Source organism: Aliiroseovarius marinus, from assembly GCF_050881025.1.
Taxonomy (GTDB): domain Bacteria; phylum Pseudomonadota; class Alphaproteobacteria; order Rhodobacterales; family Rhodobacteraceae; genus Aliiroseovarius; species Aliiroseovarius marinus_A.
Window position 1 is genome coordinate 341,145 of the sequence record NZ_JBNNXQ010000001.1, and the last position, 43,856, is coordinate 385,000.

The 43,856-nt window shown below is 59.6% G+C and carries 39 protein-coding genes and 2 rRNA genes (2 of these 41 cut by a window edge); 12 read left to right on the top strand and 29 right to left on the bottom strand.

The window, feature by feature from the left end:
• Together ACRY08_RS01585 and ACRY08_RS01590 are read left to right on the top strand one after the other, a co-directional pair.
• Nucleotides 1-892, top strand: partial view of a flagellar motor switch protein FliG gene (locus ACRY08_RS01585; RefSeq protein WP_432448061.1) — the 3' portion only. It extends 215 nt beyond the left edge of the window; only the last 892 of its 1,107 coding nucleotides appear in the window; its start codon lies off the left edge, out of view; it ends in the stop codon at nucleotides 890-892.
• 235 nt (nucleotides 893-1,127) lie between these two features.
• Nucleotides 1,128-2,030, top strand: a complete 903-nt coding sequence (locus ACRY08_RS01590; RefSeq protein WP_432448062.1) for a lysophospholipid acyltransferase family protein — start codon at nucleotides 1,128-1,130, stop codon at nucleotides 2,028-2,030.
• Nucleotides 2,031-2,083: 53 nt separating this feature from the next.
• Here ACRY08_RS01590 and ACRY08_RS01595 read toward each other — a convergent pair whose 3' ends face one another.
• The 10 genes from ACRY08_RS01595 to yajC all read right to left on the bottom strand — a co-directional run bounded on the left by ACRY08_RS01595 (nucleotide 2,084) and on the right by yajC (nucleotide 9,934).
• Complete coding sequence (locus ACRY08_RS01595; protein ID WP_432448064.1) at nucleotides 2,084-2,818, bottom strand: DUF1223 domain-containing protein; 735 nt, start codon at nucleotides 2,816-2,818, stop codon at nucleotides 2,084-2,086.
• A gap of 171 nt (nucleotides 2,819-2,989) precedes the next feature.
• Nucleotides 2,990-3,559 carry a DsbE family thiol:disulfide interchange protein gene (locus tag ACRY08_RS01600; protein WP_432448067.1) on the bottom strand — a complete coding sequence of 190 codons (570 nt, stop codon included), beginning with the start codon at nucleotides 3,557-3,559 and terminating at the stop codon, nucleotides 2,990-2,992.
• Entirely contained in the window at nucleotides 3,556-3,708 is a 153-nt protein-coding gene (gene ccmD / locus ACRY08_RS01605; RefSeq protein ID WP_432448068.1) for a heme exporter protein CcmD, read from the bottom strand. Before ccmD ends, ACRY08_RS01600 begins: the two co-directional genes overlap by 4 nt.
• Complete coding sequence (locus ACRY08_RS01610) at nucleotides 3,701-4,435, bottom strand: heme ABC transporter permease (RefSeq protein WP_432448070.1); 735 nt, start codon at nucleotides 4,433-4,435, stop codon at nucleotides 3,701-3,703. The genes ccmD and ACRY08_RS01610 overlap by 8 nt, the downstream gene beginning before the upstream one ends.
• A 67-nt stretch (nucleotides 4,436-4,502) precedes the next feature.
• A complete protein-coding gene (gene ccmB / locus ACRY08_RS01615; RefSeq protein WP_432448071.1) occupies nucleotides 4,503-5,159 on the bottom strand; it encodes a heme exporter protein CcmB in 657 nt (218 codons plus the stop codon).
• A complete protein-coding gene (gene ccmA, locus ACRY08_RS01620) occupies nucleotides 5,156-5,797 on the bottom strand; it encodes a heme ABC exporter ATP-binding protein CcmA (RefSeq protein WP_432448072.1) in 642 nt (213 codons plus the stop codon). The genes ccmB and ccmA overlap by 4 nt, the downstream gene beginning before the upstream one ends.
• Nucleotides 5,798-5,807: 10 nt before the next feature.
• Nucleotides 5,808-6,161 (bottom strand): Mth938-like domain-containing protein, encoded by a 354-nt coding sequence (locus ACRY08_RS01625; RefSeq protein WP_432448073.1) that lies wholly within the window; start codon nucleotides 6,159-6,161, stop codon nucleotides 5,808-5,810.
• A gap of 11 nt (nucleotides 6,162-6,172) precedes the next feature.
• Nucleotides 6,173-6,928 (bottom strand): sulfite exporter TauE/SafE family protein, encoded by a 756-nt coding sequence (locus ACRY08_RS01630; protein WP_432448074.1) that lies wholly within the window; start codon nucleotides 6,926-6,928, stop codon nucleotides 6,173-6,175.
• On the bottom strand, nucleotides 6,921-9,551 hold the full coding sequence (gene secD / locus ACRY08_RS01635; protein WP_432448076.1) for a protein translocase subunit SecD: 2,631 nt from the start codon (nucleotides 9,549-9,551) through the stop codon (nucleotides 6,921-6,923). The genes ACRY08_RS01630 and secD overlap by 8 nt, the downstream gene beginning before the upstream one ends.
• A 53-nt stretch (nucleotides 9,552-9,604) precedes the next feature.
• On the bottom strand, nucleotides 9,605-9,934 hold the full coding sequence (gene yajC, locus ACRY08_RS01640; RefSeq protein ID WP_432448078.1) for a preprotein translocase subunit YajC: 330 nt from the start codon (nucleotides 9,932-9,934) through the stop codon (nucleotides 9,605-9,607).
• A gap of 146 nt (nucleotides 9,935-10,080) precedes the next feature.
• Between yajC and ACRY08_RS01645 the strand changes: the two genes are divergently transcribed.
• Both ACRY08_RS01645 and serS read left to right on the top strand, forming a co-directional pair.
• Complete coding sequence (locus tag ACRY08_RS01645) at nucleotides 10,081-11,190, top strand: pentapeptide repeat-containing protein (RefSeq protein WP_432448079.1); 1,110 nt, start codon at nucleotides 10,081-10,083, stop codon at nucleotides 11,188-11,190.
• Between the two features lie 74 nt (nucleotides 11,191-11,264).
• Nucleotides 11,265-12,557, top strand: a complete 1,293-nt coding sequence (serS, locus tag ACRY08_RS01650) for a serine--tRNA ligase (RefSeq protein ID WP_432448080.1) — start codon at nucleotides 11,265-11,267, stop codon at nucleotides 12,555-12,557.
• Between the two features lie 110 nt (nucleotides 12,558-12,667).
• Here the strand turns inward: serS and ACRY08_RS01655 are convergent, their stop codons facing one another.
• The 6 genes from ACRY08_RS01655 to ACRY08_RS01680 all read right to left on the bottom strand — a co-directional run bounded on the left by ACRY08_RS01655 (nucleotide 12,668) and on the right by ACRY08_RS01680 (nucleotide 18,138).
• Nucleotides 12,668-13,813, bottom strand: coding sequence for a DUF2235 domain-containing protein (locus ACRY08_RS01655; protein WP_432448081.1), 1,146 nt, complete (start codon nucleotides 13,811-13,813; stop codon nucleotides 12,668-12,670).
• 232 nt (nucleotides 13,814-14,045) lie between these two features.
• Complete coding sequence (locus tag ACRY08_RS01660) at nucleotides 14,046-14,888, bottom strand: ATP-binding protein (RefSeq protein ID WP_432448083.1); 843 nt, start codon at nucleotides 14,886-14,888, stop codon at nucleotides 14,046-14,048.
• Nucleotides 14,888-15,838 (bottom strand): twin-arginine translocase subunit TatC, encoded by a 951-nt coding sequence (gene tatC, locus ACRY08_RS01665; protein ID WP_432448084.1) that lies wholly within the window; start codon nucleotides 15,836-15,838, stop codon nucleotides 14,888-14,890. Before tatC ends, ACRY08_RS01660 begins: the two co-directional genes overlap by 1 nt.
• A complete protein-coding gene (gene tatB, locus ACRY08_RS01670; protein WP_432448086.1) occupies nucleotides 15,835-16,536 on the bottom strand; it encodes a Sec-independent protein translocase protein TatB in 702 nt (233 codons plus the stop codon). Before tatB ends, tatC begins: the two co-directional genes overlap by 4 nt.
• A gap of 24 nt (nucleotides 16,537-16,560) precedes the next feature.
• Nucleotides 16,561-16,776: a twin-arginine translocase TatA/TatE family subunit gene (locus ACRY08_RS01675; protein ID WP_432448087.1), complete on the bottom strand. Its 216-nt coding sequence runs from the start codon at nucleotides 16,774-16,776 to the stop codon at nucleotides 16,561-16,563.
• Nucleotides 16,777-17,016: 240 nt separating this feature from the next.
• Complete coding sequence (locus ACRY08_RS01680; RefSeq protein WP_432448089.1) at nucleotides 17,017-18,138, bottom strand: ABC transporter ATP-binding protein; 1,122 nt, start codon at nucleotides 18,136-18,138, stop codon at nucleotides 17,017-17,019.
• Nucleotides 18,139-18,338: 200 nt separating this feature from the next.
• Here ACRY08_RS01680 and ACRY08_RS01685 point away from each other — a divergent pair, with 200 nt between their 5' ends.
• From ACRY08_RS01685 to ACRY08_RS01700, 4 genes are all read left to right on the top strand, one after another.
• Nucleotides 18,339-19,562, top strand: a complete 1,224-nt coding sequence (locus ACRY08_RS01685; protein WP_432448091.1) for an MFS transporter — start codon at nucleotides 18,339-18,341, stop codon at nucleotides 19,560-19,562.
• A 69-nt stretch (nucleotides 19,563-19,631) separates the two neighbouring features.
• Nucleotides 19,632-21,350: a methionine--tRNA ligase gene (gene metG, locus ACRY08_RS01690; RefSeq protein ID WP_432448092.1), complete on the top strand. Its 1,719-nt coding sequence runs from the start codon at nucleotides 19,632-19,634 to the stop codon at nucleotides 21,348-21,350.
• Nucleotides 21,351-21,576: 226 nt separating this feature from the next.
• The gene (locus ACRY08_RS01695) at nucleotides 21,577-22,044 is read left to right on the top strand and encodes an NUDIX hydrolase (RefSeq protein WP_432448094.1); all 468 of its coding nucleotides are present in this window, start codon (nucleotides 21,577-21,579) and stop codon (nucleotides 22,042-22,044) included.
• Between the two features lie 73 nt (nucleotides 22,045-22,117).
• Complete coding sequence (locus ACRY08_RS01700; protein ID WP_432448095.1) at nucleotides 22,118-22,624, top strand: DUF1178 family protein; 507 nt, start codon at nucleotides 22,118-22,120, stop codon at nucleotides 22,622-22,624.
• A 25-nt stretch (nucleotides 22,625-22,649) separates the two neighbouring features.
• Here ACRY08_RS01700 and ACRY08_RS01705 read toward each other — a convergent pair whose 3' ends face one another.
• Nucleotides 22,650-23,492, bottom strand: coding sequence for a LysR family transcriptional regulator (locus ACRY08_RS01705; protein WP_432448096.1), 843 nt, complete (start codon nucleotides 23,490-23,492; stop codon nucleotides 22,650-22,652).
• A 118-nt stretch (nucleotides 23,493-23,610) separates the two neighbouring features.
• Between ACRY08_RS01705 and tmpA the strand changes: the two genes are divergently transcribed.
• Entirely contained in the window at nucleotides 23,611-24,756 is a 1,146-nt protein-coding gene (gene tmpA / locus ACRY08_RS01710; RefSeq protein ID WP_432448097.1) for a 2-trimethylaminoethylphosphonate dioxygenase, read from the top strand.
• Nucleotides 24,753-25,340 (top strand): (R)-1-hydroxy-2-trimethylaminoethylphosphonate oxygenase, encoded by a 588-nt coding sequence (gene tmpB, locus ACRY08_RS01715; RefSeq protein WP_432448098.1) that lies wholly within the window; start codon nucleotides 24,753-24,755, stop codon nucleotides 25,338-25,340. Before tmpA ends, tmpB begins: the two co-directional genes overlap by 4 nt.
• Before the next feature lie 15 nt (nucleotides 25,341-25,355).
• On the opposite strand, the gene ACRY08_RS01720 is transcribed toward tmpB, so the two are convergent.
• Genes ACRY08_RS01720 through ACRY08_RS01740 form a run of 5 tightly spaced genes read right to left on the bottom strand, consistent with a single transcriptional unit; the run spans nucleotide 25,356 to nucleotide 30,189 of the window.
• Nucleotides 25,356-26,819, bottom strand: a complete 1,464-nt coding sequence (locus ACRY08_RS01720) for an aldehyde dehydrogenase (RefSeq protein WP_432448099.1) — start codon at nucleotides 26,817-26,819, stop codon at nucleotides 25,356-25,358.
• A gap of 11 nt (nucleotides 26,820-26,830) precedes the next feature.
• Nucleotides 26,831-27,868 carry an LLM class flavin-dependent oxidoreductase gene (locus ACRY08_RS01725; protein ID WP_432448101.1) on the bottom strand — a complete coding sequence of 346 codons (1,038 nt, stop codon included), beginning with the start codon at nucleotides 27,866-27,868 and terminating at the stop codon, nucleotides 26,831-26,833.
• Nucleotides 27,865-28,809 carry a flavin reductase gene (locus tag ACRY08_RS01730; RefSeq protein ID WP_432448103.1) on the bottom strand — a complete coding sequence of 315 codons (945 nt, stop codon included), beginning with the start codon at nucleotides 28,807-28,809 and terminating at the stop codon, nucleotides 27,865-27,867. The genes ACRY08_RS01725 and ACRY08_RS01730 overlap by 4 nt, the downstream gene beginning before the upstream one ends.
• On the bottom strand, nucleotides 28,806-29,615 hold the full coding sequence (locus ACRY08_RS01735; protein WP_432448104.1) for an alpha/beta fold hydrolase: 810 nt from the start codon (nucleotides 29,613-29,615) through the stop codon (nucleotides 28,806-28,808). Before ACRY08_RS01735 ends, ACRY08_RS01730 begins: the two co-directional genes overlap by 4 nt.
• On the bottom strand, nucleotides 29,587-30,189 hold the full coding sequence (locus tag ACRY08_RS01740; protein ID WP_432448105.1) for an amino acid synthesis family protein: 603 nt from the start codon (nucleotides 30,187-30,189) through the stop codon (nucleotides 29,587-29,589). Before ACRY08_RS01740 ends, ACRY08_RS01735 begins: the two co-directional genes overlap by 29 nt.
• Nucleotides 30,190-30,298: 109 nt before the next feature.
• Between ACRY08_RS01740 and ACRY08_RS01745 the strand changes: the two genes are divergently transcribed.
• Nucleotides 30,299-30,982 (top strand): GntR family transcriptional regulator, encoded by a 684-nt coding sequence (locus tag ACRY08_RS01745; protein ID WP_432448106.1) that lies wholly within the window; start codon nucleotides 30,299-30,301, stop codon nucleotides 30,980-30,982.
• A gap of 13 nt (nucleotides 30,983-30,995) precedes the next feature.
• Here the strand turns inward: ACRY08_RS01745 and ACRY08_RS01750 are convergent, their stop codons facing one another.
• The 5 genes from ACRY08_RS01750 to ACRY08_RS01770 all read right to left on the bottom strand — a co-directional run bounded on the left by ACRY08_RS01750 (nucleotide 30,996) and on the right by ACRY08_RS01770 (nucleotide 37,461).
• A complete protein-coding gene (locus ACRY08_RS01750) occupies nucleotides 30,996-32,057 on the bottom strand; it encodes a hypothetical protein (RefSeq protein ID WP_432448107.1) in 1,062 nt (353 codons plus the stop codon).
• A 10-nt stretch (nucleotides 32,058-32,067) separates the two neighbouring features.
• Nucleotides 32,068-34,755: a glycosyltransferase family 2 protein gene (locus ACRY08_RS01755; protein WP_432448108.1), complete on the bottom strand. Its 2,688-nt coding sequence runs from the start codon at nucleotides 34,753-34,755 to the stop codon at nucleotides 32,068-32,070.
• 92 nt (nucleotides 34,756-34,847) lie between these two features.
• Nucleotides 34,848-35,681 (bottom strand): 3-deoxy-8-phosphooctulonate synthase, encoded by an 834-nt coding sequence (kdsA, locus tag ACRY08_RS01760; RefSeq protein WP_432448110.1) that lies wholly within the window; start codon nucleotides 35,679-35,681, stop codon nucleotides 34,848-34,850.
• On the bottom strand, nucleotides 35,678-36,475 hold the full coding sequence (locus ACRY08_RS01765; RefSeq protein ID WP_432448112.1) for a 3-deoxy-manno-octulosonate cytidylyltransferase: 798 nt from the start codon (nucleotides 36,473-36,475) through the stop codon (nucleotides 35,678-35,680). The genes kdsA and ACRY08_RS01765 overlap by 4 nt, the downstream gene beginning before the upstream one ends.
• Complete coding sequence (locus ACRY08_RS01770) at nucleotides 36,475-37,461, bottom strand: KpsF/GutQ family sugar-phosphate isomerase (RefSeq protein ID WP_432448114.1); 987 nt, start codon at nucleotides 37,459-37,461, stop codon at nucleotides 36,475-36,477. The genes ACRY08_RS01765 and ACRY08_RS01770 overlap by 1 nt, the downstream gene beginning before the upstream one ends.
• A 281-nt stretch (nucleotides 37,462-37,742) precedes the next feature.
• Here ACRY08_RS01770 and ACRY08_RS01775 point away from each other — a divergent pair, with 281 nt between their 5' ends.
• A complete protein-coding gene (locus ACRY08_RS01775; RefSeq protein ID WP_432448116.1) occupies nucleotides 37,743-40,532 on the top strand; it encodes a bifunctional aconitate hydratase 2/2-methylisocitrate dehydratase in 2,790 nt (929 codons plus the stop codon).
• Between the two features lie 538 nt (nucleotides 40,533-41,070).
• Here ACRY08_RS01775 and rrf read toward each other — a convergent pair.
• Nucleotides 41,071-41,185: ribosomal RNA gene (rrf, locus tag ACRY08_RS01780) — 5S ribosomal RNA — on the bottom strand.
• Nucleotides 41,186-41,261: 76 nt separating this feature from the next.
• Nucleotides 41,262-43,856 (bottom strand): 23S ribosomal RNA (locus tag ACRY08_RS01785); it runs 241 nt beyond the window's last position.

Sequence of the window (43,856 nt, forward strand, 5' to 3'; positions counted from 1 at the left end):
ATTGATCCACCAAATCTCCTCGATGCGCTATATCGACCGCGCGACCCTGAAATCGGTCATTGATGAATTTGTTGGCGAAATCGAAGCTATTGGCCTGTCCTTTCCCGGCGGGATGGAAGGCGCCTTGTCCTTGCTGGACGGGTCGATCAGCCCCGCAACGGCGGCCCGCATGCGCAAGCTGGCCGGGGTCAAAGTCTCCGGCGATCCCTGGTCCACCATTGCCGGGCTGGACCCAGAACTTCTGCTGCCGGTGCTGGAAGAAGAAAGCACCGAAGTGGCCGCTGTTCTGCTGTCAAAGCTCAAGGTTTCCACCGCGGCAGAGCTTTTGGGCAAACTGCCCGGTCCACGCGCGCGCAAAGTGGCCTATGCGGTGTCGCTGACCGGTTCTATCGACCCGGAGATGGTGGAACGGATTGGCAGCGTGCTGGCCGAACAACTGGACGCCCAGCCAGCCAAAGCCTTTGACAGCGGCCCGGTGGAACGGGTGGGCGCGATCCTCAACTTCTCGCCCGCGGCGACGCGTGATGAAGTTCTGGATGGGCTGGACGAGGATGACGAAGTATTTGCCAATGCGGTGCGCAAAGCCATTTTCACCTTCGCCAATATCCCCACACGGATCGATCCGCGCGATGTGCCGAAGATCACCAAAGATATCGACCAAAGCGTGCTGATCACGGCGCTGGCCGCGGCCACTGGCGATCTGCAAGAGGCGAGCGATTTCATCCTTGGCGCCATGTCCAAACGCCTTGCCGAACAGATCCGCGAGGAAATGCAGGGTCTTGGCAAAGTCAAAGCGGCAGATGGCGAGGCCGCGATGACAGAAGTCGTGGGCAAAATCCGCGAGCTGGAAGCCGCAGGCGAAGTTCTTTTGATTGCAGAGGACGAGGATTAAACCCTCTTGCCGCGTTTCCGTTCCAACCTGCGGCAAGGAAGAACCGAAGCGCGCCAAGAGATCGCAATGTCGCGGTCGTTTCAAAATCAAGTTGTGATCCAACTTAATTTCGAAACGCTTTAATATACACGCGCGATGCCTGTGTAAGCCTTGCGGCGGTCGCGCCCTGCCGCTATGTCTGTGCGCCGAAACACCCGCGCGACACCGCTGTCGCGCGACCGAGGAGACCGGCAGGATGGTGCAAGAAAAACGGGGCGTTGGCCCTTACCTGACCCATGTGGCGGTCTCGGCTGTGCTGAACCTGCCCCGGCTTCTGCCCTATCGGTATCGGCTGCCCTTTGTCGGTTGGTTTGCCTCGCGGGTCATTGGGCCAGTGGCAGGATACGACAAACGCATCCAGCGCAACCTGGCCCATGTCTGCCCTGACATGCCTCAGGCCGAGGTGAAACGCATGCAGCGGAGCGTTCTGACCAACGCCGGTCGCTTTCTGGCCGAGATGTGGTCTGGAGAGGCATTTTTCGACCGGCTGCGCGGCACAGAGTTGTCCGGCCCCGGCGTCGCAGCCCTGCAAGAGGCGAAAGCCGCAGGTCGCCCGATCATCGCCACATCAGGACATTTTGGCAATTACGACGCCGCGCGCGCCGTGTTGATACAGGCTGGCTTTGACACCGGCGCGCTTTATCGCCCCATGTCGAACGCCTATTTCAATGAAAGCTACAAGGCGCGCATGGAAGGGTTCGAAGGCAAAGCATTTGAACAATCGCGCCGCGGCATGGGCAGCATGGTCAAGCACCTGCGCCAAGGTGGGCTTTTGGCGATCTTGCTGGATCAACGGGAAGAACAGGGCACGGAACTCAGCTTTTTCGGCCAACCCGCCATGACCACGCTGGCCATTGCCGAGATGGCACTGAAATACGACACGCTGTTCATCCCGGTCTTCGCGATCCGAAAAGAAAACGGATTTGATTTCGATGTGGTGGTCGAGGAACCGATCGAACACAGCGACCCTGAGACGATGATGCAGGAATTCAACGACAGGTTCGAAGCGCGCGTGCGACAGAATATGGATCAGTTCCTGTGGATCCATAACCGCTGGCAGATGCCGGCGGGCAGCGCGGACACGTCAACCGCCAGCTAAAGCGTTTCGTCTCATTGTTGTGCCCCAACAATAAGTCGAAGCGCTTTAATCACTCACTCGCCAAGCGCCAAGGCGGCCAGGATTTCGCCCGGATATCCACCCGGTGTGGCCGCTTGCAACAATATGGCCGCCGATTGCCCGTCAGGGGCGACCGGGTCGGGCAGTACAAACCGCGCCTCGCCTGTCCCATCCCATTGCCCCAGCGCGTGAATTTCCGTCACGATATTGGTCGAGGTGATCGAGCGCCCGGCGTTTTCACCCCGTTTGATCGCCACGGTTGCCTGCGGCTGGAAACGGACGATCTGGGCATAGATCACTTTGGGCAGCGGCAGGTTCGATGTGCTTTCCACCCGGACAACCTGCTCTGCACCATCTGCCTGACGCTGCAGGTTCACACGCCCGACGGCCATTTGGTGCCGGTGCAGGATCTCCATCACTTTCATCACGTGGCTGCCCACGGCCTGCTCGATCCCGCCGATCACCATCTGGGGCGTATAGATCGACTTGGTGCCGAACGCATAGGCATAAGCTTTCTGGCGTTTGGTATGTTCTGGGCGGGCAAAAGTGTCTTTCCAGCCGATGTAATCCCAGTAATCCACATGCATCGCAAGCGGCAGGATATCGGTCTGATGTGCCAGTTCCCCCAAGAGCTCATCGGCAGGAGGACAGGATGAACAGCCCTGCGACGTGAACAGTTCCGCCACCACAACCGCGCGGTCCCCGGCCTGCGCAAGGCCAGCGGTTACGCTTAGAAACACGCCAGTCACAAAGGTTTTGATCGCCCGCATATTGGTCTCTTTCCATTTCGCCCCTGTAGATTAGATAGCCCGCCGGGGCGAAAGCTTCCAATCAAGGTTTTGCGAGCAAAATGTTACAGTTTTCGCACCATAGCCCAAAAGAAAACCCGCGACGCCGAATAGGCGCCGCGGGGCATGCCGGTCATTGCTGGCAGGATGGCTTTAACGTGCCTCGGCGTCAGCAATGGCCGGGCGAATGATGTTTTCTAGGATGCTCTCGGTGATCGGTCCGGCAAACCGCTTCACCACGGTGCCATCCGCCGCCACGACAAAGGTCTCGGGCACGCCATACAGCCCCCATTCCAGACCCGTGCGCCCTTCGCCATCGGTCATCAGCGCGCTATAGGGGTTGCCCAGTTGTTCCAAAAACCGCGCGGCATTCTGGGGCACGTCTTTGTAGTTTATCCCCTTGATGTCCACACCTTCTGCCGCGAGCTTTTCCAACATCGGATGCTCTGCGCGGCACGGGGCACACCAACTGGCCCAGAAGTTCACCAGCTTCACCCCGCCCGAGGTCAGGTCTTCGCGGGAAAACCCCGGCGCGCCTTCAAAACCCGTGACATGCAATTCGGGCACCAGACCGCCCTCGCGGGTCGATGGCAACGCATTGCGATCCCCCTGCTGCATGCCCCACAGGAACATCACGGCCAGCCCGATAAACAGGATGGGCGGGATCATCATGAACCACGAGATGCCTTTTTTCTTCGGCTCGGCCACTTTCTTATCGGTCATTTCTTTGCGGCCCTTTCTTCAGCAGCGTCCAACTGCTTCTTCACCTGTACCGAACGGCGCCAGCTGACAAGGACCAGCGCGATCAAAACTCCGAGAGTGATCCCCCATGACGACAGGATCGCGCCTTCATATTTCCCAAGATCAAGCATCTTTCATCCTTTCGCGGGTTTCCAGACGATGCAGGCGCACAAGGCGCAGTTCAGTCCGGGTGCGGATCAGAACGAGGGCCACGAACAGAAGCACAAAACCCGCAATGCACATGAGAAGCGGCAGGTAATAGACATCTGCCACATGCTCTTCTTTATCCACCGACAGCGACGCGCCCTGATGCAGTCCCTGGTTCCAGAAATTCACCGCATAGCGGCTGAGCAGCGCAAAAACAGATCCCACGATGCACAGAACCGATGTCAGGTCCGCGGCCGTGTCCGGGTTATCAATCGCAGCCCACAGCGCCATATAGCCAAGATAGAACAAAAACAGGATCAGAAAGCTGGTCAGCCGCGGATCCCAGGCCCAATAAGTGCCCCACATGGGTTCACCCCAAATCGCGCCTGTGATCAGCGCAATGACGGTCATGCTGACGCCAATCAGCGCGGCCGCCTTGGCGGCGCGAACAGAGACGTGGTGGCGACGCACCACCCAGATCAGCGAGGTCACCAGCATCATCACCCAGATATTGATGGCCATCATGGCAGAGGGCACGTGGATATAGATGATCTTGACCGAATTGCCGAAATTCACCGCCTCGGGCGTGAAGAAAAAGCCCCAGATCAGGCCCGGTATCAAGGTCAGCGCAGCCAGCCCAATCACCCAGGGCAAAACCTTGCCGCTGAGCGCCATGAACTTGACCGGGTTTGCAAATTCCCAAAGTGACATGAGCTTCCTCTATTCGGTGGCGTGTCTTGGCGCAACCTTACAGGGCAGCACCTCACGTTGGTTTGACTTATCTCAGGTTTACACGGATTGCGGCAGAGGCCGCGAAAGGCAAAAGGGCCATGGCCCCGGCGGTGATCCCCGCCATCATCAATAGTGGTGTAGACGCGTCCAGCCCGGCGGTGCCGCGGGTGGCGGCTTCGGCCCCGAAGATGAGCGTCGGGATGTAAAGCGGCAGGACCAGCAGCGACAGCAACAGCCCGCCGCGTTTCAGCCCCACGGTCAGCGCCGCCCCGAAAGCGCCGATCATCGACAGGGCGGGCGTGCCCAATAGCAGGGTGACGAAGATCCAGTAGTGGCCGGGGCTTTCCAGGTTCATCAACCCGCCAAACAGCGGGGCGGCAAGGGTCAGGGGCAGCCCGGTGACCAGCCAATGTGCCAGCGCTTTGATCGCCACCACGCCTTCCATCGGCAAGGGCGCTGTGGCCAAGAGGTCCAGCGATCCGTCCTCGTAATCCAGCTGGAAAATCCGGTCCAGCGACAAAAGACATGCCAATAGCGCGCCGACCCAAAGGATACCCGGTGCGATACGCGACAGGATCTCGGCATCGGGACCAACTCCGAAAGGCACCAAGGTCGAAACGATCAGGAAAAAGGCAAGCCCCAAGCCAAAACCGCCGCCGGCGCGCATGGCAAGGCGCATATCCCGAACCAACAAAGCAATCATGAAAAGGCCTCGTCAAATTCGGCATAGGCATCGCGCGATGTGCCATTTTGAGGGCCATCGGCATCGGCCTTGAACGGGCCGATGTCAAAGGTCTCGGCCTCGAGCCCCAGATCGATATGCGTGGCAATCAACGCAGCCCCGCCGCCCGCCACATGGGCGCGCACCGCATTGGCAAACAAGGTCACGGAGGCTGCATCCAAGGACACGGTTGGTTCATCCAGCAACCAGATGGGACGTGCCGTGACCAACAGACGCGCCAAGCCAAGGCGGCGTTTCTGACCCGCCGACAGGTTGGCAGAAGGACGATGGGTCAACCCTTTCAGGTTAAAACCGTCAATTGCGGGGGTGATGTCATCGACCCCGTGAACCGATGCCCAGAAACGCAGATTTTCTTCAACCGTCAGCGTGGCCTTCAACCCATCGGCATGGGCGCCATAGGTGATCTGTTCGGGGTCTGCGGATATGGTCCCGGCCACCGGCGGCTGCAAGCCTGCCAATGTGCGCAGAAGCGTTGTTTTGCCCGACCCGTTCGGCCCACGCAGAATCAACACCTGCCCTTGCGCGAGGGTGAAGTTCAGCCCCTCAAGCAGCGGCACGCCACCGCGCGCCACGGACAGATTGTCGACCGTTAATTCCATGCTATGAGCCTTAGACCGGAAGGGCGGCCAGCGCAATGCGGCGACCCTCGGCGATCAGCACGTTATAGGTGCGGCAGGCCGCCGCAGACCCCATCAGCTCGATCCCGATGCCCGCCTCTTCCAAGGCCTCGCGCAAGGCAGCGGGCGGGTGCGCGATCTCGGCTCCCATGCCCAGAAACAGCACGTCAATCTGATCCGCCAGCGCGGTCAGGCTGTCGATATCGTCCAACCCGCCCCAGGCACTGGCGGTTTCGGCAGTGACCAGAACCGGGCCGTGCACGACCTTTCCTGCGACGCGGAAAAACCCCGGACCATAGCTGTCGACGGGTTGTGCGCTGTCATATGTCACTTCGTGAAACTGCATCCGCTTTCTCCTTATCCCACGACTGCGTATAGCCCCGACAGGGCAGAGCCCGCAATGATGGCATAGGCCACGCGGCGGTAAAGCCGTTCGTGATCAGGGTTGAAAATCCAACCTCCGATCAGGTTGCCCGCGATATTGGGCAGCATCGCAATGAGGCCAAGCGCCATGGGCAGGCCGAATAATTTTCCCGTCACGGCAAAGGCCCCCAGCATCAGAATGTCGAAGAAAAACAAAAACGCCGTGGTGTTGGCGCGGATCACGCGCGGACCATGTGGAGAAGCCATATAAAGCAGGATCACCGGCGGGCCGGGAATGCCGGCCGCCCCGCCCAAAAGCCCCGCGGCCCCGCCCGTGGCCCAGACCGTCTTGCGCGTGACATCTCCGTGATACCGCCAGCCACTGACAAGAGCGGCCAGCATCGCAAGGCTGATCAGCGACACGGCAAGTTTGAACACGGAAGGGTCGATGACGAAAAGCGCGGACAAGCCGATGGGCAACATCAGCGCCATACCCATCACAAGCCGCGCCAGATCACGCGGGTGGCCGTCTTTCAGTGCACGCGGAATGGCGGGCGCTGGACCGACGATATCCATCACGATCAGAATGGCGATGGACCAAACGGGGTCCACGACTTGCGACGTGATGGGCAGGAAAATCAGGGCTGTGCCAAAGCCTGCAAAGCCGCGCACAAGCCCAGCCAGAAACGCGGCGAACAGAATCCAGCCAAGCCCCGGCAGCGCCAGGGCTTGGGAGATCAGATCAGGCATCTATGTTGGCAAATTGGTTGCCCGCCGTATTGTCAGGCTTGGACCAATCCCGCTTGACGCCAAGGCGCAGCAGGATCGCCGAGGCCACGAAAATCGACGAATATGTCCCGACGATCACGCCCCAGATCATCGCAAAGACGAAACCGCGGATCACATCACCGCCCAGCACATAAAGGGCGATCAGCGCCAGAAGGGTGGTGACAGAGGTCATCATCGTGCGCGACAGGGTTTCATTGATCGACAGGTTCAAAACCTCTTTCAGGTCCATCTTCTTGTAACGCCGCAGGTTCTCGCGCACCCGGTCAAAGACGACCACGGTATCGTTCAGCGAATACCCCACGATGGTCAGAAGCGCTGCGATAATAGCCAGATCAAACTTGATGCCCAGAAGCGAGAAAATCCCGATGGTCAGCACCACGTCATGCACAAGCGCTGCCACGGCGCCAAGCGAGAACTGCCATTCGAACCGCAGCCAGATATAGACCAGAACGGCGGCAATCGCGGCCACCACGGCCAGAACGGCGGTGGTCACCAGTTCGCCCGAGACCTTCGGCCCCACACTTTCCACGCTTGGGAAGGTGATGGCCGGATCAACATTGGCCAGCGCCTGTTCGATCACGGTCATGGTTTCGGGGGTGATGGCCTCTTGACCTTCCTGCGCTTCGATACGGATCTGGCTGACATGCTGATCGGCGCGGAAGTTCACGTCGTTCACCTCGACAATCGAGATGTCGCCCAGCGCCAGCGGCGTCAGCGCGTCACGATAAGCCCCCACATCCACGGCCTGCGTGCTTTCCGTGCGGATCGTGGTCCCGCCCCGGAAGTCGATGCCGAAATTCAGACCGATCACCAAGAACAACACAACAGAAGCGATCATCGCCAGGCCAGATGCGCCCAGCGTGGCAATCGTGCGTTTGAAGAAATCAAACACGCGCCCCTGCGGAGCAAGGCGAATGCCTTTGATTTCAAAGTTGCGCGGACGCTTGCGTTCGAACCACATGACGATCATCAGGCGGGTCAGGAAAATCGCGGTGAAGACCGAGGTCAGAATGCCCAAGCCCAGCGTGACCGAGAAACCGCGCACCGGGCCAGAGCCCATGATGAACAGGATCACAGCGGTGATGAAGGTTGTGATGTTGGCGTCCAGAATGGCTGACAACGCTTTCTCATAGCCCAGTTCGATGGCGCGCGCCGGACCTTTGCCGGATTTCAGTTCTTCGCGGATGCGCTCGAAGACCAGCACATTGGCGTCCACCGCCATCCCGATGGTCAAAACAATGCCCGCGATGCCCGGCAGCGTCAGCGTGGCCCCGATCATCGACAGAAGGCCAAAGATCATGCCCACATTCAGAATGAGCGCCACATTGGCGATCAGTCCAAACCAGCCATAGGCCAGAACCATGAACACCAGAACACCGGCAAACGCCACGATCGAGGCGATCTTGCCCGCATCGATGCTGTCTTGCCCAAGCTCGGGGCCAATGGTGCGCTCTTCGACGTAGGTCAGCTCGGCAGGCAAGGCACCTGCACGCAAGAGCACGGCCAAATTGGTCGATTCCTCGATATCGAAATTGCCGGTGATGATGCCAGAGCCACCGCAAATCTGTTCGTTGATGCGCGGGGCCGAGATGACCTCTTCATCCAGCACGATGGCGAAAGGCGCACCCACATTGGCGCCGGTATAGTCACAGAAGGTGCGCGCGCCCGCCACGTTGAACCGGAAGGTCACAGCGGGCTGGCCGTTCTGGTCAAAACTGGGCTGTGCGTCGTTCAATTGCTCGCCGGTCACAACCGGGGTCTGTTCCAACACGTAATAGACGTCATCCTCGTCCAAAGACGGGTAGAGCACATTGCGCGGGCCGGGATTGGTTGCACCGTCCGACGTGCTGGTGACCACCGGATGGAAAGTCAGCTTGGCGGTTTTGCCAATGATTTCCTTCAGCTCAGAGGCCGACCCGATGCCCGGCACCTGAATCAAAATCCGATCCGTTCCCTGACGCTGGATCGTTGGTTCTCGGGTCCCCACCTCGTCAACCCGGCGACGGATGATTTCCAGCGATTGCAGGATGGTGCGGTTGTCCGTGGCGACGCGCTCGGCCTCGGACAGGGTCACGACGAACTCACCCTCACGACCGGGCTTCACCTCGATATCGGTGGAACCGACACCCGACAGGCTGACCACCGGCTGGGCCAAGAGCTCGACCAGCTCAATGGCGCGCGGCAGCGCTTCGGGTTTCGAGATTTTCACCCGCAGTTCCGACGGGGCGCCATCCTGACGGCGGATCGTGCCGATAACATCGCGTTCTTCACGCAGCGCATTGCGCACTTCCGGCCAATAGCCATCCATACGCGCCTCATAGACATCTTCGACCTGCACTTCGGCCAAGAGATGCGCACCACCGCGCAGATCCAGCCCAAGGTTCACCAGCGCATTGGGCGCCCAATCGGGCCAAGCCGACCGATCCGCCTCTAGCTCAGGGTTCGAGCCCGTGGTTTCGATGGCCGCAACCGCATCATTATGCAGCTCAACCCGGCTGTAAAACCCGTTGGGCGATGCAAAATACAAGCCAAGGAGCACAAGCCCCCAGATCACAAGACGTTTCCAGGTCGCGATTTGAAGCATGAAGCCCTGCCCTATAAAGCACTGTTATCAGATGGTTGCGCGGGAGCGCCGGATCAACCTTCGACCGGCTCGGTCTTGCCCATCACCTTGACGATGGTTGCACGCACGACGCGCACCTTGACGCCGGTTGCAATCTCGACCTCGACCTCGGTGTCATCTTTCACCTTGGTGATCTTGCCGATCACACCGCCCTGCGTCACGATCTGGTCGCCTTTGCGCACAGCTTCAAGCATCGCCTGATGCTCTTTCATTTTCTTTTGCTGCGGGCGGATCATGAAGAAATACATGATACCGAAAACAAGCAGCATCGGCACCAGCATCGAGCTGAAAATACCGCCCTGAGGGGCGCCTGCGGCCTGTGCAAAAGCAGGAGTGACAAACATGTGGATATCCCTTTTTTGGTGGCGGGCCGCATGGCGGCGCCAAATGTCAGGCCGCACCCTATATGCGGGCCTTGGGGTTGTCCAGCAAGCGGGTGACACGGGCGCTGCGATGGTGTTTTATCCCCCCATAGGTTGAGGGGATTTGCATGAGCGACAGAAACAAAACCACGTTGAACTGGTTTGGCTATCAAATCCCCTTGGGCATGAACGAGAACAAGCCCCTTGGCGTCTTCCTGGGTTTTCTTCTGGCGATTCTGGCCATTGTCGCAGGGCTGATGCTGGTTGGCGCGGTCGCCATGATCTTCGGCGTGTTCTTTGGCGAGGCCCAGACCACCGACCTGCGCGGCCCCGCCATGATGTTCGCCGCCATCATCGGCTTTCCGCTGGTGGTCTGGCGCTCTGTCGTGGCGCAGAAACAAACGGACCATGCCGGGGACGTCTTGTTCAACGACAAGCTGAACGAGGCGGTGCAGTACCTGCATGCGCAGCGGCAGGTGACGGTTGAAGATGACAAAGGCGAGAAGTTCAACGCATGGGAAGACGACATCATCCGCCGCAACGGCGCGATTGACCGGCTGGAGGCGCTGGCGGTGGAACGCCCCGCCTACGCCCCCCGCATCGCACGCATGCTGTGTGTGTATCTGAAAGAGATGAGCAAGGAGTATCCGGCAAAAGAGAAGCCGAAAAAGCCAAACGACGCCAAAATCTGGCTTTGGACAAAAAGCCTCAAAGTATCAAGGTCTGATATGGAAAGCGCTGCCCAGGTTCTGGGTCGCCTACACTACAAAACAGGCGTCCCCCCTAAGGAACTAGCGATAGATTTATCAGGGGCGAATCTTCAAGCGATGCGTTTAATTCGAAGCAACTTCTCAGGTGCAAACCTAGCAAATATTGACGCCGATGCTGCAATGCTACACGGTTCCGATTTGACCAGTTCTTGGCTAGATGGCGCAAGCCTAACTGGGGCTTGGTTAATTGGCGCAAAGCTCCGCTCTGCAGGAATTGGCGTCTTTTCTGACATGCGCGGCATACGCTGGAACATGGCTTCTCTCAGACAACTCAACTTAGGTGAGAGTGCCGTCAAAGCGGATCAAATTGGCTATGGCTTCGGTGACGCCTCTGTCAAACTCCCAAAAGATATGGAGAGACCTAACTGGCCCGACACCGTGCTTGATGACGCGACCTACGAGGCTGAATACGCCCTCTTCCTCAAAGACCCCGACGCCTACATCCCCCCACAGGACCGCAACGCCTAGGCACCGCAAATCCCCCTTCCCCCCCGCGCGCGCATCTGGCATATGCGCAAGGCAAGTAACCAAAGGACAGATCCATGCATGATATTCGCCTGATCCGTGACAACCCGGATGCTTTTGACGCCGCGATGGCCCGTCGGGGCTTGTCGTCCTTGTCAGGTGAAATCCTCTCGCTGGACGAAGCGCGTCGGGCCGCCATTTTGGCCGCCGAGACCGCGCAGGCCGACGCCAACAAGGCGGCGAAATCTGTTGGGGCGGCGAAGGCCTCGGGTGACGAGGCAGAATTCGAACGTCTGCGCGCGCTGGTGGGCGAGAAAAAGGCCGAGATCGCCGCGCTGAATGATCAGGCGAAAGAGCTGGACGGGAAGCTTTCCGACCTCTTGATGGGTCTGCCCAATATTGTCGCCGCGGACGTGCCCGATGGGGATGACGAAGACGATAATGTCGAGATCAACCGCTGGGGCACCCCGCGTGAATTCTCGTTCAAGCCCGTTGAGCATTACGAGCTGCCCGCCGTGCAGGATGGTCTGGATTTTGAAACCGCCGCGAAGCTCTCGGGCTCGCGCTTCATGGTGCTGTCTGGCGCCGTGGCCCGTCTGCACCGCGCGCTGGCCCAGTTTATGCTGGACGTTCACGTCAATGAAAACGATCTGACCGAGACCTGGACCCCGGTTCTGGTCAAGGAAGACATGATGCGCGGCACCGGGCAGCTGCCGAAATTTGGCGAGGACAGCTATCAGACCACCAATGGCTGGTGGCTGGTGCCCACCGCCGAGGTGCCGCTGACCAACATCGTGAATGGCGCCACGGTCGAAGAAGGTTATCTGCCGCGCCGCTATGTGGCCCACACGCAATGTTTCCGTTCCGAGGCCGGGTCGGCCGGGCGTGACACGGCGGGCATGCTGCGTCAGCACCAGTTTGAAAAGGTCGAGATGGTGTCGATCACCAAACCGGACGAAAGCGAGGCCGAGCATCAGCGCATGACCCGCTGCGCCGAGGATATGCTGGAACGTCTGGGCCTGCCCTATCGCACCGTTGTGCTCTGCACCGGTGACATCGGCTTCGGCGCAATCCGCACCCATGACATCGAGGTCTGGCTGCCCGGTCAAAACACCTATCGCGAGATCAGCTCGGTTTCGACCTGTGGAGATTTCCAGGCGCGCCGGATGAACGCGCGGATGAAGCCTGCCGAGGGTGGCAAGCCTGTCTTCCTGCACACGCTCAATGGCTCGGGTCTTGCCGTGGGCCGCACGCTGATCGCGGTTCTAGAAAATGGTCAGGAAGAGGATGGGTCGGTCACTCTGCCCGAGGTACTGCACCCCTATCTGGGCGGCAAAACCCGGATCACAGCAGAAGGCCAGCTGGCTTAAAGCGTTTCGAGATTAACTTGAGACACAAGTTGATTTCGAAACGCCCACGACATTGGTAGGGTCCGCGCGTTTCGTCTCATTGTTGGGCCTCAACAATAAGTCGAAACGCTTTAATCAATGATCTCATCCAGCAATGGATCAAGGGTGCGCGGGCGGTAGTCAGTCTTGCGCACCCTTTCTTTTGCGACCTCCGACACACGCGATGACCGCGGCTCATTTGTCGCGGGGTCCAGCAGCATCTCGCGGCTTTTCAGAAGCCTGCCCCACAGGTTTTTCCAAGACGGATAGCGCGCCGCGCCCTTGTCATCGACAGTCAGATCAGCCGGGGCCAATAGCGCTGCCAAGCGTTTGGCATTGAAGTCGAGTTTGCGTTCCTGAGCACCGGCAACGATCCACGCAGTTGGAAAGGCCGAAAGCTCTGGCACGCTTGCCGAGCCACCAACAATGCCATGATTTCCCGGAAACCAGAGCTGCTGATAGGGCGACAATGGTCCAGTCGGCGCGCCATTCAAATCGTCGAGGTTTTGCCAAAGCGCCGCAGGGAAATGCCGTCGCCTCTCGTCGATGGCCACCGCATGGCGCGCGGCAGCCACAGAGCGCGACAGCTTCGCATCGTGGAACCTATAGCGTCCGTTCAGGAATTTCGCGACGGGACCAAGGAAACTGGGGACACCCAACGCGCCGACCGTATCCCATACACCCAGATACCCCAGCTGCAGCAAATGACTGTCGTGACCCTCTTCGCGCCGCCAGTCCCGATCCTCTGGGCTGGTGGCAACATCCGGGGACAGGCGCAGCCGTTCACGCAGGGTGAGGGGGTGATCCGGTTTGGATCGCTTACCTTCGCGCGCGCGATAAAGTGCCATCGCCTCGGGGATCAGGTCGGTACGATCCGAGGGCAGTATGCCTGCCGTGCGGATCAGCCCAGCCAGCGAACGCGCCGTGTAAGCCCCTCTGGAAAAACCAAAAATATAGACCTGATCGCCAGGCTCATAGTTGAACATCAGCGCCCGGTAGGCATCTTCGATCCGGTCATCCAATCCCCACCCCAGGGCACCTCCAAGCCAACGATCCAACAAGCGCGACAGCCAGGTCACCCCCTGCCCCGTGCCTACGCCGGGCAAATAATGCGTGATCTGGGTTGTGCCATCGCGGGCTGTGGGGCGCACAGCCTGTGCGACACGCACCACATGGGTTGGATGGCGGGCATCTGACCGGTTCCAGGTGCCGTCGCAGAAAATGGCGATGCGTTTCATGAATGCTCCCCGCGAAATACAGGCAGCCTAAAGCATTTCCAACTATTGCCCAATCACAGCAATAACTGGAAACGCACACCACCTTTACATGTTGCGCAGCGTTTCCACATCACGTCCAGTCAACGTAATCTGGCAACACCTTATCATACCATCATGAGTTGAGAAATGCTTGCGCCAGCGCGCGCTTAAAGCGTTTCGGTTTTCCCCTGACACAGGTTAAAACCAAAACGCTTTAGTCAATGGTCACGCCACGGCGCCCGGCCAGATCCGTGAAATACTGCCATGCCACCCGGCCTGAGCGTGCCCCACGGGTCGCCTGCCATTCGATGGCTTCTGCCCATAATGTGTCGTCGTCAATCTCAACCCCGTGAGCGTCGCAATAGCCCCGGATCATGGCCAGATATTCATCCTGATCACAGGGGTGGAAGCCCAGCCAAAGCCCGAAACGGTCCGACAGGGACACTTTTTCTTCAACCGCCTCGGAAGGGTTGATCGCCGAAGAGCGTTCATTTTCGATCATGTCGCGCGGCATCAGGTGGCGCCGGTTTGAGGTAGCGTAAAGCACGACATTCTCTGGCCGCCCTTCGATCCCGCCATCCAGCACCGCCTTCAGCGATTTATAGTGCTGATCGTCATGGCTGAACGACAGGTCATCGCAAAACAGCACAAACCGGTGTTTTGATCCGCGCAGAAGGTTCAAAAGCCGCGCAACCGAGGGCAAATCCTCGCGTTGCAACTCAACGATCTTCAGCGCCTGCCCCCGGGCCAGAACCTCGGCATGCACAGCCTTCACGAGCGAGGATTTCCCCATCCCCCGCGCGCCCCACAAAAGCGCGTTATTGGCGGGCAGGCCACGGGCAAATTGCAACGTGTTGTCCAAAAGCGTGTCCCGCGCACGGCCCACACCGACCAGCAGGTCAAGGGCCACACGTTTTACGCGGGGCACAGGTTCCAGACGATCCGGGCCGATATGCCAGACAAACGCATCGGCGCTGTCGAAATCAGGGGCCTTGACGGGCGCCGGAGACATACGCTCCAGCGCCTCGGCGATGCGGCGGATCGCATCTGCGTCCATCACTCGCCCTTTTCGACCATGCCGGGATCGTCCTCTTCATCGTCAGGTGATGATGCGGCTTTGGTCGCCGTTTCATCGTCTTCTTCCTCGTCGAACTCGGCCATCAGCTCGTCGTCAAGTTCTTCGTCTTCGTCATCCTCGAACCAAAGCCCCTGCGCGCGCAGATCCGCTTCGCGTTTGCTTTCCACCCGTTTCACCAGCTGGATCGAGATCTCATAAAGCCCGTAAACCACGACAAACAAGATCACCTGCGTGATGACATCGGGCGGCGTGACCAGAGCGGCCAGCACCAGAATGCCAACCACCGCATATTTGCGCACGTCTGCCAGACCCTGCGAAGACACCAGCCCGGCCTTGCCCATCAGGGTCAACAGCACCGGCAGCTGGAAACACAGGCCAAAGGCCACGATAAACTTGATCGAAAGGCGCAGATATTCCTGCACCGAACCTTGGAAATCAATCGACGCCTCGACCCCGGTTTCGGCCACGTCCCCCGATTGCTGGAAGCCCAGAAAGAAGTCAAAGGCCAGCGGCATTACCACGTAAAACGCAAAGCTCGCGCCGATCAGGAACATGATGGGTGAGGCGAACATAAAGGGCAGGAAGGCGTTCTTTTCATTCTTGTAAAGCCCCGGCGCCACAAAGCGCCACAGCTGGTAGCTGATATAGGGGAAGGACAAAACCAGCCCGCCAAAAAGCGAGATCGAGATCGCAACGAAGAAACCTTCCTGCAGCTTGATCAGGATCAGACCACAGCTGTCCTGGCCGCGTTCAGCCATCGTTGTGCACAGCGGTTCGGTCAGGAAGTTGAAGATCGGATTCCAGACCGTAAAGCAAATCACCATACCAATGATGAAGGCCACGGCGGAATGGATAAGCCGCGTACGCAGTTCGGCCAGATGCTCGATCAGCGGGGCCGAGCTGTCTTCGATCTCGTCAGTGTCGCTCATGCGTCAGATGTATCCGTGGGTTTGGGCTTGGACTTCGCAGATGCCTTCGAGGCGGTTTTCGAAGCCGTCTTCGTGGCAGCCGGTTTCTTGGCAGCAGGCTTTTTCGCGGCTGTCTTTTTCGCAGCGGGCTTCTTTGCGGCAAGTTTCTTTGCGGCAAGTTTCTTTGCCGGAGCCTTCTTGGGCGCCAGCGCCTTGTCCGCCGCCTCTTTCGCCTTGGCCTTTTTCTGGGCTGTTGCCGCCTCTTTGGCTTCGGCCGCGGCCTTCGCCTCTTCGTCCTGTTGTTTCAGGGCCGACTTGGCGGTTGCCTCGTGGATTTTGCGCGCAGCTTCGGCGCGGGCGTCGTCCATCTCGGGCTTATTGACCTTCGCTTCCTGCGCCTTCACGGCGGCATCGGCATCCTTGGTGTCCTGCAAAGCCTTTGCCGGGTCCCATTTTTCGAACCCATCAGCTGCCTTGTTCAGCGCATCCAGTCCCATAGCTTTCGGAGAGGTGGCAGATTTGAACGTATCGGCAATGTCCTTGGCGCCCGATTGGTCCGCCGCGTCATTCATCGCCTGAGAGAACTCGCGCCCCATCTGCCGCGCGCGCGCCGTAAAGCGCCCCAACGTGCGGAACATGCCGGGCAGGTCCTTGGGACCGACCACGATCAAGGCCACCACGCCGATGACCAGAAGCTCGGTAAAACCGATATCGAACATAGGCTGCGCCTTTCCTTAGGCGGCTTACGCCTTGTCTTTCTCAGCTTCAGGAGTCACGTCTTTGGCGACTTCGGCAGCTTCGTCTTCGATTTCCTTCTTGCCGTCATCCACGCCCTTCTTGAACGCGGTGATGCCTTTTCCGACTTCGCCCATAAGCGACGAGATTTTGCCGCGGCCGAACAGAACCAGCACCACGACGGCGATCAGCAGAAGGCCCGGAAGGCCGATATTGTTGAGCATGTTTTTCTCCCTCACCGAAGGGCCATCCCGGCCCTCTCGAATTATATCGCCTGAAACATGTATTGCCTTCGCGGCCAAGTTCAAAGCCCCAATGCAAAAATCTCGGTCAAAATGCCGCGCAGCAGGGCGTCTGTGGGCGTGTCTGGGGGTGCCGCTTCGATTTTTTGAGCATTTTCTGCTGCACAACGTGGCCTTGGCGCCCAACCTGTGCGCATGTCGCAAAGCGATTCTTCTGGCGGCTCAGCCCTGTGGCGCGTCCGGACCGGGGGCCGTGCGATGTGGGAAGACAAAACAGCGGTCGCGCCGGATGGCGATCCAAAGCGCGGTGCCTTCCTTGGGCAGGAACACAGACGGGACCGAGGCGGTCAGCCGTGCGCCATCCTGCTCCATGCGAAAATCCACAAGGCTTTCCTTGCCGATAAAGCGCGCGCGTTCGACCAGTGCACGTGCCCAGACACCATGGTCGGGCGTCGGGCTTGGGCCCACCCCGCCGCGATCAAAATCGATTTTCAGATGTTGTGGACGGATCACGATATCGACGGTCGACCCATCCGGCACGCCCGGCGCCAGAAATTGCCCAAAGGCAGTTTGGGTCAGGGCGCCCTGCACCACGCCCGAGATCACGTTGACATCTGAGAAGAAAGCCGCCGCCTGCAGATCCACCGGTGCGTTGTAAATGTTGTAAGGCGCGCCACGCTGCACCACCTTGCCGCGCCGCATCAGCGCAATCTCGTCGGCCATACGCATGGCTTCTTCCGGCTCATGCGTGACCAAAAGAACCGCCGCGCCTTCTTCTTTCAGGATGCCCAGCGCCTCGTCGCGGATTCCATCCCGAAGCCGGTTGTCCAGCCCGGAAAACGGTTCGTCCATCAGCATGATTGACGGGCGCGGTGCCAGCGCGCGGGCCAGTGCCACCCGTTGCTGTTCCCCCCCGGACAGTTCATGCGGGTATTTATCGATGAATTTCGCAAGCCCGACCTTGTCCAGAAGCTCACGCACACGCAGGCGTTTTTCCGTACGCGTACCGGTCAGCCCGAAGGCCACGTTCTCGGCAACAGACAGATGCGGAAACAGCGCAAAATCCTGAAACATCAGGCCAATATGGCGTTTTTCCGGCGGCACGAACACGCCGGGGCCTGCCACCATCTTGCCGTCAATCCAGACCTCGCCGGCATCCTGCCGGTCAACGCCTGCGATGATCCTGAGCGTCGTGGACTTACCGCAACCTGACGGCCCCAAAAGCCCCGTCACCTGCCCGGCCTTCAGCGACAAAGACACGTTGCGCACCACGTCCTGACCGCCAAAGCTGCGTCTGAGGTCGCGGATTTCAAGCCGTGCCGTTTCCATTGCTGTGCCGTGCATCCCGGGCATTCCCTCTTCACGCCCCGACAATTCCGATGAATTCCATAAGGCATTCCCCGCATATCAGCCGCCTTCCCGCCTCGCAAGACCACCAGCCCCCCACAGGCGCCAAAAACGACACGCCCCGCGCCCATTGGTCGCCTTTGAGCATGTTTCGCCGTCAGGGCGCGCCACAGTGTAGGCACAGCCCGGAGGTCCCCATGCGCTTTCTGTTCAGCTTTGCCCCATTGCTCCTGTCGGTCGTGCTGCTGCAGCTCAGCTCGGGCGGCGTGGGGCCGCTGGATGCGGTGTCGGGGCTGGCGCAGGGTTTCACCCGCGCCGAGATCGGCCTGCTGGGATCGGCTCATTTCGTGGGCTTTTTCGTGGGCTGCTGGTGGGCGCCGCGGCTGATGGGATCAGTGGGCCATGCCCGCGCCTTTGCAGGTTTCACCGCCATGGGGGCGATCGGGCTTATCGCCCATATGCTTTGGGTCGCCCCCTTGCCATGGGCGGTGATGCGGATGGCAACGGGGCTGAGCATCGCGGGCAGCTATACGGTGATCGAGGCGTGGATGAACGCCCGGATCGACAACAACACCCGCGCCCGTGCCATGGGCGGCTACCGGATCGTGGATATGGGCGGCTCGCTTTGCGCGCAGCTGCTGATCGGGGTGTTGGAACCTGCGCATTACATCTCTTACAACATCCTCGCCATCACCTGCTGCGCGGCAATCCTGCCGCTGGCCCTGACCCGCACCCCTCAACCCGAAACCCCCGGCGCCCCGCGCCTGCGCCCGCTTCTGGCCTGGCATCGCTCGCCGCTGGCCGTGGCAGGGGTCATCGTGGCCGGAATCACATCGGCCGCATTCCGAATGGTTGGCCCGATCTATGGACAAGAGGTCGGGCTGGAGACCGGGCAGCTCGCGTGGTTCCTTGCCGCTTTCGTCTTGGGTGGCGCCTTGGCGCAACTGCCGGTGGGCTGGCTGGCTGACCGCTATGACCGGCGCTGGGTGCTGATCTGGCTTTCCGTTGCCGCAATCGTCAGCTGCGCGGTCACGGCCCTGTCGGCGGGGCTGGGCATCACGGCGATCTTCCTGGCGGCAGGGCTTTTTGGTCTCACCACCTTCCCGATCTTCTCGGTCGCTGCCGCCCATGCCAACGATTTCGCCTCGTCGCCTGAACGGGTCGAGCTGTCCGCCGCCCTGATGTTTTTCTATGCCGTGGGGGCCATCGCCTCACCCCTGGGTGCCTCGCACCTGATCGAGCAATTCGGCCCCGGCGCGCTTTTCTCGATGATTGCGGTCGGCCATGGGGTCCTGATCGTCTTTGGCATCGCCCGTCACCGCTCGCGCCCCACGGTCGAGGACCGCACCCCCTATACCTACACCCCGCGCACATCGTTTTCGATGGGGCGGCTTTTTGGCAAGCTTCGGGATCGGTCCTGATCGCGCGCCACCTCTGGTCATGCCGAACCCCATGTCGTATACGGCCCCAAACACGTTACGGGAGCTACCATGAACCGCGTCCTCATCACCTCGGCGATCCCTTACATCAACGGGATCAAGCACCTCGGCAACCTCGTTGGCAGCCAGCTGCCGGCCGATCTTTATGCCCGCTACAACCGCTGCCGGGGCCGCGAGGTCATGTTTATCTGTGCCACCGACGAACATGGCACGCCCGCCGAACTGGCCGCGGCCAAAGCCGGGAAGCCCGTGGCCGAGTTCTGTGCCGAAATGCATGAGGTTCAGGCCGAAATCGCTGAAGGGTTCCGCCTGTCTTTCGACAATTTCGGTCGTTCATCGAGCGACCGGAACCATCGCCTCACCCAGCATTTCGCGGGCAAGCTGGCCGAAAACGGCCTGATCGAAGAAGTGTCGGAAAAACAGGTCTATTCCAACGCCGATGGTCGCTTTCTGCCCGACCGCTATATCGAAGGCGAATGCCCCAATTGTGGCTATGACGGCGCGCGTGGGGACCAATGCGAAAACTGCACCAAGCAGCTTGATCCCACCGACCTGATCAACCCGCGTTCGGCCATTTCAGGCTCGACCGATCTGGAAGTGCGCGAAACCAAGCACCTCTACCTGCGCCAGTCCAAGCTGAAGGACAAGCTGGATGCGTGGATCGACACCAAAACCGACTGGCCAGTTCTGACCACATCTATTGCCAAGAAGTGGCTGCACGATGGCGACGGTCTGCAGGACCGTGGCATCACACGCGATTTGGACTGGGGCGTGCCCGTGAAGAAGGGCACCGAGGACTGGCCCGGAATGGAAGGCAAGGTCTTCTATGTCTGGTTCGATGCGCCCATCGAATATATCGCGGCAACCGCCGAACTGGCCGACAAACTTGGTGAAAGCGACGAGTTCTGGCAGCGCTGGTGGCGCACCGACAAGGGTGCCGATGACGTGCGTTACGTGCAGTTCATGGGCAAGGACAACGTGCCCTTCCACACCCTGTCCTTCCCCGCGACGATCATGGGGTCGGACGAGCCGTGGAAACTGGTCGATTACATCAAGTCCTTCAACTATCTGAACTATGATGGCGGCCAGTTCTCGACCTCCAAGGGGCGTGGTGTCTTTATGGATCAAGCCCTGTCGATCCTGCCCGCAGATTACTGGCGCTGGTGGCTTCTGAGCCATGCGCCGGAAAACTCGGACGCCGAGTTTACATGGGAGAACTTCCAAGCTTCCGTGAACAAGGACCTCGCCGACGTGCTGGGGAACTTCGTGAGCCGTGTGACCAAATTCTGCCGCTCGAAATTCTCTGAAGCCGTGCCGGAAGGCGGAGAATATGGCGAGGCCGAAGCCGCGCTGATCGCCGATCTGAACGCCAAGGTCCGTGCTTACGAGGGTCACATGGAGGCCATGGACGTGCGCAAAGCCGCGCAAGAGCTGCGTGGCATCTGGGTGGCGGGCAATGAATATCTGCAAGGCGCGGCCCCATGGGCGACGTTCAAAGAGGACCCCGATCAGGCCGCGGCGCAAATCCGTTTGGCCCTGAACCTGATCCGACTTTACGCGGTACTGTCAGCCCCCTTCATTCCGGATGCGTCCGAGACGCTGCGCGCGGCGATGGACACCGATATGGATTGGCCGGGTGACGTGGGCGAGGCACTTGCGACCCTGAAAGAAGGCCACGCCTTCACCGTGCCCGAGAACCTTTTTGCCAAGATCACAGACGAAGAACGCGAAGACTGGCAAGAACGTTTCGCGGGCACCCGCGACGCGTAACAGATCAGACAAGGGGGGCTCGGCTCACGCCTCGCCCCGCTTTCGGTGGCCGCGCTGTCGCGCGGTGCACGCTGCTGCCGCCGCTTATCTGGTGGCCACAGGGGTTGCGCACACTAAATAACGTGTTTCCTCTTTATTTAGCTCAAAACTGCGCTATCTTTACCTGTAAGTAACAAAACCTTGGGCACACTGATTTCAGATGGGCAACACGGGCAGAAAGAAGACCATGGTCGTGCAACAAAAGCAAAAGCCAATCCGGCTGTCGCTTGGTGACAAGCGATCCGTGCGCACGCAGTTTGGCGCCCTGCCCTTTCGCCTCAATGATGGCAAGGTTGAGATCCTTCTGATCACGTCACGCGGAACGGGCCGGTGGATCATCCCGAAAGGCTGGCCGATGGATGGCGAAACGCCCGCCGGGGCAGCCGAAACAGAAGCTTTCGAAGAAGCCGGGATTGAAGGCAAGCTTTATGATCACGTCTTGGGGTTCTATGCCTATGACAAAGGGTTTGCGGGCGAAAAGCTCCCCTGTGTCGTTGCGGTGTTCCCCCTGAAGGTCAAAAAGCAGCTCAAGGATTTTCCTGAAAAAGGCGAACGGCGCCGCAAATGGGTCAGCCGCAAGAAAGCCGCTCAACTTGTGTCCGAGCCGGAGTTGCGCCAGATGATCAAAGGGTTCGATCCCAAGGGGCTGAAATAGCAACGGGGCCAGTTATGGCTTGCGGTCAGGTCACGGGGCCATCATATTTCCTTGGTGCAGATGGTGAGGGCAGATGATCCGATATGCTTTGAAATGTGATCAGGACCACAGGTTTGAAAGCTGGTTCCAGAACGCGGACGCCTTTGACGGGCTTCAGGCGGCTGGCCATGTCACCTGTCCGCAATGCGGGTCCACTGCGGTCACGAAAAGCTTGATGGCGCCGAAAGTACGCCCGGCGCGCACCGCACATAAAGTGCAGTCCACGGAAAACAACGCAGACCAGACGAACCAACCCGCGGCCCCTGCAGGTGCACCGTCACACCCCACGCCAATGGCCGCCCCCGATCCTGAAAAAGCGGCTGAGATTGAAGCCGAGATCGCCAAGCTGCGCGCCAAGGTCGAAGCGGAAAGCGACTATGTCGGGGACCGCTTTGCGAAAGAAGCGCGCGCCATGCATCTGGGCGATGCGCCGGAACGCGCCATCTATGGCGAGGCCAAGCTGGAAGAGGCACGAGACCTGATTGAAGACGGGGTGCCTGTGATGCCGCTGCCGTTCTCTCCCACTCGCAAGATGAATTGACCACGCAGATATCTGCGACGCGGCTTTACGCCAATGCCGCGCATAATTTCTGCCATTCAGTTTGGGACATTGCCTGCGACCCGGCCAGTGCCCAATAGCTCTCGTGATGCTCCAGCACCTCTGACCCCAACTGCACAAGCGCGCCTGATGCAAGCGCCGCCGCGCAGAGCGGCACGGACGCCATGATGACCCCCTGCCCGCCCAAAGCCGCCGACAAGGCGGCTTGAAACGTATCCAGTTTCAAATGCGCAAGCGGCGTGGTTGCAATTCCAAACCGGGCGGCCCAGGCTTGCCAACCGGGGCGCGGGCCGGCGCAGATAATGCGCGGCCAACAGGTCCAGTGATCGCTACGCGACGCCAGAGACGGCGCCGCCATTGGCGCGATTTTTTCCTTATAGAGCTGATACTTGAAAGCGTGTGACCAATCCCCCGCCCCGTAACGAATGCGGATCAGATCATCAATCGGGGCTTCATGCGCGCCCACCACCATAGTCTGCAGTGACAGCTGCCCCCCAGCCAAATCTGACAAGCCCGAAAGGCGCGGCACAAGCCATTGTTCGATCACGGTCGAGCTGGCTGAAATTGTCATCTGGCGACGCCCACGCCCAAACAGTGCCTCGGAACTGTCGTGCAACCCGCCCAGCGCGGTGCGCACATGGGGCAGCCAGGCCTCGCCCTCGACGGTAAGCGCAATGGCACGGGGTTGACGCAGGAATAGGCGCGCACCCAGATGTGTCTCGAGCTGCGCAATGCGCTGGCTGATCGCTGATTGCGTCAGGCCGAGCTCGCCCGCTGCGGCGGTAAAACTGCCCAAACGGGCAGCCGCCTCGAACGCACGCACCCATTCCAAGGGGGGCATTTTGAACATTGCACTTGGCATTAGGATTTCCGCCTCTCAGGTAAAATATTCCTAATTTGCATTTATGCATAAACCCACTCACCCTGTCGTGGCAACGCATCTTCACAAGCCCCATGAAGGACAGGCCATGACAGCAGCGACCATCGACCCCTCTGGTCAGATTCTGACCCTTGAAACAAACACAGGCGCGCGTCGGTTTCACGCCATCTGGCTGCGTGACAACAGCCCCGACCCGGACACCCGCGCGGCAGGAAACGGCCAGCGCCTGTTGGCCCTGCGCGACATACCCGCAGACACGACGCTCAGCGCCGCATCGGTCCAAGGCGACAAGGTTCGGGTAAGCTTTGCCCCCGAAGGCAAGACGGTCGATTTCGATCTGGGCTGGCTGATGGACCACGCCTATGACCTCCCCGCCCCGGCTGACCGCGGCCGCACCGCGCCGGGCATCACCACATGGGGCGCAGAGTTGATGGGCAATGTGCCCTGTGGCGATTTTGCCCAGTTGGCCAGCGATCCGGCTGCTCTGCGCGACTGGCTGGAACTGGTGACCCGCTATGGGTTCGGCAAGATCGAAAACGGACCTGTCGAAGACGGCGCATTGTTCAAGGTGGTCGATCTGTTCGGCTTCGTGCGCGAAACCAATTATGGCCGCCATTTCGAGGTGCGCACCGAGGTGAACCCAACCAACCTCGCCTTCACCGGGCTAGGTTTGCAGGCGCATACCGACAACCCCTATCGTGACCCCGTGCCTTCGGTACAGGTGCTTTATTGCCTGGAAAGCTCGGCAGCGGGGGGCGAAAACATGGTGGTAGACGGGTTTGCCGCCGCACAGAAACTGCGCGACGAAGACCCCGCCGCTTTCGACGTGCTCGCGAGCCACTGCGCGCGGTTTGAATATGCGGGCGAAGAAGGCGTCTGCTTGCAATCGCGTCGCCCGATGATCGAACTGGCCCCGGATGGCGAGATCATTGCCGTGCGCTTCAACAACCGCTCGCTCTCTGCCGTGACGGACGTGCCGTTTGACCAGATGGCGGCCTATTACGCGGCCTATCGCCGGTTGGGCGAAATCATCGACGACCCGGCCAGCGAGGTCACCTTCCGGCTTGATCCCGGCGAAGGCTTTGTCGTGGACAACACCCGCGTTCTGCACGCGCGCAAAGGCTATTCCGGCGAGGGCACACGCTGGCTTCAGGGATGCTATTCGGACCTGGACGGGCTGCGCTCGACCTATGCTGCCATGTGTCGCGCGGGCCAGAAGGAGGCCGCCGAATGAAACCGGATATGGAGAAGCTGACAGCCGAAAACATCGTCGACTTCATCGGAGGTATTTTTGACCGGCGCGGCGGCGAGGAATATCTGGGCGAGCCGGTCACAATGGCCGAACATATGCTGCAAGGCGCCACAATCGCCGAACAGAACGAACAAAGCGAGGAGATCATCGTCGGCGCGCTCTTGCATGATATCGGCCACTTCACATCCGAGTTTGGCACGTACCACCCGGATGATACCGAGGATCGCCATCATGAAGATGCCGGCGCCGAAGTGCTGGAGCAGTTCTTTCCCAGCGTGATCACCGATTGCGTGCGCTTTCATGTGGCCGCGAAACGCTATCTCTGCGCGACCAAGCCGGAGTATTTCAAGCGCCTCAGCCCGGCCTCGGTTCATACGTTGGAATTGCAGGGCGGGCCGATGGACGACGCCGAGGTTGCCGCCTTCGAGGAAAACCCGAACCTTCGCGAGATCATCGCCGTGCGCTATCTGGACGAGGCCGGGAAACGCGCCGATATGGAAACGCCGGACTACTGGCATTTCGCACCGATGGTACAGCGCATGGTGGACAAGCACACAGGCGCATAACAGCGCGGGTCCGGGTCAGCGCATCACGAACGGATCCGGGATCGGGTCGTCGCTGGTGCGCAGCCAGACGGCCTTCACCTTGGTGTAATCAAGGGCTGCCTGCATGCCACCCTCGCGCCCATGGCCCGACAACCCATGCCCGCCAAAGGGCGCAATCGGGCTGACCGCGCGGTAGGTGTTGACCCAGACGATGCCCGAGCGGATGCGCCGGATCATGCGATGTGCGCGGGTCAGGTTCTGGGTGAACAGCCCCGCCGCAAGGCCGAAATCCGTGTCATTTGCGATGGCGATGGCCTGGGCTTCGTCGGTAAACGACGTGACCGACAGGACCGGCCCGAAGAACTCGGTGGTCAGACAAGGCGCATCCGGCGCGTCCGTGCAATCGAGGATCGTGGGCGGGAAATAAAACCCGTCGCGCTCCAACGCCGCGCCGCCCGTGACCAGTTTCGCCCCCGCCTTGATCGAGGCCTCAATAACCGAAGCCGCATGGTCGCGCTGACGCAGGGTGCAAAGCGGCCCGACCTCGGTCGCCATGTCGCCGGGATCGCCGATCACGATGGCCTCGGCCTTGGCTTTCAGTCGGGCAAGGAAGTCATCCTTGATCCCCGCTTCGATCACCAGCCGCGACCCCGCCACACAGCTTTGCCCGGTGGCTGCAAAAATGCCCGAGACCTGCGCGTTCACCGCACTGTCCAGATCCGCATCGGCAAAGACGATAAAGGGCGATTTGCCGCCCAGCTCCAACGAGGTCGAGGCAAGGTTTTCCGCCGAATTGCGCACGATATGGCGCGCGGTCTCTGGCCCGCCGGTGAAGGCGACATGATCCACATCGCGATGACTGGTAAGGGCCGCGCCGACCTCTGCCCCGCCAGTGATCACGTTGAAAACGCCCTTGGGGAACCCCGCCTGATCGAAGAGCCGCGCAAATTCAAGCATCGGCGCGGGGCCATCTTCGGACGCTTTCAAAACCACAGTGCAGCCCGCAGCCAGCGCAGGTCCGATCTTGACCGCCGACAAAAACAGCTGCGAATTCCACGGCACAACAGCGGCCACGACGCCCACGGGTTCACGCCTGAGCCAGACCTCCATATCGGGCTTGTCGATCGGCAGATGCGCGCCTTCAATCTTGTCGGCCAGCCCCGCGTAGTACCGGAAATACTCGGCCACATAAGCGATCTGCGCGCTGGTTTCGCGGATGATCTTGCCCGTGTCGCGGGTTTCGATCCGTGCCAGCTGGTCCCCGTTTTCAGCAATCAAATCCGCCAGCCGCATCAAAAGCTTGCCGCGCGCGGTGGCCGTCATGTCGGCCCAGTCAGGCGCGAAGAACGCATTACGGGCAGCCGCGACCGCGCGATCTACATCCGCCACGCTTGCCTCGGCCATCCGCGCCCATGGCGTGCCCGTGGCCGGGTCGAGGCTGTCAAACTGCGCCGCCCCTTCTGAGAACTCACCGCCGATATAGTGCTGAAAAATCTGCATTTTTCCCTCCGTCAGGTGAATGCGGGCATGACCTGTTGGATGAACCGCTCCAGCGATGCCTTCTTGCGCTCAAAGCTCATCGAGCTGTCGATCCAGAACGAGTATTCATCATATCCCAGCGCTTCGTAAGTCTTGAGGCGGGTGATGACCTGATCGGGCGTGCCGATGACCAGATCGCGTTCCATCGCCTCGGGCGAATAGAAGGGATGGGCGGCGATATCCTCGTCCGTGAGCGGCTCGATCAGCCCTTGGCTAATCTCGCGCTTGTTCATGAACCACGCGCCGAAATAGCAGTAGAAACGATTGAGCTCTTCGGCGCCCAGCTTCACATCTGCGGCATCCTCGGCCACATACGTGTGCTGCAGCAACATAATTTTTGGGCGCGCCACATCGGGAAATTTCTCGCAGGCCGCGTTGAACTTGCCCATCAGGTCCGAGATCTCCTCGTCCCCTTTCCAAAGCGGCGTGACCTGCACGTTGCAGCCGTTCGAGACCGCAAATTCATGGCTGTTGGGATCGCGCGCGGCGACCCAGATCGGCGGACCACCGGCCTGCAGCGGCTGTGGCGCCGAGGTGGTTTTGGGGAAGGAGTGAAACGCACCCTCATGGGTGTAATCCCCTTTCCAAAGCCCCTGCACCGCCGGGATCAGTTCGCGCATGCGCTGGCCGGCCTCCCAGGCATCCATGCCCGGCATCAGGCGCTCGTATTCGAACTCATACGCCCCACGCGCGATGCCCAGTTCCAGCCGGCCTTCCGTGATCAGGTCGGTCATCGCCGCCTCACCCGCCAGCCGGATCGGATGCCAGAACGGGGCCACCACCGTGCCTGTCCCCAGCCGCACGTTTTTTGTGTGGCGCGCAAGGTCCACAAGGTTCAGCATCGGGTTGGGCGCGATGGTGAAATTCATGCCGTGATGTTCGCCGGTCCAGACCGCATGCATCCCACCCGCATCGGCGATCTTCGCCAGCTCGACAAACTCGTCATAAAGCTGCTTTTGATCCTGATCGGGGGAAATGCGCTCCATATGTGCGAAAAGCGAGAATTTCATCGCGTTGCTCCTTTGTCGCCATCCTTCAGCGGGCGCACTTGCCCGGCGACTTGATTGCCATAATACACCCCGAAATTGCCCATCCGGCTTTCCACCGCAAACCGTTCCAGCATCGTGCAGGCCACGGGGTCTGCGATGTCCATCAGGGTCGAGGGGGAAAGCGCGGTGAACAGGCCATGGCGGGTCGTCTCACCCCCCGCCTGACACAGAAACGAGATATGCTGCGTTTCGCGCGCTTCATCTTCGTAGACGGAATAGATGAAACCGGGTTCGGCATCGACGCCGGTATCATTGATAAGCTTGGTCAAAGCAGCCCGCGCGCCGCCTTTGCCGACCTTGGCCTCAGGCAGAGCCAGCCGCCCCTCGCCTGCGTCCACAAGCAACACCTTGCCTTCATGTTCGATCAGCGCAGACACCATCAGCTGCGCGTTGTCGTTGAGCGCTTCGGCTTCGGCGGCAGGTGTGACATAGGCCCCGCGCGCATAGCCAAGACCGGGATGGATCGCGTTTTCAAACCCTTCAACACGGCCAATCAGGATCAGGTGATCGCCCGCCTCGACCCGGTTGAACATGGTACAGTCAAACCACGCCGAAACACCCTCAAACACAGGCGAGCCTGCCGGGCCGTCCTGCCAGTCCACCGCGGCGAAGCGGTCCTCGACCGGGCGGGCAAACGTGTTGGAGACCTCGACCTGATCTTCGGCCAGCACATTCACCGCAAAGCCGCCTGCGCGGGTGAAGGTGTCATAGTTGGACGAGCTGTTGGCAAGGCACACGAGCACCAAGGGCGGGTCCAGTGACACCGAGGTGAACGAGTTGGCCGTAAACCCAACCGGCTTACCATGCGCATCTTTCGTGGTGACCACAGTCACGCCAGTCATGAAGGCGCCAAAGGCATTGCGCAAGGCGCGCGGGTCGATGGGATCTGTCGCGTCGGTCATGCGATCTCTCCTGTTGCGGGGCGGGCCAGCCAGTCACGCAGCGCGTTGGTTACGGCTTCGGGTGCGGTCAGGTTCACCATGTGGCGATGGCCGTCGATGATCACAGCCTGCCCGTTTTGCGCGGCTTTGGCCATCGCGCGTGCCATGGCGGGGGTCGAATTGGCATCCTCGTCCCCGGTCAGCGCCAAAAGCGGGCAGTGAATGGTTGCGAAGCGATCCGCATAAGTCGCATCCCCATGGGCAAAGGCGCGATACGCCATGGCGTAGCCGTCAATATCCACCGATGACAGCCACCCGGCCACCTGCGCCCGCGCGACTTGATCTGCGCGGCTGTCTGAAAACCAACGGTCCAATGGCGTGTCGAGGTCGAACGCCCCCTCGCCGATCACAGCAGCGCGGGCGATCACCGCGTCACGCGCGGTTTGATCCCGACGATAAACCCCATTGACCAACGCCACGCGGGACACCCGGTCGGGCGAGGTCACGGCAAACCCAGCAGCGATCAGCGCCCCCATGGAATGCCCGGCCAGCGCGACGGGGCCAAGCTCCAGCGCGTCCAGAACGGCGTCCAGCCAGCGAACGTAGACAGGCAGGCCGCTCTGTGCGGGCAAAGGCGCGCTGCCCCCATGTCCGGGCAAATCCAGTGCAATGACCCGATGAGTTTTTGACAGCGCCTCTATCTGCGGGGTCCAGGCAGCAGATTGCATACCCACCCCATGGATCAGCACCAAAGGCGCACCCGCACCCACATCGCGCAGGGCAACCGGACCAAAGGGATCAGACAGCGGCCGGGTTATCAACGTCATGGCCCAATTCCTTCAGGTCCTGATAGCGATCGCCAATCCGGTGATGTGGCCGCCCGCCGATCGACGCGCCCAGCGCGATCACGATCTCGTCCGGGCCGGGGGCGTCTGCCACCTGCAGCTGGATCGTCAGGTAGTGGCTGCGCCGTCCGCCATCGTTCTTGTCCATCAGCGGAATATGCAGGGGCGCATTGGCCGGCCCGCGTGTGTTGGTGAAAGACAGATAGGATTTCGCCCCCACCGCCTCGCGGTAATGATTGCCAAAACGCAGCGTGTGGATCAGTGCCGAGCCATGCTCGACCTCGCCGTTCACGCCGACAATGGCGGATTTGCCGTAACCTTCGACCTTGTCGCCCCCTCCGGCGGCCTCCAGTACCATGCCGGTCAGAAGCTCCCCCAGGCCCGGCGCGCAGTCATGGATCGCGGGCTTCAAATCTTCGACAAACCCCTGCCCGGCCCATGGGTTTGCGATCACGGCCACAGCCGCAATCATCGTCAGCGGAGTGTCTGCGGGCTTTCCGCCCTCAATCAACGTGTGCTCCACATGCAGGAGTGTTTTGCGAATTTCAGCGGGCATTTGGCACCTGTTACCGGGTTGTGATTCGAGTTATCGTATGATGGTATACCATAAGACCGTAAGTCAATCCCGCCTTGCCTGCGCCCTTCGCCTTTGCTATCGCCGAACCATGACCACGCCCAGCCTTGCCAAGATCTCTCAGCCGCCCGCCACTTTGCGGGACATGGTTCAAGACCGTATGCGCGAAGCGATCATCGAAGGCCACTTTGCGCCCGGAGACCGTCTGGTCGAACGCCCCCTGTGCGAGCAGCTGGGCGTCAGCCGCACGGTGATCCGCGAAACGATCCGCTATCTGGAAGCCGAAGGCTTGGTCGAGATCGTCCCCGGCCGTGGCCCGATCGTTGCCCGGATGAGCTGGGACAACGCCCGCCAAATCTATGAAATCCGGCGCGTGCTGGAAACCGCCGCTGCGCGCGCCTGTGCACAGAACATCTCTTCCCAACGCGCCAATGCCCTGCGCGCAGCCCTCTCATCGTTGAAAGATGCGTTGGAGCAAAACCAGCCCGGCGCCCTGTTTCGCGCCACATCGGCTTTCTACAGCGAGATTTTCGAGGGCGCAGGTCACCATGTCGCCTGGGAAATCGTCGAACGTCTGAACGGCCGCATCAGCCGCTTGCGCAGGATGACCCTGTCTTCAACCGACCGTGACCGCCCCGGACCGGACCATATGCAAGCGATCTGCGACGCGATTTGCGCGGGCGATGCGGATGCTGCGGCCATGGCGGTCGCGCGTCATCTGGATGACACCGCCGCAATCGCCGCCCGCCTGCTCAACGAAGTGCCCGATACCTGACAGCGCGCTTGGGTCAGGATGGGTCGCGAAAGCCTTTGCGGCGTGCGGCTTCCGCCACAGCAGCCTGATAAAACAGCTCTTTCTGAGCGTCTGTTTGGGTGATTGGCACCACATCCATCTGGTCCAGCATCTCAGCAAGCCGCGCCTCAATCTCGATCGCATCTGACGCCTCAAAGCAATACCTGCGCAAATACCAGGCCAAAAACCGAACCCGGGCATCCGCATCCACGGGCGGGCCCAGAACCGCGGGCAAAAGCATCGACAGATCTGTAACGCTGGTTGTGGCCATCTGGAAGTCCGACGCCCCGAAACTGACCACATGTGCGCCGTGCACAAGCGCCTCGAAAAGCACACCGGAGTTACAGCCGACCACGCAATCTGCCCGGGTGATCAACCCATGGATCGATCCCGTGGCAATCATGACATTGGGATGTTCTGCCTCCAGCTCGGCCAAGGCGGGGCCAACGCGTGCCGACTTGCAAAACGGATGCCGCTTGATGATCAACCCCCGCCCGGCAGCCTGCAAATCCGTTGCCAGACGCCGCGCGACATCAATCTGGTCCAGATAGGCCAGCGTCGCGACCGGATCATCTTCTGTCTGCAGCGGGAAAAAGACAAATCCCCCTTCTGGCACGTCATCGAGATGATCAGGCTGCGCGTATTTCGAGATATTCTGATTTTGAATGCGAGCGCTCAGATCCAAAACGAATTCCCGCGCCGCCTCCAGCGGGTAGACATCAATCTCTGACAAGAAGGCATCTGGATGACGCGACAACGCCGAAAACCCGGAAAAACCTTCCGTATCAAACGTGTAGTAAGGCGGGATATAACTTTCCTTCAACCGGACAATATTTCCGCGCGTGCCTTGAGAATGATAACTGATCACCAGTTGATCATGGCGATATAGCCGCTTGGCCGTGTCTGCTCCGAACGGCAATTCCACAGGCAAAATACGCACCGACAGACGGGCAAGCGCGGTTAGGATCGAGGCATAAAGCCGCTGGTGGCGCACGCCATCATTGGGGTTGTCAAACCACCCCGCCGGCACCTCCAAAACGACCTCTGCCTCGCGCATTTCTGACCCCTCAGTCCCTTTTTTCGCCCAGCGGGAACATCACGCGCCCGACCAATCGGAACACCGGGCTGGCCATGCTGCGCACAAACAGGATCGGGTCCACCATCATGTCATTGACCAGATGACCGCGCCCGCTGCGCACAAGGATTTGGCGCAGCACCGGCTTCCAGAACCGCAAAAGGCCACCCGGACCATATGGGTTGGCGTTGGGATACATGAGACCGGTGATAAAAGGGCGGCGCGGGGACCATTTCTCGCGTGCAAATTCGGCAGGCTCGCGCATAAATTCCAGCACCAGCTCGGGGTCCAGATTGCGCGCGGTCATGGTCGCGGTCAGAACAGGGGACAAGCCCCAAAGTCGCCATCCCCAAAGCCCGTAGGACAACACGCGGGGCGACGGGCGTTCTGGCGCAGGATCGTCCTTGGCAAAGCGTTTCGGTTCAGAAAATCCAGCGCGGTCTGTGCGTGGCTTGGCACGGTCATACGCCGCCCCTACAAGCGCTATTTCCGCCTGCGTCAGCCATGCGCTATCCGGCTCGCATGTCGCCTGCCCGCGAAACAGTGGGCCGTCGCGTCCCAAGACATCATGGGCGATCTCGTCGTTGGACGCACGCGCCTCTTCCATGATTTTGCGCGCAGCTTCTTTGGGCAGGACCCAAGGCTTTACCGGCTCGGCACCCTGGGCCGCGCGTATTGCTGCACACCCACGCGAGACCTCTTCGATAAAAGCGAAATAGCTTGCGCGACTATCAAAGGGCAAACCATTGAAATGACGTATCAATTCAACATGGGCTGCACCGAATTGCGCCTCGTTTCGCGCGGAATCCGTGGCATCGGCAAGGGTGTTGAGAATGGGCAAATTCAACGCCTGAGCAAAATCTGCAATCAACCTACCGTCCACAAATTCCTGAGGATCATACAGCCGAACCGTGACGTTTTCTGCGCCAATTTTGTCAGACCAGGCCCGGATCGGCGTGCGATAGTCTAGCTGTCGGCGGGTGTCCGGACGGTCAAGCCATGCCAAGATCGGCTCTTCCACGCGCCCCACGGCCCCACCTGAAACAAACTCGCAATACTGTGCATTCGCCCAGTCATCCTGCCGACGCAGATACGCAATCATTTCGACGTCAAAGCCATCGAAATAATCAGCAATCAACTGCGCGTCATCTTCCAGAAAGAAGGCTTCGCTGGACAGGATAATCGTGTGAACTGTATCACCAAGCCGCGCCAGACCTGCCTCGATATGCTTTCGCAGCGCGGGATCGCCACGACGCGCACAAGCGCTGAACTGCGCATGGCCTGCCTGTTTGTGAGGGCGGTTTCGTTGCCAAAACAAGCCGACTTCCGGAAACCAGATGCCGGCGCGCAGAAGCTCGGGTCGGTTTGCCTCCAAGAGGTGCTGCAAATAGGTGCTGCCGGTTTTTGTCGCACCGATATGCACAACGATACGCGGCCTTGCCGTGCCTCGTCCGGTGACCGCGTGATCATGGGCAATCCGATCATTGCGGGCATAGCAATTCAGCGCGACCTGCAGATCCTGATGCAGCGCGTCATCGGGCGCGCGCAGCATCTCGTCCAGATAAAGCTCCTGAGCAATGGGATGCGCGGCAGCCGCGGCGTCGACCAGATCGTCGCGCGAGGCGCGAATGGCGGCGACCACAAGGGCCAGCGCAGCCTGATCCGGGCCGTAGTCGGGTGCCAGCCGGAAATCCCTGTCAAAATCACCCGCACGGAAATCGCAACGTTCAAACATGCCTGAAAGATGCGCCAGAAAATCTGACCGCGCTTTCTGTCCGGCCGCACGATAGAAACGGTAAGGGCCAGCGACGAACATGTGTTCGACCATTTTTGACAGATGAAATTCCAGATGCGGGCGCAAGGCGTGGCTACGACTTGCCGCACCAGCCGCCAGCAGAATATCGAAACTGGCATCAAAATTCTTGAGCTGAAGATCAAAGTCGCGTGCGGTCCGATCTCGGCGCATGGTCGAACCGGTGCGCATGCGATAAGCGGTACAGGGCACATGCGACACACCGATCCGGGTCGCCTGGGTCAAGGCCTTTACGACAAAGGCCCGTTCCTCCCATTGCGGGGTCAGGAAACGGATATCGTGGGTGTTCAGAAACTCTCTGCGATACAGGAAGTTCCAGCAATTGGGACTGTGAAGAAGCGCCGGATGATCGGCATAGGTGGTTGCCCCAATACGGGCCGGGAAATGCACATTGTCAGGGTCTTCGCGGCTTTCGAGGAACACGTCCTTGTCCGAGAACACGGCGATCTCGGCCTTGCGCCCCCGCACCAGATCGCAGTTTTCGGCGTCAGCGTGCCTGACCAGCTCAGCCAGCATATCGGGGTTGGGCAACCAGTCGTCCCCATCCAAAAGCCAGATATACTTGCCGCGCGCCACGTCGAGCGCCTTGTTGCGTGCAAAGCCCTGCCCAACATTTTCGCTAAGCGTGATTGGCTGGATGCGCGTGTCGCGGGCGGCCAACCGGTCGATCACCGCCTGGCTTTCGTCAGGGCTGGCATCATTCACGGGGATGATCTCGATCTCGCGCAAGGTTTGGGTCTGAACAGACCGCAGGCAGGTCTCGATGTAAGCCTCGACCCCATGCACCGGAATAATGACGGACACGATGGGCGCGCCAATCTGTTCGGGCCGGTTGGTCATGGTGTTTTCATCCGCGTAATCAGGCACGTGCCAAACCTCTTGAGGTCTTCAAATTCGCGGCATGATAGACCGGGCAGTCACCAAAGGACAGAGCGGATTAAGCGCACAACTTAAACCGCTTAGCCGAAAATCTCGCGGGTCAGTTGGTCATAGCGCACAAGCGTCGACAAGACATCTTCCAGCTCGCTCAGCGGGATCATGTTGGGGCCATCGCTGGGGGCAGTATCCGGGTCTTCATGCGTTTCAAGGAACACGGCAGAAACCCCAACCGCCACAGCAGCGCGCGCCAGCACCGGTGCAAATTCCCGCTGCCCGCCCGAAGAGGTCCCCTGCCCGCCCGGCTGCTGCACCGAATGGGTGGCGTCAAAGACAATCGGCCAACCGGTCTGCGCCATGATCGGCAGGCCCCGGAAATCCGTCACCAGCGTGTTGTAGCCAAAGCTGGTGCCCCGGTCACACAGCATGATCCGCTCATTCCCGGTACTGGCCAGCTTGTCGGCCACGTTCTTCATATCCCAAGGGGCAAGAAACTGGCCTTTTTTCACATTGATCGCCGCGCCTGTTTCACCTGCGGCCAACAGCAGATCTGTCTGACGGCACAGGAAGGCAGGAATTTGCAGCACATCAACGGCCTCGGCCACGGCGGCGCAATCTGCGGCGTCATGAACGTCGGTCAAGACCGGCAGGGCAAATTCTTCGGCGATTTTCGACAGGATCGACAAGCCTTCGTCGCGGCCCAATCCACGCACGCCCTTCAGCGATGACCGATTGGCTTTGTCATAGCTGGCTTTGAAAATGAAGCGCGCACCGATACGGTCGGTGATCTCGATCATGCGCTCGGCCATCATGCGGGAATGATCCAAGCTTTCCAGCTGGCAGGGGCCAAGAATAAAGGTCACAGGCGCGCCGGCGCCGATAGAGATGTCTTTGATCTGAAAGGATTTCGGGGTCATGCTTGGGCCTCCAACGCGGCTTCGATCCGGTCGACGTCATGGGGGTTGTTCAGCTCCCAGAACACACGGCCACGGGCTTCGACTTCGACGCAGCGGACCTTAACGCCAGCCTCGAGAAAGCGCAGCTGCTCAAGCCCCTCAAGGTCTTCCAACATCCCTGCCCCATGCGCCGCATAGGCCGCAAGGGCCGCTGGGCGATAGGCATAGGCGCCTACGTGATGAAACACGGGCAGCGGAGCGCCCTTGGGCAAGGAAGCAGCGTTAAACCAAGGCAGCACCTCTTTCGAGAAGTAAAGCCCGTTCATCTGACGATCCATCACGGCGGTGGTGCCGCCAACCATGCCGTTCTTGCGATCCTCGACGAAGCGCTCGTAGGTTTCGGTGTCGCAGCGCAGAACCGGCGTGGCCACCTGAACCGTTGCATCTGTTTTCATGGCTGCGATCATGGCGGTGATAAACCATGGCGGGGTCAGAGGCGCATCGCCTTGCAGGTTCACCACGATATCCGCCGTCACAGCCCCCGAGGCCACAGCCTCGGCGCAGCGTGCAGTGCCGTTTTCGCAGGCGCTGGAGGTCATGATCACGCTGGCGCCAAAATCGCGTGCGGCCTCGGCGATGCGGTCGTCATCGGTCAGCACATGCACCTCGTCCACGCCGTCGACTGATTGCGCCGCCTCCCAGCTCATGCGGATCAGCGATTTGCGGCTGCCATCCGCCTGCGTCAGTTCGACCAACGGCTTGCCGGGATAGCGGGTCGAGGCATAACGCGCCGGGATCAGAATGGCTGTCTTCATCAGGCGACACCTCCACGCAGCAGGTCATGCATGTGCAGAATACCCACCGGGGCACCGGCGTCATCCACCACCATCAGCGATGAAATGGCGTTTTCGTTCAACACCGCCAGGGCGGTCGCCGCCAGCGTGTCGCCGGTGACGGTCAGGGGCGCCGGGTTCATAATATCGCCCGCGCGGTGCTCAAACAGCTGGTCGATTTTGCGCCGCAGGTCGCCGTCGCTGATCACACCCACAAGTTGGCCATCCCCGTCCACGACGCCTGATATGCCAAAGCCTTTCTGGGTCATCACCAGCACCACCTCGTTCATTGGCATGTCGCGGTCAACCAAGGGCACGGCATCGCCGCCATGCATCAGGTCAGACACATATTGCACCTGTGCGCCCAGTTTGCCGCCGGGATGGAAAACGCCGAAATCCCGGTCCTGAAAACCGCGTTCAATCATCAGCGCGGCGGCCAGCGCGTCGCCCATGGCCAGCGTCAGCGTGGTCGACGTCATCGGCGCCATGCCGATCGGGCAGGCCTCGGGCGCATCGGGCATCAAAAGCTGGTAGTCAGCCGATCGCATCAGCGTTGATCCCGCATGTGACGAAATCCCAATCAACGGAATCGAGAAACGTTTGCAGTAATAGATCATGTCACCAAGCTCGGCCGTTTCGCCAGAGTTGGAGATCAGGATGCAGATATCATCCGCCCCGATCATGCCCAGATCGCCATGGCTGGCTTCGGTCGGATGAACAAATAGTGACGAGGTGCCAGTGCTGGCCAGCGTAGCCGAGATCTTGCGCCCGATATGGCCTGATTTCCCAACACCCGCGACGATGACCTTGCCGTTGCATTCGATGATCCGCGCAACAGCGGGGGCGAAATCCGCCGGCTCTTCGTTTCGCAGACGGGTGAGCGCCTTGATCACGGTGTTCAATGTTGTGCTGAAGGCGTCCATCCGGGCAGTTCCACCGTCAATTAATAAGGTACGGGATGCAGGCATCGTTATAGAGCACCCCCTTTGATTGCAACCGGCAATAGGCTGCGGGCGCCACCTGCACCACCGAAGCCCCAAGACTGGCCTGACGCAACCTCTGGTCCGCCGCGAGGTGGCTTCCCGTTTTCGTCAGAATATGACATATGGTGCAGGCGGCGTTGCGGCAAGATATCTTGCACTCCGGCCGCAGATGGTATACTGCGGTATACAGCACTTGGATTCCCTGTCGGTCAGAGGTGGCCGGACAAGGTAGCCGCAAATTCGAACACCCAACCGTTGGACATGTCATGAGCTTGTATACAGACTACCTAGCCGAAATCGAAACACGCAAAGGCGAAGGGCTGAACCCAAAGCCGATCGACGATGGCGCCCTTGTTGGCGAGCTGATCGAACAGATCAAGGACAGCGGCAATGAGCACCGCGACGCCTCGCTTGATTTCTTCATCTACAACACCCTGCCCGGCACCACCTCGGCCGCGGGCGTGAAAGCCGCTTTCCTGAAAGAGATCATTCTGGGGCAGGCCACCGTGGCCGAGATCACCCCAGAATTTGCCTTCGAGCTTTTGTCGCACATGAAAGGCGGCCCCTCGGTGAAGGTTCTTCTGGATCTGGCGCTGGGTGATGACGCCGCAACGGCCGCGCAGGCCGCAGACGTGCTGAAAACCCAAGTGTTCCTTTACGAAGCCGACACTGACCGTCTGGACGAGGCTTACAAAGCTGGCAATGCCGTCGCCAAGGAGCTTTTGGAAAGCTACGCCAAGGCCGAGTTCTTCACCAAGCTTCCCGAGGTGGAAGAAGAGATCAAGGTGGTCACCTATATCGCCGGTGTGGGCGACATCTCGACCGACCTTCTGTCGCCTGGCGCCGAGGCACACTCGCGCGCCGACCGTGAACTGCACGGCAAATGCATGATCAGCCCCGAAGCGCAGGTGGAAATCCAGGAGCTGCAAAAACAGCACCCCGACGCCCGCGTCATGCTGATCGCTGAAAAAGGAACCATGGGTGTTGGCTCGTCGCGTATGTCGGGCGTGAACAACGTGGCGCTCTGGACCGGCAAGAAAGCCAGCCCCTATGTGCCCTTCATCAACATCGCCCCCGTCGTGGCGGGCACCAACGGCATCTCGCCCATTTTCCTGACCACCGTGGGCGTGACCGGCGGCATCGGCATTGATCTGGACAATTGGGTCAAGAAGCTGGACGCAGACGGCAACGTGATTGAAGACGAAGACGGCGAAGCCGTGCTGGAAGAGGCCTATTCGGTCGCAACCGGCACCGTTCTGACCATCAACTCCAAGACCAAAACCCTGCATGACGCCGACGGAAAAGAGCTGAAAAGCGTTGCCGCCGCCTTCACCCCGCAGAAGATGGAGTTCATGAAGGCCGGCGGCTCCTACGCTGTGGTCTTCGGCAAGAAGCTGCAAACCTTTGCAGCCGAAGCTCTGGGACAAGAGCTGAAATCGGCTTATGCACCGTCGAAAGAGATCACCGCAGAAGGTCAGGGCCTGACCGCTGTTGAAAAAATCTTCAACCGCAACGCATTGGGCACCACGCCGGGCGCGACCCTGCTTGCCGGGTCCGACGTACGCGTGAAAGTGAACGTGGTGGGCTCGCAGGACACCACCGGTCCGATGACCGCGCAGGAACTGGAGGCGATGGCCGCCACCGTGATCTCGCCCTCCGTGGACGTAGGCTATCAGTCGGGCTGTCACACAGCCTCTGTCTGGGACAAGAAGGCACAGGCCAACATCCCGAAACTGATGCAGTTCATGAACGATTTCGGCCTGATCACCGCGCGTGACCCGAAGGGCAAATATCACGCGATGACCGACGTGATCCACAAGGTGCTCAATGACATCACCGTGGATGACTGGGACGTGATCATCGGCGGCGACAGCCACACCCGTATGTCCAAAGGCGTGGCCTTCGGTGCAGACAGTGGCACCGTGGCGCTGGCGCTGGCCACCGGCGAGGCCTCGATGCCGATCCCGGAATCGGTCAAGGTGACCTTCAAGGGCCAGATGGCTGAACATCTGGACTTCCGCGACGTGGTGCACGCCACCCAGGCGCAGATGCTGGACCAGCATGGCGACAACGTCTTCCAGGGCCGCGTGATCGAAGTTCACATCGGCACGCTTCTGGCGGACCAGGCCTTCACCTTCACTGACTGGACGGCCGAGATGAAGGCGAAAGCCTCGATCTGTATCTCAAACGACGAGACGCTGATCGGCTCGCTTGAGCTGGCTAAATCGCGCATCCAGATCATGATCGACAAAGGCATGGACAATGAAGCCCAGCTGCTTCAAGGCCTGATCAACAAAGCCGACGCACGCATCGCGGACATCAAGTCGGGCGCCAACCCCGCGCTGGCACCGGATGCAAACGCGAAATATTTCGCCGAGGTGGTCGTCGATCTGGACGCCATTGACGAACCGATGATTGCTGACCCGGATGTGAACAACGAAGACGTGTCCAAGCGCTATACCCACGACACCATCCGCCCCGTGTCCTACTACGGCGGCGACAAGAAGGTGGATCTGGGCTTTGTCGGCTCGTGCATGGTGCACAAGGGCGACATGAAGATCCTGGCGCAGATGCTGAAAAACCTCGAGAAGACGATGGGCAAGGTCGAATTCAACGCGCCGCTGGTTGTGGCCGCCCCGACCTACAACATCATCGACGAGCTGAAGGAAGAAGGCGACTGGGACATCTTGCAGAAATATTCGGGCTTCGAGTTCGACGATCTGTTCCCGAAAGCCCAGGCACGGACCGAATACGAGAACATCATGTATCTTGAACGTCCGGGCTGTAACCTGTGCATGGGCAACCAGGAGAAGGCTGCCAAGGGCGACACGGTTCTGGCCACCTCGACCCGCCTGTTCCAGGGCCGCGTGGTGGGCGACCTGCCTGAGAAGAAAGGCGAAAGCCTTCTGGCCTCGACCCCCGTCGTCGTTCTGGCGGCCGTTTTGGGCCGCACGCCTACAATGGAAGAATACAAAGCCGCGGTGGAAGGCATCGACCTGACAAAATTTGCCCCGCCGCTTGCGGTTCCGGCAACAACCAAGTCGGCGCATTTCTGATCTGCTGCTGACAGCCTGCGGCCTCGCAGGTTACTAAAAGCAAAGGAGCGGCTTGAGATATCAGGCCGCTCCTTTTTTGTCAGAGATGCTCGGGTTCCGGGCCCCAACCCGGGGTTAGAGACGGTGATGGTTCGTATTGGGCAGTAGACCAATAGTTTAGTGTCCAGACATCTCTGGTTTCACTTTGCTTTCCAGAAAGCTCACTATTTGCTCTACCCACTGCCGCGCTGTGTGTCCGTCAGCCGGATAGTGATAGTAGTTTCCTAACTTGGAGAGTGCATTGAATCCATCGTTTGCATCCTCAGGCAGCGTCTCTGCCAACGTCCGTAGGATCTTTGATATCAGCTCTATATCCTGATCATCGGATTCCGTTTCAAACAGAGCGGCAAAGAGCTTCCGGTTACGACCACTAGTTTACCTTCGGCACTGTCGGATATTGGGTCCCCGTCCCCCCCCTCGACGCAAAACGCCGCCGGCATTTCTGCTCGGCGGCGTATTGTTTATTTTCATCGTTGAGAGAATATTGGCTCTTTGCTAGGTTTGGCGGTGACCTACTCTCCCACACCTTAAGATGCAGTACCATTGGCGCAACCGTGCTTAACGGCCGAGTTCGGGAAGGGATCGGGTGTTTCACTGGTGCTGTGACCACCAAACCGAGTAAAGAGCCAAGTCAAGTATTACTGTGTGTATGCTTTTGATTGATAGTAGAAAGTCTATCTTCTACTGGATCAAATCAAGCCTATCGGACCATTAGTACCGGTCAACTGAACATGTTACCATGCTTACATCTCCGGCCTATCGACGAGGTAGTCTACCTCGGTCCTCAGGGATACCTTGTTTTGAGGGGGGCTTCCCGCTTAGATGCCTTCAGCGGTTATCCTGTCCGATCATAGCTACCCAGCACTGCCGTTGGCACGACAACTGGTCCACCAGTGGATCGTTCACCCCGGTCCTCTCGTACTAGGGGCAACTCCTCTCAAGTATCCTACACCCACGGCAGATAGGGACCGAACTGTCTCACGACGTTCTAAACCCAGCTCACGTACCTCTTTAAACGGCGAACAGCCGTACCCTTGGGACCTGCTCCAGCCCCAGGATGAGATGAGCCGACATCGAGGTGCCAAACACTGCCGTCGATATGGACTCTTGGGCAGTATCAGCCTGTTATCCCCGGCGTACCTTTTATCCGTTGAGCGATGGCCCTTCCACTCGGGACCACCGGATCACTATGGCCGTCTTTCGACTCTGCTCGACTTGTCAGTCTCGCAGTCAGGCTGGCTTCTGCCATTGCACTCAACGAGCGATTTCCGACCGCTCTGAGCCAACCTTCGCGCGCCTCCGTTACTCTTTAGGAGGCGACCGCCCCAGTCAAACTACCCGCCACACAGGGTCCCGGATCCGGATAACGGACCGCGGTTAGACATCAAACAGAACAAGGGTGGTATCTCAAAGGAGGCTCCCTCAGAACTGGCGTCCTGAGTTCAAAGCCTACCACCTATTCTGCACATGTTGTGTCTGATGCCAGTGTGAAGCTGTAGTAAAGGTGCACGGGGTCTTTCCGTCTAACCGCGGGAAGCCTGCATCTTGACAGGCAATTCAATTTCGCTGAGTCGATGTTGGAGACAGCGGGGAAGTCGTTACGCCATTCGTGCAGGTCGGAACTTACCCGACAAGGAATTTCGCTACCTTAGGACCGTTATAGTTACGGCCGCCGTTTACCTGGGCTTCAATTCGGAGCTTGCACTCCTCCTTTTAACCTTCAGGCACCGGGCAGGCGTCAGACCCTATACGTCGTCTTGCGACTTCGCAGAGCCCTGTGTTTTTAGTAAACAGTCGCCACCCCCTGGTTTGTGCCCCCAGTCAATACTTGCGTAGAAACTGGGCCTCCTTCTCGCGAACTTACGGAGGTATTTTGCCGAGTTCCTTCAACATCGTTCTCTCAAGCGCCTTGGTATACTCTACCTATCCACCTGTGTCGGTTTAGGGTACGGTCTCATGGAAGGCTATTTCCAGGAACCTCTAAGCAGCCCATTCAATCCGATAAGGATGAACTACCTTCGAGATCCGTCACATCTTCCTGGCCCAGGAATATTAACCTGGTTCCCATCGCCTACGCCTTTCGGCCTCGGCTTAGGGGCCGGCTTACCCTGCTCAGATTAGCTTTAAGCAGGAACCCTTGGATTTTCGGCGAGGGGGTCTCTCACCCCCTTTGTCGCTACTCATGTCATCATTCTCACTAGTGATCTCTCCACGGGATCCCTCACAGGCCCGCTTCATCGAAAGCTCCGATCCTCAAATGATCTGCGAACAGATCTAATGAGGAATGGAACTATGTCACACTACGCTCTGCTACCGCGTACACAAAAGTGCACACCCTAAGCTTCGGCTCATGGCTTGAGCCCCGGTACATCTTCGCCGCAAGACAACTTAAATTAGACCAGTGAGCTGTTACGCTATCTTTAAAGGATGGCTGCTTCTAAGCCAACCTCCTGGTTGTTTTGGTCGTCTCACCTGCTTTCCCACTTAGCCATGAATTAGGGGCCTTAGCTGTAGGTCAGGGTTGTTTCCCTCTCCACAACGGACGTTAGCATCCGCTGTGTGTCTGCCGGATAGTACTTCTCGGTATTCGGAGTTTGATTAGGATCAGTAAGGCTGTGGGCCCCCATTACCCATTCAGTGCTCTACCCCCGAGAGTATTCGTCCGACGCTCTACCTAAATAGATTTCGCAGAGAACCAGCTATCTCCGAGTTTGATTGGCCTTTCACCCCTAGGCACAGCTCATCCCGATCTTTTTCAACAGATGTGGGTTCGGTCCTCCAGTGCGTGTTACCGCACCTTCAACCTGGCCATGCCTAGATCACTCGGTTTCGGGTCTGATCCATCTAACTCATTCGCCCTATTAAGACTCGCTTTCGCTGCGCCTACACCTAACGGCTTAAGCTTGCTAGATAGACCAAGTCGATGACCCATTATACAAAAGGTACGCCGTCAGCCCTCAAGGGGCCTCCGACTGATTGTAGGCGTTCGGTTTCAGGTACTGTTTCACTCCCCTCGTCGGGGTGCTTTTCACCTTTCCCTCACGGTACTGGTTCGCTATCGGTCAGTAAGGAGTACTTAGCCTTCGAGGGTGGTCCCCCGATGTTCAGACAGGATTTCACGTGTCCCGCCCTACTTAATACGTCCAATCGTGCTTCATATACGGGACTGTCACCCACTATGGTTGCGCTTCCCAACGCATTCTATCCACACTCATGGCTCGGCTGGTCCCCGTTCGCTCGCCGCTACTAGGGGAGTATCTGTTGATTTCCTTTCCTCCGGGTACT

Bases quoted from the DNA above. Each gene is read 5' to 3' on its own strand.
- secD (WP_432448076.1), bottom strand. From the start codon at position 9,551: ATGCTTCAAATCGCGACCTGGAAACGTCTTGTGATCTGGGGGCTTGTG.
- tmpB (WP_432448098.1), top strand. From the start codon at position 24,753: ATGAAACCGGATATGGAGAAGCTGACAGCCGAAAACATCGTCGACTTC.
- ACRY08_RS01685 (WP_432448091.1), top strand. From the start codon at position 18,339: ATGCGCTTTCTGTTCAGCTTTGCCCCATTGCTCCTGTCGGTCGTGCTG.
- tmpA (WP_432448097.1), top strand. From the start codon at position 23,611: ATGACAGCAGCGACCATCGACCCCTCTGGTCAGATTCTGACCCTTGAA.
- ACRY08_RS01660 (WP_432448083.1), bottom strand. From the start codon at position 14,888: ATGGACGCAGATGCGATCCGCCGCATCGCCGAGGCGCTGGAGCGTATG.
- ACRY08_RS01655 (WP_432448081.1), bottom strand. From the start codon at position 13,813: ATGAAACGCATCGCCATTTTCTGCGACGGCACCTGGAACCGGTCAGAT.
- tatC (WP_432448084.1), bottom strand. From the start codon at position 15,838: ATGAGCGACACTGACGAGATCGAAGACAGCTCGGCCCCGCTGATCGAG.
- ACRY08_RS01750 (WP_432448107.1), bottom strand. From the start codon at position 32,057: ATGCGCGAGGCAGAGGTCGTTTTGGAGGTGCCGGCGGGGTGGTTTGAC.
- ACRY08_RS01740 (WP_432448105.1), bottom strand. From the start codon at position 30,189: ATGCCCGCTGAAATTCGCAAAACACTCCTGCATGTGGAGCACACGTTG.
- ACRY08_RS01765 (WP_432448112.1), bottom strand. From the start codon at position 36,475: ATGAAGACAGCCATTCTGATCCCGGCGCGTTATGCCTCGACCCGCTAT.
- metG (WP_432448092.1), top strand. From the start codon at position 19,632: ATGAACCGCGTCCTCATCACCTCGGCGATCCCTTACATCAACGGGATC.
- ACRY08_RS01775 (WP_432448116.1), top strand. From the start codon at position 37,743: ATGAGCTTGTATACAGACTACCTAGCCGAAATCGAAACACGCAAAGGC.
- ACRY08_RS01590 (WP_432448062.1), top strand. From the start codon at position 1,128: ATGGTGCAAGAAAAACGGGGCGTTGGCCCTTACCTGACCCATGTGGCG.
- ACRY08_RS01725 (WP_432448101.1), bottom strand. From the start codon at position 27,868: ATGAAATTCTCGCTTTTCGCACATATGGAGCGCATTTCCCCCGATCAG.
- tatB (WP_432448086.1), bottom strand. From the start codon at position 16,536: ATGTTCGATATCGGTTTTACCGAGCTTCTGGTCATCGGCGTGGTGGCC.
- ccmA (WP_432448072.1), bottom strand. From the start codon at position 5,797: ATGGAATTAACGGTCGACAATCTGTCCGTGGCGCGCGGTGGCGTGCCG.
- ccmB (WP_432448071.1), bottom strand. From the start codon at position 5,159: ATGATTGCTTTGTTGGTTCGGGATATGCGCCTTGCCATGCGCGCCGGC.
- ACRY08_RS01730 (WP_432448103.1), bottom strand. From the start codon at position 28,809: ATGACCGACGCGACAGATCCCATCGACCCGCGCGCCTTGCGCAATGCC.
- ACRY08_RS01630 (WP_432448074.1), bottom strand. From the start codon at position 6,928: ATGCCTGATCTGATCTCCCAAGCCCTGGCGCTGCCGGGGCTTGGCTGG.
- ACRY08_RS01700 (WP_432448095.1), top strand. From the start codon at position 22,118: ATGATCCGATATGCTTTGAAATGTGATCAGGACCACAGGTTTGAAAGC.
- ccmD (WP_432448068.1), bottom strand. From the start codon at position 3,708: ATGCTTGATCTTGGGAAATATGAAGGCGCGATCCTGTCGTCATGGGGG.
- ACRY08_RS01610 (WP_432448070.1), bottom strand. From the start codon at position 4,435: ATGTCACTTTGGGAATTTGCAAACCCGGTCAAGTTCATGGCGCTCAGC.
- ACRY08_RS01720 (WP_432448099.1), bottom strand. From the start codon at position 26,819: ATGCAGATTTTTCAGCACTATATCGGCGGTGAGTTCTCAGAAGGGGCG.
- kdsA (WP_432448110.1), bottom strand. From the start codon at position 35,681: ATGACCCCGAAATCCTTTCAGATCAAAGACATCTCTATCGGCGCCGGC.
- ACRY08_RS01625 (WP_432448073.1), bottom strand. From the start codon at position 6,161: ATGCAGTTTCACGAAGTGACATATGACAGCGCACAACCCGTCGACAGC.
- serS (WP_432448080.1), top strand. From the start codon at position 11,265: ATGCATGATATTCGCCTGATCCGTGACAACCCGGATGCTTTTGACGCC.
- ACRY08_RS01705 (WP_432448096.1), bottom strand. From the start codon at position 23,492: ATGTTCAAAATGCCCCCCTTGGAATGGGTGCGTGCGTTCGAGGCGGCT.
- ACRY08_RS01695 (WP_432448094.1), top strand. From the start codon at position 21,577: ATGGTCGTGCAACAAAAGCAAAAGCCAATCCGGCTGTCGCTTGGTGAC.
- ACRY08_RS01675 (WP_432448087.1), bottom strand. From the start codon at position 16,776: ATGCTCAACAATATCGGCCTTCCGGGCCTTCTGCTGATCGCCGTCGTG.
- ACRY08_RS01595 (WP_432448064.1), bottom strand. From the start codon at position 2,818: ATGCGGGCGATCAAAACCTTTGTGACTGGCGTGTTTCTAAGCGTAACC.
- ACRY08_RS01600 (WP_432448067.1), bottom strand. From the start codon at position 3,559: ATGACCGATAAGAAAGTGGCCGAGCCGAAGAAAAAAGGCATCTCGTGG.
- ACRY08_RS01735 (WP_432448104.1), bottom strand. From the start codon at position 29,615: ATGACGTTGATAACCCGGCCGCTGTCTGATCCCTTTGGTCCGGTTGCC.
- ACRY08_RS01745 (WP_432448106.1), top strand. From the start codon at position 30,299: ATGACCACGCCCAGCCTTGCCAAGATCTCTCAGCCGCCCGCCACTTTG.
- ACRY08_RS01770 (WP_432448114.1), bottom strand. From the start codon at position 37,461: ATGCCTGCATCCCGTACCTTATTAATTGACGGTGGAACTGCCCGGATG.
- ACRY08_RS01680 (WP_432448089.1), bottom strand. From the start codon at position 18,138: ATGCACGGCACAGCAATGGAAACGGCACGGCTTGAAATCCGCGACCTC.
- ACRY08_RS01645 (WP_432448079.1), top strand. From the start codon at position 10,081: ATGAGCGACAGAAACAAAACCACGTTGAACTGGTTTGGCTATCAAATC.
- yajC (WP_432448078.1), bottom strand. From the start codon at position 9,934: ATGTTTGTCACTCCTGCTTTTGCACAGGCCGCAGGCGCCCCTCAGGGC.